The organism is Chryseobacterium sp. SSA4.19 (assembly GCF_022601875.1).
Classification (GTDB): domain Bacteria; phylum Bacteroidota; class Bacteroidia; order Flavobacteriales; family Weeksellaceae; genus Chryseobacterium.
On the sequence record NZ_JAKVIP010000003.1, the window covers coordinates 1 to 57,671 of the forward strand.

General features: G+C 40.2%; 53 protein-coding genes and 1 pseudogene (1 of these 54 running past the window's edge). 14 read left to right on the top strand and 40 right to left on the bottom strand.

Annotated elements, in window-relative coordinates; genetic code table 11:
* The 5 genes and pseudogenes from MKJ01_RS02495 to MKJ01_RS02515 form a co-directional block, all read left to right on the top strand.
* Positions 1-262: pseudogene (locus tag MKJ01_RS02495) on the top strand (IS5/IS1182 family transposase); the annotation flags it as partial.
* Positions 263-276: 14 nt separating this feature from the next.
* Positions 277-510: a hypothetical protein gene (locus MKJ01_RS02500; RefSeq protein ID WP_241611700.1), complete on the top strand. Its 234-nt coding sequence runs from the start codon at positions 277-279 to the stop codon at positions 508-510.
* Between the two features lie 428 nt (positions 511-938).
* On the top strand, positions 939-1,460 hold the full coding sequence (locus MKJ01_RS02505; protein WP_241611698.1) for a YceI family protein: 522 nt from the start codon (positions 939-941) through the stop codon (positions 1,458-1,460).
* Between the two features lie 10 nt (positions 1,461-1,470).
* A complete protein-coding gene (locus MKJ01_RS02510; protein WP_241611697.1) occupies positions 1,471-2,538 on the top strand; it encodes a nitronate monooxygenase family protein in 1,068 nt (355 codons plus the stop codon).
* 295 nt (positions 2,539-2,833) lie between these two features.
* Positions 2,834-3,226, top strand: a complete 393-nt coding sequence (locus tag MKJ01_RS02515) for a VOC family protein (RefSeq protein WP_241611696.1) — start codon at positions 2,834-2,836, stop codon at positions 3,224-3,226.
* Positions 3,227-3,558: 332 nt separating this feature from the next.
* Here MKJ01_RS02515 and MKJ01_RS02520 read toward each other — a convergent pair whose 3' ends face one another.
* Entirely contained in the window at positions 3,559-4,332 is a 774-nt protein-coding gene (locus MKJ01_RS02520; protein WP_241611695.1) for an SDR family oxidoreductase, read from the bottom strand.
* Positions 4,333-4,450: 118 nt separating this feature from the next.
* Here MKJ01_RS02520 and MKJ01_RS02525 point away from each other — a divergent pair, with 118 nt between their 5' ends.
* Positions 4,451-4,786 carry a helix-turn-helix domain-containing protein gene (locus MKJ01_RS02525; protein ID WP_241611694.1) on the top strand — a complete coding sequence of 112 codons (336 nt, stop codon included), beginning with the start codon at positions 4,451-4,453 and terminating at the stop codon, positions 4,784-4,786.
* Positions 4,787-4,843: 57 nt separating this feature from the next.
* Here MKJ01_RS02525 and MKJ01_RS02530 read toward each other — a convergent pair whose 3' ends face one another.
* The 3 genes from MKJ01_RS02530 to MKJ01_RS02540 form a co-directional block, all read right to left on the bottom strand.
* Positions 4,844-5,290 carry a nuclear transport factor 2 family protein gene (locus tag MKJ01_RS02530; RefSeq protein WP_241611693.1) on the bottom strand — a complete coding sequence of 149 codons (447 nt, stop codon included), beginning with the start codon at positions 5,288-5,290 and terminating at the stop codon, positions 4,844-4,846.
* A 91-nt stretch (positions 5,291-5,381) separates the two neighbouring features.
* On the bottom strand, positions 5,382-5,798 hold the full coding sequence (locus tag MKJ01_RS02535) for a zinc-binding dehydrogenase (protein WP_241632462.1): 417 nt from the start codon (positions 5,796-5,798) through the stop codon (positions 5,382-5,384).
* A gap of 50 nt (positions 5,799-5,848) precedes the next feature.
* Positions 5,849-6,430: an NADP-dependent oxidoreductase gene (locus MKJ01_RS02540; protein ID WP_241632464.1), complete on the bottom strand. Its 582-nt coding sequence runs from the start codon at positions 6,428-6,430 to the stop codon at positions 5,849-5,851.
* A 130-nt stretch (positions 6,431-6,560) separates the two neighbouring features.
* On the opposite strand from MKJ01_RS02540, the gene MKJ01_RS02545 reads away from it, so the two are divergent.
* Positions 6,561-6,917, top strand: coding sequence for a helix-turn-helix domain-containing protein (locus MKJ01_RS02545; RefSeq protein WP_241611692.1), 357 nt, complete (start codon positions 6,561-6,563; stop codon positions 6,915-6,917).
* 103 nt (positions 6,918-7,020) lie between these two features.
* Here the strand turns inward: MKJ01_RS02545 and MKJ01_RS02550 are convergent, their stop codons facing one another.
* The 11 genes from MKJ01_RS02550 to MKJ01_RS02600 form a co-directional block, all read right to left on the bottom strand.
* The gene (locus MKJ01_RS02550) at positions 7,021-8,112 is read right to left on the bottom strand and encodes an alkene reductase (RefSeq protein WP_241611691.1); all 1,092 of its coding nucleotides are present in this window, start codon (positions 8,110-8,112) and stop codon (positions 7,021-7,023) included.
* Positions 8,113-8,137: 25 nt separating this feature from the next.
* A complete protein-coding gene (locus MKJ01_RS02555) occupies positions 8,138-9,031 on the bottom strand; it encodes an NAD(P)H-binding protein (RefSeq protein ID WP_241611689.1) in 894 nt (297 codons plus the stop codon).
* Positions 9,032-9,115: 84 nt separating this feature from the next.
* On the bottom strand, positions 9,116-10,069 hold the full coding sequence (locus MKJ01_RS02560) for an NADP-dependent oxidoreductase (protein WP_241611687.1): 954 nt from the start codon (positions 10,067-10,069) through the stop codon (positions 9,116-9,118).
* 173 nt (positions 10,070-10,242) lie between these two features.
* Positions 10,243-10,965: a helix-turn-helix domain-containing protein gene (locus MKJ01_RS02565; protein WP_241611685.1), complete on the bottom strand. Its 723-nt coding sequence runs from the start codon at positions 10,963-10,965 to the stop codon at positions 10,243-10,245.
* A gap of 20 nt (positions 10,966-10,985) precedes the next feature.
* Positions 10,986-11,894 (bottom strand): AraC family transcriptional regulator, encoded by a 909-nt coding sequence (locus MKJ01_RS02570; RefSeq protein ID WP_241611683.1) that lies wholly within the window; start codon positions 11,892-11,894, stop codon positions 10,986-10,988.
* A gap of 69 nt (positions 11,895-11,963) precedes the next feature.
* Positions 11,964-12,701, bottom strand: coding sequence for an SDR family oxidoreductase (locus MKJ01_RS02575; RefSeq protein ID WP_241611681.1), 738 nt, complete (start codon positions 12,699-12,701; stop codon positions 11,964-11,966).
* Between the two features lies 1 nt (position 12,702).
* Positions 12,703-13,404 (bottom strand): hypothetical protein, encoded by a 702-nt coding sequence (locus MKJ01_RS02580; RefSeq protein ID WP_241611679.1) that lies wholly within the window; start codon positions 13,402-13,404, stop codon positions 12,703-12,705.
* Complete coding sequence (locus MKJ01_RS02585) at positions 13,404-13,613, bottom strand: NAD-binding protein (protein WP_241611677.1); 210 nt, start codon at positions 13,611-13,613, stop codon at positions 13,404-13,406. Before MKJ01_RS02585 ends, MKJ01_RS02580 begins: the two co-directional genes overlap by 1 nt.
* A gap of 545 nt (positions 13,614-14,158) precedes the next feature.
* On the bottom strand, positions 14,159-14,380 hold the full coding sequence (locus MKJ01_RS02590) for a hypothetical protein (RefSeq protein ID WP_241611676.1): 222 nt from the start codon (positions 14,378-14,380) through the stop codon (positions 14,159-14,161).
* A 500-nt stretch (positions 14,381-14,880) separates the two neighbouring features.
* Positions 14,881-15,336, bottom strand: coding sequence for a hypothetical protein (locus MKJ01_RS02595; RefSeq protein WP_241611674.1), 456 nt, complete (start codon positions 15,334-15,336; stop codon positions 14,881-14,883).
* Positions 15,337-16,047: 711 nt separating this feature from the next.
* A complete protein-coding gene (locus MKJ01_RS02600; protein WP_241611672.1) occupies positions 16,048-16,620 on the bottom strand; it encodes a hypothetical protein in 573 nt (190 codons plus the stop codon).
* A 279-nt stretch (positions 16,621-16,899) separates the two neighbouring features.
* Here MKJ01_RS02600 and MKJ01_RS02605 point away from each other — a divergent pair, with 279 nt between their 5' ends.
* The 4 genes from MKJ01_RS02605 (at position 16,900) to dcm (ending at position 20,733) form a co-directional block, all read left to right on the top strand.
* On the top strand, positions 16,900-17,148 hold the full coding sequence (locus MKJ01_RS02605) for a hypothetical protein (RefSeq protein ID WP_241611671.1): 249 nt from the start codon (positions 16,900-16,902) through the stop codon (positions 17,146-17,148).
* A gap of 302 nt (positions 17,149-17,450) precedes the next feature.
* Complete coding sequence (locus tag MKJ01_RS02610; protein WP_241611669.1) at positions 17,451-18,602, top strand: hypothetical protein; 1,152 nt, start codon at positions 17,451-17,453, stop codon at positions 18,600-18,602.
* On the top strand, positions 18,602-19,435 hold the full coding sequence (locus MKJ01_RS02615; protein WP_241611667.1) for a hypothetical protein: 834 nt from the start codon (positions 18,602-18,604) through the stop codon (positions 19,433-19,435). The genes MKJ01_RS02610 and MKJ01_RS02615 overlap by 1 nt, the downstream gene beginning before the upstream one ends.
* A gap of 2 nt (positions 19,436-19,437) precedes the next feature.
* The gene (gene dcm / locus MKJ01_RS02620) at positions 19,438-20,733 is read left to right on the top strand and encodes a DNA (cytosine-5-)-methyltransferase (RefSeq protein WP_241611665.1); all 1,296 of its coding nucleotides are present in this window, start codon (positions 19,438-19,440) and stop codon (positions 20,731-20,733) included.
* A gap of 322 nt (positions 20,734-21,055) precedes the next feature.
* Here the strand turns inward: dcm and MKJ01_RS02625 are convergent, their stop codons facing one another.
* The 8 genes from MKJ01_RS02625 to MKJ01_RS02660 form a co-directional block, all read right to left on the bottom strand.
* Complete coding sequence (locus tag MKJ01_RS02625) at positions 21,056-21,574, bottom strand: DUF2911 domain-containing protein (RefSeq protein WP_146943360.1); 519 nt, start codon at positions 21,572-21,574, stop codon at positions 21,056-21,058.
* Between the two features lie 1,556 nt (positions 21,575-23,130).
* Entirely contained in the window at positions 23,131-24,813 is a 1,683-nt protein-coding gene (locus MKJ01_RS02630; RefSeq protein WP_241611663.1) for a sodium:solute symporter, read from the bottom strand.
* 100 nt (positions 24,814-24,913) lie between these two features.
* Entirely contained in the window at positions 24,914-27,412 is a 2,499-nt protein-coding gene (locus tag MKJ01_RS02635; protein ID WP_241611661.1) for a PIG-L family deacetylase, read from the bottom strand.
* A gap of 270 nt (positions 27,413-27,682) precedes the next feature.
* On the bottom strand, positions 27,683-28,399 hold the full coding sequence (locus MKJ01_RS02640; RefSeq protein WP_241611659.1) for a lycopene cyclase domain-containing protein: 717 nt from the start codon (positions 28,397-28,399) through the stop codon (positions 27,683-27,685).
* Positions 28,400-28,402: 3 nt separating this feature from the next.
* On the bottom strand, positions 28,403-28,858 hold the full coding sequence (locus tag MKJ01_RS02645; protein WP_241611657.1) for a sterol desaturase family protein: 456 nt from the start codon (positions 28,856-28,858) through the stop codon (positions 28,403-28,405).
* 30 nt (positions 28,859-28,888) lie between these two features.
* The gene (locus tag MKJ01_RS02650) at positions 28,889-29,725 is read right to left on the bottom strand and encodes a phytoene/squalene synthase family protein (protein ID WP_241611655.1); all 837 of its coding nucleotides are present in this window, start codon (positions 29,723-29,725) and stop codon (positions 28,889-28,891) included.
* Position 29,726: 1 nt separating this feature from the next.
* Positions 29,727-31,199, bottom strand: a complete 1,473-nt coding sequence (locus MKJ01_RS02655) for an NAD(P)/FAD-dependent oxidoreductase (RefSeq protein WP_241611653.1) — start codon at positions 31,197-31,199, stop codon at positions 29,727-29,729.
* 2 nt (positions 31,200-31,201) lie between these two features.
* Positions 31,202-31,876 (bottom strand): MarR family winged helix-turn-helix transcriptional regulator, encoded by a 675-nt coding sequence (locus MKJ01_RS02660; protein WP_241611652.1) that lies wholly within the window; start codon positions 31,874-31,876, stop codon positions 31,202-31,204.
* A gap of 142 nt (positions 31,877-32,018) precedes the next feature.
* Between MKJ01_RS02660 and MKJ01_RS02665 the strand changes: the two genes are divergently transcribed.
* Positions 32,019-32,471, top strand: coding sequence for a PA2169 family four-helix-bundle protein (locus tag MKJ01_RS02665; RefSeq protein ID WP_241611651.1), 453 nt, complete (start codon positions 32,019-32,021; stop codon positions 32,469-32,471).
* Between the two features lie 127 nt (positions 32,472-32,598).
* Here the strand turns inward: MKJ01_RS02665 and MKJ01_RS02670 are convergent, their stop codons facing one another.
* The 9 genes from MKJ01_RS02670 to MKJ01_RS02710 form a co-directional block, all read right to left on the bottom strand.
* Positions 32,599-35,400, bottom strand: a complete 2,802-nt coding sequence (locus MKJ01_RS02670; RefSeq protein ID WP_241611650.1) for a hypothetical protein — start codon at positions 35,398-35,400, stop codon at positions 32,599-32,601.
* Positions 35,401-35,409: 9 nt separating this feature from the next.
* Positions 35,410-36,441: a hypothetical protein gene (locus MKJ01_RS02675; protein ID WP_241611649.1), complete on the bottom strand. Its 1,032-nt coding sequence runs from the start codon at positions 36,439-36,441 to the stop codon at positions 35,410-35,412.
* Positions 36,434-37,237: a molecular chaperone gene (locus MKJ01_RS02680; RefSeq protein ID WP_241611648.1), complete on the bottom strand. Its 804-nt coding sequence runs from the start codon at positions 37,235-37,237 to the stop codon at positions 36,434-36,436. The genes MKJ01_RS02675 and MKJ01_RS02680 overlap by 8 nt, the downstream gene beginning before the upstream one ends.
* Before the next feature lie 92 nt (positions 37,238-37,329).
* Positions 37,330-37,851 (bottom strand): hypothetical protein, encoded by a 522-nt coding sequence (locus MKJ01_RS02685; protein ID WP_241611647.1) that lies wholly within the window; start codon positions 37,849-37,851, stop codon positions 37,330-37,332.
* Positions 37,852-38,174: 323 nt separating this feature from the next.
* Positions 38,175-38,561: a hypothetical protein gene (locus MKJ01_RS02690; protein WP_241611646.1), complete on the bottom strand. Its 387-nt coding sequence runs from the start codon at positions 38,559-38,561 to the stop codon at positions 38,175-38,177.
* Between the two features lie 53 nt (positions 38,562-38,614).
* Positions 38,615-39,445: an AraC family transcriptional regulator gene (locus tag MKJ01_RS02695; RefSeq protein WP_241611644.1), complete on the bottom strand. Its 831-nt coding sequence runs from the start codon at positions 39,443-39,445 to the stop codon at positions 38,615-38,617.
* A gap of 325 nt (positions 39,446-39,770) precedes the next feature.
* Complete coding sequence (locus MKJ01_RS02700) at positions 39,771-40,835, bottom strand: UDP-glucose--hexose-1-phosphate uridylyltransferase (protein WP_241611642.1); 1,065 nt, start codon at positions 40,833-40,835, stop codon at positions 39,771-39,773.
* Positions 40,819-42,006: a galactokinase gene (gene galK, locus MKJ01_RS02705; RefSeq protein WP_241611640.1), complete on the bottom strand. Its 1,188-nt coding sequence runs from the start codon at positions 42,004-42,006 to the stop codon at positions 40,819-40,821. Before galK ends, MKJ01_RS02700 begins: the two co-directional genes overlap by 17 nt.
* Positions 42,007-42,126: 120 nt before the next feature.
* A complete protein-coding gene (locus tag MKJ01_RS02710; RefSeq protein ID WP_241611638.1) occupies positions 42,127-42,999 on the bottom strand; it encodes an AraC family transcriptional regulator in 873 nt (290 codons plus the stop codon).
* 172 nt (positions 43,000-43,171) lie between these two features.
* Here MKJ01_RS02710 and MKJ01_RS02715 point away from each other — a divergent pair, with 172 nt between their 5' ends.
* Positions 43,172-43,768: a hypothetical protein gene (locus tag MKJ01_RS02715; protein WP_241611636.1), complete on the top strand. Its 597-nt coding sequence runs from the start codon at positions 43,172-43,174 to the stop codon at positions 43,766-43,768.
* Positions 43,769-43,873: 105 nt separating this feature from the next.
* Here the strand turns inward: MKJ01_RS02715 and MKJ01_RS02720 are convergent, their stop codons facing one another.
* From MKJ01_RS02720 to MKJ01_RS02745, 6 genes are all read right to left on the bottom strand, one after another.
* Positions 43,874-45,907, bottom strand: a complete 2,034-nt coding sequence (locus MKJ01_RS02720) for a hypothetical protein (protein WP_241611634.1) — start codon at positions 45,905-45,907, stop codon at positions 43,874-43,876.
* Positions 45,908-46,120: 213 nt separating this feature from the next.
* Positions 46,121-47,095 (bottom strand): glycoside hydrolase family 43 protein, encoded by a 975-nt coding sequence (locus MKJ01_RS02725; protein ID WP_241611632.1) that lies wholly within the window; start codon positions 47,093-47,095, stop codon positions 46,121-46,123.
* A 172-nt stretch (positions 47,096-47,267) separates the two neighbouring features.
* A complete protein-coding gene (locus MKJ01_RS02730) occupies positions 47,268-48,383 on the bottom strand; it encodes an endo-1,4-beta-xylanase (RefSeq protein ID WP_241611631.1) in 1,116 nt (371 codons plus the stop codon).
* Between the two features lie 115 nt (positions 48,384-48,498).
* Positions 48,499-49,953 (bottom strand): MFS transporter, encoded by a 1,455-nt coding sequence (locus MKJ01_RS02735; RefSeq protein ID WP_241611629.1) that lies wholly within the window; start codon positions 49,951-49,953, stop codon positions 48,499-48,501.
* 20 nt (positions 49,954-49,973) lie between these two features.
* Complete coding sequence (locus MKJ01_RS02740; RefSeq protein ID WP_241611628.1) at positions 49,974-51,893, bottom strand: sialate O-acetylesterase; 1,920 nt, start codon at positions 51,891-51,893, stop codon at positions 49,974-49,976.
* A gap of 20 nt (positions 51,894-51,913) precedes the next feature.
* Positions 51,914-54,295 (bottom strand): glycoside hydrolase family 127 protein, encoded by a 2,382-nt coding sequence (locus tag MKJ01_RS02745; RefSeq protein WP_241611627.1) that lies wholly within the window; start codon positions 54,293-54,295, stop codon positions 51,914-51,916.
* A gap of 540 nt (positions 54,296-54,835) precedes the next feature.
* On the opposite strand from MKJ01_RS02745, the gene MKJ01_RS02750 reads away from it, so the two are divergent.
* The gene (locus MKJ01_RS02750; RefSeq protein ID WP_241611626.1) at positions 54,836-55,522 is read left to right on the top strand and encodes an NUDIX domain-containing protein; all 687 of its coding nucleotides are present in this window, start codon (positions 54,836-54,838) and stop codon (positions 55,520-55,522) included.
* Positions 55,523-55,595: 73 nt separating this feature from the next.
* Here MKJ01_RS02750 and MKJ01_RS02755 read toward each other — a convergent pair whose 3' ends face one another.
* Both MKJ01_RS02755 and MKJ01_RS02760 read right to left on the bottom strand, forming a co-directional pair.
* Positions 55,596-56,327, bottom strand: coding sequence for a hypothetical protein (locus MKJ01_RS02755; protein WP_241611625.1), 732 nt, complete (start codon positions 56,325-56,327; stop codon positions 55,596-55,598).
* Between the two features lie 170 nt (positions 56,328-56,497).
* Positions 56,498-57,671: the 3' portion of a sodium/solute symporter gene (locus MKJ01_RS02760; RefSeq protein ID WP_241611624.1), read on the bottom strand. 554 nt of this gene lie beyond the right edge of the window; 1,174 of the gene's 1,728 nt are visible here — the last part of the coding sequence; its start codon lies off the right edge, out of view — the gene reads right to left on this strand; it ends in the stop codon at positions 56,498-56,500.

Here is a 57,671-nt window from a genome sequence, read left to right on the forward strand (position 1 = left end):
CAGTGAAAATTTAAGGCAGAAATTAGAAATGGAGGAAATAGTGGGCAACATCAAAACCAATCCCCGAAATGGAAAAACACCAGCTAGTGATTACTACTTTGATGACAAACTGTATGAAAGAAGATTTACAATAGAACAGGCAAATGCCTGGCTAGACGGTTTCAAGGCTTTACTGATAAGATTTGAAAAACTGGATATTACCTGGAAAAGCCTGCACTTTTTAGCATTTTCATTGAGACTAATCAAAAAATTAAAAGTTTAAACAACTTCAATATAATGAGTGAAATTCTGAGAGCGCAGTTATCAAAATATATAGAAATTACAGATTGTGAGTTTGAATATATTTTGAACCATTTTACTTACAAAAAGCTCAAAAAACATCAGTTCCTTTTGCAGGAGGATCAGTTGGCAACAGATGACTATTTTCTGCTGTCAGGCTGTGTAAAGTCGTATTATACCGATACATCCGGAAAAATGCACATTCTTCTTTTTGCCGTTCAGGGTTGGTGAATCACGGATTATGAAGCTTACTATTATCAAAAAAAAGCAAAACTAAATATCGATTGCCTGGAAGACACCGAAGTTTTATGCCTGAGCAATGAAAACAGGGAAAAGCTCTGTCGGGAGCTACATCAGATTGAACATTTTTTCAGAAAGAAAACCAACCGAAGAAATGTAGCTTTACAAAACAGAATCCTGTCTCTATTAAGCAGTAGCGCAAAGGAACGGTATGAAAACTTTGTCCGGGAATATCCTTCACTGGTGCAAAAACTTCCTAAACATACACTGGCAGCATATCTCGGCGTAACAAGGGAAACATTGAGCCGTTTATACTCTTCAAAAAATTGATCTGCCTCACATTTTTTTTGTGAGGTGGGTCCTTCCTGTCCTTCAGGATTAAACTGAATTTTGTCTTGTCAATTAAAAAATAAATAGCAATGACAAGATTTAACATTCAAACAGAAAGCAGCACTGTCAACTGGACAGGCAGGAAGGTTCTTGGCCTGCATACAGGAACGATTCAAATCAAAGAGGGTTTCTTAAGTTTTCAAAATGATCACATAACCGACGGAAATATTGATATTGATATGACTTCCATTGTCATCACAGATATTGAAGACAAAGCAGTCTACAAAGCATTTTTTGATCATCTGAACAATGATGATCTCTTTGCTGTCGACCAATTTAAAACAGCCTCTTTAAAGATCCGTAGCGGAAACAAAGATCGTAACCGTTATACAATTAATGGTGATTTAACCATCAAGGAAATTACCCACCCTGCTGAGTTTATAGCTACCGTAGAAATATTCACAGATTTCCTTCATGTCATGGGCGAAATCGAAATCGACAGAACACTGTACAATATACGATACGGCTCCGGCAAGTTTCTTCCGAACCTGGGTGATAAACTGATTTATGATGAATTTATATTACAGTTCAAATTGATAGGTAAACGTTAAATGTATATTTATGTGGACAAAAACAAAATTTACCAAGCTTCTGGGAATTGACCTGCCGATTATCCAAGGTCCTTTTGGCGGCAAGTTATCCTCAGTCGAACTTACTTCCATGGTTTCGAATGCAGGAGGTCTGGGTTCTTATGGTGGTCAGCCTTACGATACCCGCGAGATTATTGAGATTTCAAAGAGTATCAGGGAAAGGACTTCAAAACCGTTTAATCTTAACTTATGGGTTAATGACCGGGACGATGCAATAAAAGAGTTTGACCAAACTGCTTTTCAGGAGGTCATCAAAATCTTTCAGCCTTACTTTCAAGAGTTGGGAATCGAGCCTCCCACTTTTCCACTGCCACAAAGTCCAAAGTTTGAGGATCAGATCGAAGCGGTCTTTGAAATAAAGCCTGCTGTGTTCAGCTTTGTTTTCGGTATACCATCTGAAGCCATCCTGGAGAAATGTCGTCAGCTGGGAATCATCACAATAGGAACTGCGACTACTTTAGATGAAGCTATTGCCATAGAAAATGCAGGAGTAGATGCCGTGGTCGCTACAGGATTTGATGCAGGCGGTCATCGGGTCTCCTTTTTAGAGCAACCCGAAGAAAGTTTGGTAGGAACATTTTCTTTAATACCACAGGTAGCAGATGCCGTGAAAATCCCGTTGATTGCTGCAGGAGGAATTGCTGATGCACGCGGAGTTAAGGCTGCAATGGCTTTAGGTGCAGATGCCGTCCAGATAGGCACTGCCTTTCTGGCGACCCGACAATCCGGAACAAGCCAAATTCATCGTGAAAAACTATTTTCAAAAGATGCCCGCTACACAACATTGACCAGAGTCTATACCGGAAGGTTGTCACGGGGGATCAAAAACCGTTTAACGGAGGAACTGAAAGAATTTCAAAACAGCTTTGCGCCCTATCCTCTTCAGGGGAAAATTGTTGGTAAACTGGGAGCTTACCCGGCGAATTCCGAGTCAAACCCGGAACTTAAGTCATTTTGGGCAGGCCAGGCAGCACCGTTGCTTCAACACCATGATGCAGAACTCTTAATTACAGCAATTATTGCTGAAATGGAAAGATAATTTATGGTTAATTTTTAATATTTAAAATTTTCTTTCGGACTTATGTTTGTAAAATCATAAGTCTTTTTTTGTACGGCACAATTTAAAATAGGGTCTTACTTGTAATAATTTTGCATTTCATTAACAATTTTAAAATAGTTAACATCCAAATAAGTGCTTCGTCTGAAGACTTATAGGTCTACTATTTTATTAAGCTAATACTATCAACTAAGCATTATTCGTAAAGTAAACCTCCCTTCAGGCAGAATTATTTGTATATTTAAATTTGTTCAACATCTATAATTTTCTATAAAATATGGCAAACATCAAAACAAATCCGGTAGCCTATTTTGAAGTTCCTGTCATAGATATGCAAAGAGCTGTCAGATTCTATCAAGCTTTATTCGACTTCCGTTTTGAAAAAGAAGAATTAGATGGTTATGATATGGCCTTTTTTCCATTTTATTCAACAGAGCCTGGTATTACAGGAGCATTGGTAAAAGGTGATGTCTATCGCCCTTCTAAAAACGGTGTGATTTTATACTTTAATACTGATCATATTGACAATACATTAAATAAGGCAATTTTGCTGAATGCAAAAATCCTGTATCCGAAAACTATTAACGAAGAGTATGGGTTTATTATAGCAGAAATTGAAGATTGCGAAGGTAATCGAATTGCTCTGCGTCAGAACACAAAAGAAAACTGATTAAATCAACACAGCTCAAATTTATGGTCATACTAATTCAGAAGATTCATTATTTTGAAGATTGACTTACGCTCGGGAAAAAGAAATATATTTTAGTATATTTAAGTATATGATTGCCAATTAATTATAGTACACTGAAGTATTATTGTTTTAATTTTTAATTAAAACAATAATATATATATGCGGGATTTCTTTATACCTACTCCTCTGTTAATTTCCTGCAATATGCATAGAAGCAAATAGAAAAGCATTGATTTAACTGAATCGTTAAATCAATGCTTTTCTACTTTATAATAATAAAGACCATTCTTAATTTGGTAATATTATCCGGATCACACTGTAGGCGATGAACCTCCATCTACAGAAATAGTAGCTCCTGTAATGTATTGCGCTTCGGAAGAAGCAAGAAATGCTACGATGTTGGCTACTTCATCAGGCTCTGCCATTCTTCCCAGCGGCACACCAACCGTATCGATAATATTTTGAAAAGAATCTTCAAAACTCACTCCTGACTGCCGGGCAATATTTTCAATGAATTCATTCATCAGCGGTGTTTTGACAACACCGGGAGAAACCGTATTGACTCTGATACCTTTGGATCCTAATTCATTCGCCAATGCTTTGCTGTATGCATTCAATGCAGCTTTTGCCGATGAGTAGGACATCGTCATATCCCAGATCGGCTGCTTCGCTGCTCCGGTGGATATATTAATGATTGTGCCCTCCTTCCGTTCAAGCATTGCAGGAACTAAAGCTTTATTGATGCGAACAACAGACATAAAATTAAGTTCCCAGTCCCTTAACCAGTCCTCATCTTCCAATGTGCTGAAACCTCCACCGGGACTCGAATTCGCTCCGGCATTATTTACGATAATGTCTATTTTACCGTACTTTTCCAGGATCTCTTTTGCAATATTTTCTGCGCTGTCTGCCTGAGTAAGGTCAGCAGCAATGAAATGATGGCTATTAGGATTGTCTTGTGCTTCTGTCCTGGCAGTGATTACAACTACTGCCCTGTTTGCACTGAGTTTATCAGCAATGGATTTTCCTATTCCTTTTGTACCTCCAGTTACCAAGGCCACTTTTCCGTTTAATGAATTATACATAATCAATTATATTTTAAAATTGAGTTGCAAATCTATTTCCATTACTTTACTTTTGCAAGTAGTTACACCAATGTATACTAATAACCAAAGTGTAACTTTTATTGTTAACCAAGTAGTTATGAATAAAGAAAAAATTGAAAAATCTGAAAATAAATGTGAACTTCAGAAAATACTGGACATTATTGGAGGTAAATGGTCGATGTCGATTATTTATGCACTGATTTTAGGAAAGAAACGTTTCAAGGAATTAGAAAGGATGATACCCGGAATCAGTACGAGAATGCTTGTCAAGGAATTGAAGAATATGGAAGAAAATGGTATTGTAACCCGAAAAGCTTTTGCAACGGTACCGCCGACCGTTGAATATTCACTTACGGAGAAGGGCAGAAAATTAGAACCTATCATTAATGAATTACAGAAATGGGGAGTCGAATATAAAATCACTCAAAATTAGTTAAGGGGCTTTATACCATTCTTAAATACGTACTCGATCTGAAACGAACGGTTACTGTCATTCTGCTGAGTGAATTTCGCATTTATCTTGCCACAAAAAATTCCCTATACGCTTCTCAATAAGCCAGTGATGACCGTGACGAACGTAGTAATCATTATAAACAGCTCTTATAGTGGTTTTGGTCTTTTTAGATGTATCATTACTTATCATTGTGATCAGACAATAACAGATTCCTGTGGCTTCATCTCCTTCGACAGTAAATAAAGACTGTCCGTTAAAATGGGAGACCGTGTCTATCTCTTTAAGAAATTCTGCGAAAGCTTTTGCCATAGCTTTGCGTCCTTTTAATTGCATAACAACCTTGCCGTTGACTCTGGTCTCCGATAGGGCATTCTCTGTAAAAAGCTGTACCTGGTTACTGAAATCTTTTTGGTCTCCGAAAATAGAGACTTGGTCTATAAGCTCTTTGGGCTGCATTTTGTTTTTTGTGAATGTATTTTTCATTAGATCGTTATAAAGCATAATAAAAGGCTTTCTTTTAGTTGGAAAGCCCTTGTCTATATTGTAATATTTTTATTGTAACCAACATTTGGAATTATTGATCTACAGTCAAAACGATCTTTCCCTGAATATGCCCTTTCGCTGCTCTCTCGTGAGACTGACGGGCTTGAGAAAGCGAAAACGTGCTGTCGATCACGACATGGATAATACCCTGATTAAGCAAAGATGCCAGTTCTGAAAGCTGTCTGCCATTAGAGCGCACCTGTGTCGCCGATACAGTTACCCCTAATCTTTCTGCTTCCTCATGACCTGAAAATCCCAAAGGGAAGATCGGAAATAAGGATCCGCCGGACTTTAATGTTTTTAAAAATCTTTCTGTTCCGGGGCCGCCAACCGCATCAATGACCAGGTCGATATCTTCTATGATTTCGTCAGCATTGGTTTTGGTATAATCAATAAATTCATCGGCACCCAGCTCTCTCAATAATTCTTTCTGTCGGCCAGACGCCACTGCAATTACTTTTGCACCTTTCCATTTAGCGATCTGTACCGCGAAATGGCCTACGCCACCACCGCTCCGTTAATCAGCACGGTTTTACCTTCCAGAGGAACCGGTATGTGCTTATCCGGTTGAAGGGGATTCTGCTCATCATGCCCCACCTCGATCATAAACTGCCAGGCAGTAAGAAGCGACATCGGAGCCCCGGCTGAATGAATATGATCAATCCCGGCCGGCTTCAGGGCAAGTTCTGAAACATGAACGTTCACGTATTCTGCATAAGCCTGACTTGGTCCGTAGCTTGGAAATCTCACCATCGAATATACTTCATCACCCACACAAAATTCCTCCACATCATCGGCTACTGCTTCAATGGTTCCCGAAATGTCTGTCCCCAGAATGATGGGAAAAGGAACCTTCGGCTGCCATTCCGGAGGTAACATTTTGTATCCTTCACGCAGGTACCAATCCGGAGGATTAAGGCCTATCGCCTTCACTTTTACCCGTACTTCTCCTTTATTTAATTCAGGAACAGGAGCATCCTCATACACCAATACTTCAGGACCTCCGAACTGATGTTGCCGTACTGCTTTCATCGTTTTACCTTTTTCAGAATTGTTTTTGTTGTTATCTGATTGTTGCATCTTTAATTTATTTAAAATGATGGTACAAAATTAATTTAACAGTATCTTTGTCACAAGTATGTACTTTTTGGTAATCTATATACTAAAAAGTATGTAATACTGATAATCAATTCATTAAATTTATAAAAAGATGAAAAATAAAATAGAAGTGCCTGAGATAGATCAACAGTGTGGTGTAGATTATGCATTCAAACGCATCGGGGGAAAATATAAGGGAAGAATATTGTGGCATCTTAATTCAAAGGAAGTATTGCGTTATGGTGAACTGAGAAGAACATTGCCTGATATTACCACCAAAATGCTTACACAAACCTTAAGGGAACTTGAGGATGACCGGTTGGTTACCCGAAAAGTGTACCATGAGGTTCCGCCAAAAGTAGAATATGCTTTAAGCGAAACAGGAATGGAACTGATTCCCTTTATCGAACATCTGCATCATTGGGGTAATAAGCAACTGAAAAAGGAAATGATCTCGTGCGAAAAATAATATTGTTTAGATTAAATGTAGGGTATAAAAAGTAATAAAAATATAATAGCTCAGAAGAGTCATTTATTCCTCAAGGCTATTTTTGATGTTTCATAAGTATTATCTATTTATCTGACTCTTCTAAGAACGGATAATCGATGTAGCCAAGGTCATCTCCTCCAAACATGGTTGTTCGGTCCGGTTCATTCAGTCTAGCATTTCTTTCAAATCGTCTGGGCAGATCCGGATTGGCCAGAAATAAAGTTCCAAAGGACACCAGTTCTGCAGTACCTTTTATGAGTTCAGCTTCCGCTGATTCCCTGTCGTAGCCAGTATTGGCAATTACAGCATGTTTGATCATGGTACCGAAAAAATCCATATCATCCACATCAGGATAATGCGCAGGCGACGGAAAATGAGGACTTTTTCTCATGAGTTCCACATAGGCGAAATCCAGGGTATTAAGTTGTTGTATAAGACAGGTGTATGTTTCAACGGGATGGTCTAAAACCATGTCGCCATACGGATGGAAAGGTGAAATTTTTACACCAACATTCTCACCGCCAACAGTGTTGATCAGCTCTTCCATTACCTCTACAATAAACCTCGCTTTGTTGGCATAGCTTCCGCCGTATTCATCAGTTCTGTGGTTAGCACTCTCAGCCAGGAACTGGTTAGGAAGATAGCCGTTTGCAGCATGCAGTTCTACACCGTCAAAACCTGCTTCCATGGCATTTTTAGCTGCCTGTCCGTAGTCTTTTATGATCTGCCTGATTTCTTCTACTGTAAGCTCCTGAGGAATTTCGTACTCTTTCATTCCCTCGCTGGTAAAATGCTGCATTCCTTTAATGGGAATCGCAGACGGTGCCAGCGGTAATTTTCCGTTCCTGTCAACGGAATGTCCGGCACGGCCGGTGTGCCAAAGCTGAGCAATAATACGTCCTCCATTATTGTGGACTGAATCCGTGACTTTTTTCCATGCTGTAATCTGCTCTCCGTTAAAAATTCCCGGTGTATAAGGACTTCCGGTAGCGCCTTCACTGATCCGGATGGCTTCAGAGAAAATGAGGCCTGCACCGGCTCTCTGCGTATAATATTCCACGGTGGATGCCCCTACTATTCCATGCTGATCTGCACGGCTTCTTGTCATGGCTGACATAGCCATTCTGTTTCTTAAAGTCTGATTTCCTAATCGGATGCTTTCTAATAGTTTCATTGGTATGGTATTTAATGATTGTTTATTAATGATAATAAGCCTTAGCATATACTTCTATGGCAAATTGTTCGGCAGTGGTGGAAGTCGTGGAATGGTCATTTCTTTTTTGATAGTTAAAGATTCCTTCCTTAATGCCTATTGCCATTTCTAACAAATTGTCTACAAAATCTGCGGTAAAACCATTGCCTAAAAATATAGCTTTTGCCTGCTCTAAAGGAATCTGGACATACGGCAGCTCAGTATTCCCGATGGCATTTCCGATAATCGAGGTAAATTCTCTCATCGTGTAGTTTCGAGGGCCCATCATCGCACGGATGCTTTTGCCTGTGAAGTCAAGCTTTGCCAGATGACCTGCAATCATTTCCGCCACATCTTTTGTAGCGACCATAGGGATAGAATGGTCACCGTCCGCAGCGGTACCGTTGATCCCTTTAGTTTTGACCAGCTCTATGGTTCTCAGAAAGTTTTCCATAAAGTAAGCAGAGCGGATATGCAGCACATTGACATCTGAAAATTGATTCAATCTTACTTCCTGTTCTCCCGTCCCGGCCATCATTCCGTTTCCTTCATGCATATGTGAACCTAAGCTGCTCATGTTGACAATATATTTGATTCCAGATTTTTCTATGGTCTTTATGAAATTTCCTGTTACCATTCTTTGGTATGCTCTTGTGTTTTCAGCTTTCACATTATCCGGTAAGATCAGGAAGGCAGCATCTGCATTTTTAAACGCACTGGTGAGAACATCAGCATCATTTACATCACCTCTGATGATTTCTGCACCTCTGCTGCGAAATTGTTCAAGCTTTTCCGTGCTTCTTGCAACAACGGTTACGTGATGACCTTCGTCTAAAAGGATTTCTGCGACTTTACTTCCAACAGTTCCTGTTGCACCCAATACTACGATTCTTTTTTTCATTGTTTTAAAATTTAATTGATTATTGATAGGACAAAGTTGCGATGATCAGCATCCTGAAACTTGTATCATATCACTGTTTTCAGTTTATTGATTACCATTAACTTCTACGGCAATTTTCCCTACATATCCGCCCTTTTCCGCATATTGATAGGCTTGTTTATACTGTGCAAAAGGGAATACGGTATTAACCTCAATATCAAGACCTTTATCTACAGCATCCAGCAAAAATTCCGTATATGATGTTGCCGGGTTTGAAAGCAGTACGATATGTTTCTTAGACCTAAAGAGATTTCCTAAAACTGCCAGGGGAATTTCAACCGGCTGTGGAGTCGGGTTGATAAATAATGATTTGGACTTCATGATTTCTTTTGCCTTTGTATATCGCATTTTGCCTGAAAGATCAACGACAATGTCATAGGTTTTTTTTTGTGAAAGCACATTTTCTCTGGTATAATCAATTACTTCAGTAGCGCCCCATCTTTCTGCGTAGGCAACGCCTTCAGTACTCGTAACCGCTGTAATATTTGCGCTTTTTTGTTTTAATAACTGAAGCAGAATCATTCCGAAACCACCGGTAGCACCATTGATGAGGATCCTGGTCCGGGCATTGATTTTTCCCATTTTTTCAACAGCCGCTACGGCAGCTGTTCCTACAACAGGAAGAGAAGCTGCCTGCGAAAAACTGATGGTGTCCGGTTTTTTCCAGATTAAAGACGCCGGAACGGCAACGTATTCTGCTGATACTCCTTCTTTCATGAGGTTTTTCACAACGCCAAAAACTTCATCGCCGATATTAAGATTATTAACGGAAGATCCTATTTCTTCGATGATCCCTGCAAAATCAGCTCCCGTATTTTTTGGGAATTTTGACCCGGACATAAGCTTCATTTCTCCTTTTCTGATTTTCCAGTCCATGGGATTGATTGAAAATGCTTTTATTTTAACCAAGACCTGATCAGATGTTATGGCAGGTTTTGATTGTTCCACCATTTGTAATACTTCTGAGCTTCCGAATTTTTGATAGGCTATTGCTTTCATGATTTCAATTTTTTATTTGCTTCATTTTGATATGACAAAGTTGCAGAGAATATGATGGGAAAACTTGTATCAGATCACTGTTGTTTAAAAGATCACGGGCAGAGGCAACAAATAAAAAAGGGTATCAACATTACTGTCAATACCCTTATAAGAGAAGATTTTTATAATTTTCTCTAGTAGATTTGTATGAGATCACTACTGAATTTCAAAGCTTTGGGCGGCATTCCGAACATCTCATACATATATTTGTTGAGTTGGGGAAGGTCATAGAAACCGGTATCGTAAGCAATATCGGTGAGGCTTCTTTCCTTGTCGCTAAGCGTAATATAGATTGCCTGGCGTAGCCTCGTCCATAAGAGATATTTCGAAAGGCTGCTACCGGTCTGTTGCTTAAAGAGAGAAGCCAGACGCGATGGGGAAAGAAACACCATATCTGCAAAGGTTTGTGGGGTGATATCCGATCTGAAATAATTTTCCCTTATATAATCCACCATCTTAGTCACCCTTTCATCATAACGGACAGCCGGCAGCCTGGATAGTATAGCCTTAATGACAGAATTAATTTCAAGATTGTTTTCAGGAATATTAAACAAGGCATTAGTCTCTGAAGGAGCGTAGAAAACGATGCAGTTTTCATCACTTTTAAAATGGCCTGACAATTCCAGACCGACCGTGGAATAAGGCTCAATATTCAAAACATTCAGGGTGCCGTTTTCTGCAATACAAAAATGCTTAACGTGCGGTTTGATCAGAAAGCCGTAAATGCTTTCATATAAAGTACCATTAATCGTCGTGGTAAAAGGAGAATCATTGGACAGCACGATCTGATAAGCAGAATGGTGATGAATTTCAACCGTCAGATTACGGGCCTGAAGACCCAGGATAAATTGATTCATTATTACTGTTTATGGATGATCTAATTGAATGACTGCCTGAATTCCAGGGGCGTCTGATTGGTTTTGCTTTTGAATAAACGGGTAAAAGACTGCGGATATTCAAATCCCATCTGATAGGCAATTTCAGACACCGACAGATCAGTGGTAGATAATATTTCTTTTGCGGTTTCAATCAACCTGTTGTGGATGTGCTGCTGTGTGTTGAGCCCTGTTAAAGAGCGCAACATATCACTCAGGTAGCTTGCGGATACATGTAACTGGTCGGCCAGGCTCTGCACCGTTGGCATTCCGTTCTGCAATTCCTCCTCATCATTAAAATAAGCGTCCAAAACCTTCTCAAACTTCTCAATAAGATGGTTATTGACCGCTTTGAAAGTGATAAACTGTCTTTTATAATACCGGCTGCTGTAATTCAGAAGAAGTTCGATCTGTGAGATGACTACATCCTGGCTGAAGTCATCCGTCCTGGTTTTAAGCTCCTCATCAATAATCTTAAACACTGAAAACAGGGTCTCCTTTTCTTTTTCTGACACCTGCAGTGCTTCGTCGGTTGAATAGGAAAAAAATCCGTATTGTTTTATCTTCTTTGCCAATGGATAGGAAAGCAGAAAATCAGGATGCAGCAGGATAAGGAAGCCTTTGCTTTTGTTATTCTTCGGCTTTTCAAAAAGCTGTCCCGGAGCCGTAAATACCAGACCGCCTTCCCCAAAATCATAATGATGCTGGCCATATCTGGCACTGCCAATGGTATCTTTATAGGCAATTTTATAAAAGTCCAGTACCATATGATCAGACAATTCCTCCGGCAGCGTCATATCTTCCAGACGGATAAAACTGACGAGCGGATGTTCAGGTTTAGGCAATCCGAACATCTTATGGAATTCAGATAAGGAGAGAAATTTATGCAGATGATTCTGATGGCTTTTCATTTTTAGGTCTTATGATCAACACCTGAAAATTTTACTTCAGGTGTTGGTTGTGTAAAAATAGTGAATTAATTACCAAGGTGTTTCACCGGATTCAGGATTATATTCTTCACTGATGAATTTTCCGGTCGGTCCGTCCTGATCGATCATAGCATATTTAGCAATCCTTTTTCCGCCTTCTTCCACGGTTCCGGTACCTCTGTGATTATTAAAATCCGTAGCGACGAATCCCGGGCACACTGCATTGACTTTAAATGGGGTGTCACGAAGTTCGTAAGCGAGATTAATCGTATACATATTCATAGCAGCTTTTGAAGCGGTGTAGACGGCAGCTTTATGACTGTAATATATCCAGCTGGGATCAGAATGTAAGGTAAGCGAACAGCCGCTTGAAGAGACATTGACGATTCTCGGTTCCTCAGATTTCTTCAGCAGATCCATAAATATCTGGGTCATTCTGATGACCCCGTACAAATTGGTATCCATTACATTTTGAAAAGCTTCCACCGGGGCTTCAAGTGCAGATTGTGGCATTCCCCCGTTAATTCCGGCGTTGTTAATAAGGACATCTAAGATATCCGTCTGCGCTCCGATCTCTTTTCTTGCCCTTTCTATGGAAGCAAGGTCGGCCACATCCACTTGAATAGCTTTTGTATTTTCAAAACCCGCTTTCTTAAGCTGTTGTACGGCAGCTTCTCCGTTTCCGATATTCCGGCTTCCGATATAAACGAAATATCCGTTTTCTAAAAGCTGCTTAGCCGTTTCAAATCCTATTCCTTTGTTGGCTCCTGTTATAAATGCTGTTTTCATTTTAATTTATTTTTTTCTTATAGATTTGGGCAAACTCTCTTGCAAAATCTGCTAATTTAACTTTTCCGAATACGGGTCTGTTGGCATAAAAATCTTCATATAAGCTGCCGTCTCCCTGTGCCTTCTGCATGGCAACCATTCCTTTGGCGATCCACTCATTGATGCCGGCGGAAAGCATTTGATCCAATAATTCTTCGCCCGGAATCACTTTCCATTCCAGATCCGGATTCCCAATCGATTGTCCTAATTCTGCAGCAATTTCGTCAGGAGAAACCTCATCACTAGCCATATAATGAACCGTTCTTCCGATAAAAGATTTTTCCATTTCATCAGCAATGGCCGCTGCAATATCGTAAGCTGAAACCCAGGGTTCTTTCCGTTTCCCTCCGTAGCTTTGAATAATTTTACCCTGAGACTGTATCATCGGAAGCCATCGGTAGATATTGTTGAAGAATCCGACGGGCCGCATAAATTTTATAGAAAAATCTTCAGGAAGTGTTTGCAAAATCTGCTCAACATGATAGTGGACCAAAAGACTTCCGCTCCCCTGATCAGAATGTGCCCCGATACTGCTTAAGTGGATGATCTTTTTGACGGTGGAACGCTGAACCGCGGTTATATAATTCCTGGCTATTTTTTTAAATTCAGCGAGGAAATCAATATCCTTATCGAAAAGACTTCCGATGCCTTCCCAGGCTTCCATTAAATACACCGCCTCAGCACCTTGAAGGTTTCCGTTAAAAATTCTACATCCTGAATGCTTCCTATCGCTGCAACAGCGCCCAGACTTTCTATTTCAGAAATTCTTTCTTCTTTACTGCTGATGACCGTAACCTGATGTCCACGTTCTGCCAATAATCGGGTCAGTGGTTTTCCGATGTTCCCTAGAGAACCTGTTAATGCTATTTTCATTGTCTTGATTTATATGTACAAAGTTCCGCTAAACATCACTCGTAGAATTAACAGAATCGGGACAATACTTAACCAAAATGAGAAAGAACATTACCGTTCTCAACAAAAATTATAACAATGTATTAGAAAGATCAAGAACTCCTTAATAGCTTTTCATTTAAAATTATGTAGACTTTTATTTTTTAATAGAATTGGATGGTACATCCGAAGTGTATCAGGATAGACTGATAAAAAGCATTAAAATCGATAAGAGAAAAGGTTCTGATGCATGCAGAAAGGTGGCATTTTACATATTACATCGGAAAAATCAAAGCAGTAGATGGTAAGTTTTATGAGTAGAAAAGGAGGATATCAACAGGAAAGAAATCGTTTATTTAGATCCATATAAAATCTGCAGGACAGTTCCTGAATTGCGAAAAACCAAAATAATAAACCTTAGAATTAAAGATATGGCCTCCTATCCGATATTACAGTTTACTATTGCAGTCCAGTCAGATCACTGATGTAAAACAGAACTCCAAAGTCAAATGACTTTGGAGCTCATTTTAAAAGCTAACTCTGATATCTGCCGGTGTTTCCATCTTGATGGTAATCATAGTAGACTCATCAACCAGTTCGCAGCTTGTTGATGAATAGGCCCCATCCTGCTTTTTTTCCTGTACTTTAATATCTCCAAAGTCAATTTCGTCTTTAGGAATTTCGATAAAGTAACTGCCCGTTTCCTCATCATGGGTAAAATGTTCTTTTTTGAAATCAATAAATTGCATACTAAAATTTTTATTTGGTTCTGAATTAAGATCTGCAATAACTGTGACATTCTGTAAGCTCCATTTAATGAAACCTTCGAACTGAAGCAAAACCTGTTATTTGAGATGCATAAGTGTGTTGAAAAACTTTCTACAAACAAAAAATCTTCGCCCATCTGCAAAATCTGCGAGAGTTTTTTAACGCAAAGATTTTACTTTAAAAACAGCATATTTAAGGAAAATAAAGATGAATCAGCAAGCTGATTTGATGAAGCATACGTTTAAGCTTCGCGCTATAAATTGATTTGTCTTTGACTTCAAAAACATTATTGCCATAAAAATTAATCTTTGCGTTGAAATATTCTACGAACAAAAAATCTGCGCTATCTGCAAAATCTGCGACAGTTTACCATGCAAAGATTTTACCACTAAATTAAATAGAACCACTCTCAAAAAAACATCAAAAAATCCTGAAAAACCAAGCTTTCAGGATTTGCTCTTTACTTTATTTTCCGGCATTTCTATTTAGGGGTACCGTTATTCATCGTTCCGCTGGTATTTAGGGTACCAGGCGTTCCGTATTTTACAGTATTGTTGCTGTCGGTTCCTGTTTTTAAAGGTCCGACCCCATTGTTTAGCGTACCGTTACTGTTCAATGTACTATTGGTTCCATTGTTCAGAGTACCGGTATTATTCAGGGAACCATTATTGAGCGTATTGTTGCTGTTTAAAGTACCGTTGGTGCCGGTGTTCAGGGTTCCGGTGCCGGTGTTCAGGGAACCGTTTGTTCTGATCGTTCCGGTGGTTCCGTTGTTCAGCAGACCGTTTCCGTTCAACGTATTGTTAGTCCCGTTATTCATAATTCCGGTGCCGCTGTTTGTTGTTCCGGTATTGGTTCGGGTTGTGGTCGTCGTCTGCGCAGAAACCGTGATGAAACCGCCTGCGATAAATGCTGCTGCTACAATTAAATTTTTCATTGTCTTATTATTTTAGATTGGTGATGTGAGGGTAAATACAATTATCGTACAAAAAGTTCCGAGATAAGGAATCTTTTATATTGATTGATAAGTAATTAACAGAAACCGGGTGAAAAGGCTGAAAAAGGGAATAGATGCCGGAAGCTTTTCCGGTTATAATAACAGCTATTGTTTTCAATCTCAAAATATAGGGATAAGCCTCAGTAAACGAAGATTATCCGGGCTTTTAATTGTTACATCTATTTACGGCTATAGGAACTAATGATGAACAGGCTGTAATCCCGCTAGGCTGCCACCATTTCTCCGATAAAAATTTCGGCAAGATCCTGTTCCGGGCTTATGGTTCCGATGATATCCGCACCAGATGTCCGAAATGATCCTGAAAAGCGTCCTTCGATTTTTCACGGTTACATTTTCCCACGGATTTGTCTTTAGATTTTCATAGATGGTAGCAAGGCTTCGAGAGCCTCAGCCTGACAGTGTGTATATACAGTTTAGCTTGGATTAAAATAGCTCTTTGTTTAAGTAGAATATAAGTTCAGACTGATGTTGCCGTTATGTCATCCTGAGGCTCTCGAAGGATTTCTTATAACGTTGGTAAGGGCTTTGAAGGTTTCAGCCACCAAATGCGTATAATTTCAACATTCCGTTTGTCATCCCGGAGGGATCTCAACTTAGTATTAGAGAATCGTTTGGAAAGATTCAGGATTTTTACGGTATATAAACCTCATCTTCCTGTGGCAGAGATTGAAAAAGCTCTTTTTTCCTATTCTTCCGCTCCACGATCAGCCAGGCGGCGTCCAGCATTTTGATCAGGTGAAGGTATGGGCCGACGATATCACGCTCCGGCAACTGGTTGAATGTCCCGAGGGAGAAATACACGATGTCCGAAAGGAAGTCCTCCAGCTCCTCTGGGCGGTATTCCTTAAAAGCTTTGCGGAACACCCGGACCGGCTCGCGGTATTCTTTCTCCGAAAGTGAACCGTATAGCAACGGATTGCCGGCCTCCGGAACGGCCTTTCCTATGCATTTCCAGGATTTCTTCCGGAGGCACCATCCGGCCCGGATCAGCGACCGCAGCGACTGGTGGAAGTGAAAGACCACCGAAGGATCTTCCGGGATCCGCGTTTTCCCCTGTACCGCGTACTGCATCATCAGGTTGAGCCGCTCCTTCGCCGTGGCCAGGTCATGGAACTGGAAAAATACGTCCCCTAAAGCGACGGGTGAAAGTTTGCTCCGGCCGGACCAAAACCGGGATTCAAAGTCTATGTTGTTTTTTTTCATACAAAGAAGGTTTTGTGTTTTTTTAGGCTTCTGCTTTTACTATTTTGACGATTCTGCCAAATATGGACTGCAAGCGGGCAGCCTATAAGAAGGCAGGGCCTGCATTGGTTTTCATTATTTGTCTGATTTTTCAGGTCTATTTTTTTCTGTTTTGATAAACAACATTTGCATGAGATCGCAAGGTTGCTTGCGTCAACTCATGATACAAATGTACACAATTATTTAAAATGCGCATTGAAAACCGCATTATTTTTTTATTGTTTCTCTTAATTTGTTTTAATGGACAGAGAGAAGGATATTAATATTGCCATCTGTAAATACATTTACAATAACTGGATTTCGGCAGCAAAATCCCAGAGACAATTTGCCACTGATCACGAGATTGAAGAGAGCACTGTACGGAAGATTAAAAATATAGCATTAGGTACTTCCAAAACAGATTATAACATGACAATCAATACACTACATAAAATCTGTCAATCAAGAAAAACTAGTTTAGAAAATTTCTTTAAACTTGTTAAACAATAAAATTGTGACGAAAGTTGGGATTTTTTGCTAATGATGATATACAAGTTACTTTTATAATTAATTTATGAGACATTAAAGATTATTATAGAATTTTTTTAACATTAAACAGAGAAAAATATTTATAATTTATGATTGCAATATAATTATTTGAATCTGTCAAATTTAATTTTCATCAAATTCAATATTAATTAATTTACTTGTAAAACATTCCTATTAAGGTACAATTGAAAAATCATATATACAATTAATTTTCAAAAAGCTAATTCAGTATATTTGTAAATTAATTAATCTTAAAAATAAATATGGCTGATTTTGCTGGTATTGGAAGGAAAAGACCTTTGATAAATGTATATTACGAAAATCTTTTATTGGATCCAGAAAATCCTCGTCTTCCACAAGATGTTCAAGGTAAGTCACAAAAGGATGTTATATATGCTCTATATAAGTTATTTGATATAGAAGAACTAGCATATTCAATGACAGAAAATGGTTATTTTGATGAAGAACCACTTGTAGCAATTCCTGAGCAATTACCTGTGGAATTCATTGATTTTAGTTATGACCAGTTAAAAGAGAATGCTAAATACATAGAATTCATTCAAAATCCATCTACAAAATTTATTGTTTTAGAAGGGAATAGAAGATTATCAACTATAAAACTTTTACTTGACAATAATCTTAAAAATGAATTTAAAATTCGAACTTTTCCTATAGCAGAGCAGCACATTGTTGACGATATACAATCTATTCCAGTAATAATCTATCCTAAAAGATCCGAAGTTTTGCCATATTTAGGAGTCAGACATATTTCAGGAATAAAAAAGTGGGAACCGTACGCTAAAGCACGTTATGTAGCTAATATGGTTAAAGAGGGATTCACAATTGATGAAATTCAAAAGCAAGTTGGAGATAGAAGTAATTCTGCTAGAAAGATATATCTTTCATATCAATTAATAGAAACTATCAAAGATGAATTCGATTTAGATACGTCAAAAGCAGAAAATTTATTTTCATATCTATTATTAGCAACAGGACAAGGAGCTGTTAAAGAGTTTATTGGTTTAGATAAGAGGTTACAAAATGTAGATTTAAATAACCCAATTCCAAGTGATAAATTAGATAATTTAAAAGATTTATTTTCATGGATGTTTGGTGAAGATGGAAAATTACCGGTTATCCAAGAATCTAGAGATATCACTGCAAAATTAGCACCAGTGCTAAGGAAAGAACATGCAGTTAATATACTACGAGAAACACGGAATTTAGAGGATGCATATGATATGAGCGATGGCGAAGATGAACTATTAAAAAACAATTTAAGTAAAGTAAATAGATTATTATCAATATCACTTGGCCTTTTTAATGAAAATAATAAAGACATTGTATTCAATGATGTAATTAAGTTAAAAGAAACAGTTGATAAAATTTTACTAATTAATAAGATTACTTTATAATGCCTACAAAACTAATAGAAAATCCGGATTCAATAGCTAATGTTGCAGATTGGGTTGAGTTCTATATTTTTGCGGTCACTGAAAGTATCTCTAAAGCTGAATTATCATCATATATTGAAGATTCATCCGGTAGTGAACCTGATCAATCATTTCTTGATGATGTTTGGCTAGAACTTGAAAGAAGATCATTTTTATATGGAACACCATCTCCTTTTATATTAAATGCGAGAGAAATTAGTCCCTCTTTTGATTGGACAGATTCTCCTGAACACTTAACCTGTTTAATACTTTCAATTGATGGAAATTCTGTAGATTCTGTAAAAACAGGAAAACTATTTGAAAGACTGTCTTGTAAAGCTGTTAACAATTATTTTAGTGGAAATTCCATTATTTATGGTCATCCCAGTAAACAAACGATTAGATCAATCGCAAGTCAAATGTCTGAAACTTTTATATCTGAACCAAATTCAAATTTTAAAGATAGAGGAGTAGATATAATATGCTGGAAACCCTTTGGTGATAATAGGAAAAGTCAAATAACTGCACTTATTCAATGTGCTGCAGGGCTAAATTGGGATCAGAAGTTACTTGGAATTCCTTACAAAGCTTGGACACACTATATACATTGGGGAGCAGATCCTATAAAAGGTTTTACAGCACCGATTATAATAAATGATAAAAGATATAGTGATGTAGTAACTGATGCTGGAATTATGTTTGATAGAATACGTATTTATCGCAATATACAATATGATTATCCTGAGGACGGCACTTTAATTAGTGATTTAATTGATTGGTGTCAACCAAAAATTGATACATTCATAAATAGTTAGAAATGAGGTTTATTGATTTGTTTGCGGGATTAGGAGGGTTTCATAAAGCACTCCATGAACTTGGCCATGAATGTGTTTTTGCTAGTGAAATAAATGAAGAACTTAGACGTTTATATCAAATAAATCATGGTATTTTGTGTCATGGTGATATTAATAAAGTAGAAGTAAAAAAAATTCCACACCATGAAATACTTTGTGCAGGATTCCCATGTCAACCATTTTCAAAGGCAGGTGCACAATTGGGATTAGATGATCCTAAAAATGGCAATCTTTTTTATAAGATAATGGAAATATTAATTTTTCATAAGCCGACTTATATATTTTTAGAAAATGTTTCAAATTTAAAGGGTCATGATGAAGGAAACACTTGGCAAGTTATTTATAATGAACTATCCAAATTATATGATGTTAAAGAGACTACGTTGTCACCTCATCATTTTGGGATACCTCAACATCGCTCTCGAATATATATTGTTGGAAAATTGAAAACTAACGGAGGTTTAGAAAACTTTCAGTTTCCTAAAAAGGAAATCCATGAGAATTTAAGCATCCATAGTATAATTGAACATGATGCTGTAGAGTATATGACATTAAAGGATAATACTAGAAACCATCTGGCAGTCTGGCAAGAATTTCTGGACCACCTTATTCCAGAAGAGGTTCCACGCTTTCCAATATGGGCTATGGAGTTTGGAGCAGATTATCCTTACGAAGGAAAAGCACCTATAAAACTTAATGCAAGTGACCTATCAGGAAAAAAGGGTGAATTTGGCAAGTTGATTAAAGGAAACTCTCTTGATGACATGCTTTTAAGTCTGCCAATTTATTCGCAAAATGGATTAAAAGGAGAACAGACTGAATTTCCTGATTGGAAAAAATCTTATATAAAATGTAATCGTGAATTTTATAATAAGCATAAAACTTGGCTTGATGAATGGATTCCGAAGATCGTCCAATTCGAAAATAGCCATCAAAAGTTTGAATGGAATTGCGGAGATAAAGTTTCGTTAGATATTAATGATAAAATTGTGCAATTCAGACCATCAGGAATAAGAGTAAAAATGCCCACTTATTCTCCAGCGCTAGTTTTAACAACAACTCAGATTCCTATACTTCCTTGGGTAGTTACAGCTAATGGTGAAAAGGGAAGATATATGACAAAGGTTGAAGCGTCGAGACTTCAGTGCCTTCAAGATCTAAAGGAATTGCCTCCAACCATAAGTAAGGCTTTTAAAGCGTTAGGTAATGCTGTAAATGTAGGTGTTGTTAAAAGGATTGCAGAAAATTTAATTAAATAAATTATAAAAGTTTATTATATTTTCAATCAGTTATAACAAATAAAACCTCCGCATGTCTGAGCATACGGAGGTTTTATTTTACTGTTGCTAAAGATTAAACATTGAAATGCTCCTTTACCTTTCCAAAACTTGTTCACCGCTCATCTGCTGAACGGTATAGAGGTGGATCTTCAGGTTTTGAACTATGGGGTTTTCTCCTGGTAATGCTTAAATTCCTCCTGATGGTTCCCGGCCCTATGATCAGTACTTTGTAGGAGTTGAGTTCACAATTACAACAAAAAAATCCCAGCCAAAACCGGGATTTAACTTTTCAAATTCAAACTTACTTAATTTCCACAGGAACGGAGATTTTATCCCAATCCATGGTGAAACCGTTTTTGTTGATTTTGTAGACTAACGCTTCCTGGGTGGTTGGTAACGCTTTTGTTTTTACGTCTACCCTTAGCGCGTCTTTAGACTGTTCGTATTTGTAGGCTCCCCATTGCTTGGCTTCTTTGTTGAAGATGGCGGTCCAGGTTCCGCTGGCTTTAGGGATCAGAAAGAAGCTGTATTTCCCGGCCGGCAGTTTTTTGCCCTGAACGGTAATATCTTTATCCGTTTCGAATGTGGTGGCTTCGTTGGCTCCGGCTCTCCATACTTTGTCATATGCTTCCAAGCCGCCCCAGATGGTACGCCCTTTCACGGATGGACTGCTGTAAGCGATGGTGATGTTGGCATCTTTGATTTTTCCGGTGGCCGTCATCGGTGGGCTGGCCGGTTTCTTGGTTTCCTGCGCGAAGGCATTTACAGAGATCGTCATGGCCGCAACGAGGACGGTCGCCGATTTTAGGATGGATTTCATACTATTTTTATTTACTTGTTTGTTATTTTGTTAATCGTTTACGAATGTACTGCTTTCTTCTTAGATCTGCTTCAACTTTTTTATGGAACTGTAAAAGTCACAAAAGACACTGATGCCTGCTAATAAAGTTAAATAACCTGATGTATTTTAAGATATTTTCAGGCTATTCAAATCTTCTCGGTGACTTATGTGCTAACATAAACGCTGTCATCTGTGAAAATCTGCGCAAATCTGTGGGAGATTTTATCACAGTAGAGGACAAATATCTCCATACTATTCTCTAATACTATGTTGAGATTCCTACGGAATGACAAACAGCGTGTTGAAATTATGATTCATCATCATCGTAAGGAACGGCCGTCCGATGGCTGAGCGGAGCCGAAGCCACGTCATGATCTGTGAAAATCAATAGGAGATTTTAAGTTCTTAAGAAGAAGAAATTTTAAAAATGTTTTCAAGCTTTTCAAATCTTCTCGGTGACTTATGTGCTAAAATAAACGTTGTTACCCATGAAAATCTGTGGAAATTTAGTAGATGGCATCCTTTGTCGAAAGTCAATCTCCGTGATCTTTTATAAGTGGAAACGGCTCTGTGAGCCTTTTTAGCAGTATTCATTGATATTTTCTCTGTGAACTTTGTGTTCGAATTCTGACAAAAGTTTTAAAAACCTCAAAGAGGTTCGCGAATTCCTTTAATAATATAAATAAACGCTGTCATCTGTGAAAATCTGCGCAAATCTGTGGGAGATTTCATCACAATAGAGTACGAATCTTTCTATTCTATTCTCTAATACTATGTTGAGATTCCTACCGGAATGACAAACGGAGTGTTGAAATTATGATTTACCATTATTGTAAGGAACGGCTGTCCGATGACTGAGCGGAGCCGAAGCCACGTCATGATCTGTGAAAATCTATAGGAGATTTTAAGTTCCTAAGAAGAAGAAATTTTAAAAATGTTTTCAAGCTTTTCAAATCTTCTCGGTGACTTATGTGCTAAAATAGACGTTGTTACCCATGAAAATCTGTGGAAATTTAGTAGATGGCATCCTTTGTCGAAAGTCAATCTTCGTGATCTTTTATAAGTGGAAACGGCTCTGTGAGCCTTTTTAGCAGTATTCATTGATATTTTCTCTGTGAGCTTTGTGTTCGAATTCTGACAAAAGTTTTAAAAACCTCAAAGAGGTTCGCGAATTCCTTTAATAATATAAATAAACGCTGTCATCTGTGAAAATCTGCGCAAATCTGTGGGAGATTTCATCACAATAGAGTACGAATCTTTCTATTCTATTCTCTAATACTATGTTGAGATTCCTACCGGAATGACAAACGGAGTGTTGAAATTATGATTTACCATTATTGTAAGGAACGGCTGTCCGATGACTGAGCGAAGCCGAAGCCACGTCATGATCTGTGAAAATTCATATGAGATTTTAAGCTCTTAATAAGAAATTTAAAAATCTTTGATTTTTAATCTCATATATTCTAAAATATTTTCAGGCTATCTTCTCTGTGACCTATGTGTCAAAGCTTCTTTTGAGCCTTTTGCAGTTTCATTTAAACAAGCTTCCTGTCAAACAACAACCCGACGGCAGAAAACAGAATCACCGCCGCTGCCCCGATCACGTTCAGCCAAAGGAAGGAAACGATATCGAACTGGTAGACGGCAATCACCGTGATTTCCGATAAAATGGCCGAAACAAATACATTCGCTCCGTTGATCTTTTTAAAGTAAAAGGCGACCAGGAAAATCCCCAGGATCGGACCGTAAAACAGGGAGCCCAATACATTCACCGCTTCAATGAGGGAACCCATCTGCGTGGCAAACATGGCGATGCCGATGGAGAAAATCCCCCAGGCCAAAGTATGCAGCCGGCTGTACTTCAGTTCGGTCAGCTCATCAGGCATTTCTTTGCTGAAGATCAGATGGACGTCTTTTAACGAGCAGGCGGCCAGGGAATTCAGCGCGGCCGAAATGGAACCCCAGCTGGCCAGGAAAATGACGGCAAACAGAAGACCGGTCATCCCGATCGGTAACGTATTCTTGACGAAATACAGGAAAATATAGTTGGTATCGGTCTTCTCCGCATTGGAGTTGGATTGGTTAATGGCCTCCTCTACCCTTCCGTGAAGTTCTTTGACCTGCGTTTGGATGTTTTTAAAATCCTGAACCGCCCGGGTAAGCTGTGGAGAGTTGGTTTCTTTCAGCTTTAAAATTTCTTTCGATTCTGCATTGAACTTTGCCTGTAAATCCCGGTGCTCTTTCTCAAATGCCGCCGCCTGTTGAGGCTGGGTGTCCTTGAGGCTCTGGTAAGAGCGTTCGTTGAAATACACCGGCGCCGGCTTCAGCGAGAAGAAGGCGAAAAGCAGCGCCCCGATCAGGAGAATGGCAAACTGCATCGGAATCTTCACCAACCCGTTCAGCAGCAGGCCCATTTTGGCGTTGGTGTTGTCTTTGGCGGTAATATACCTCCCGACCTGACTCTGGTCCGTCCCAAAGTAAGAAAGAGCCAGGAAAAACCCGCCGATCAGTCCGCTCCAGAGGTTGTACTTGTCTTTCCAGTCGAATTCGGTGGTGATGACGTTGAGCTTTCCGGATTTCCCAGCCAGATAAAGCGCATCCTTGAATCCGATACCACCCGGCATATCCTGAATCAGCAGATACCCGGCAAAGGCCATGGTTCCGAGGATAATCAGGAACTGTAGTTTCTGGGTGTGGGCAATGGCTTTGGCTCCGCCGACGTAGGTATAAATCAGCAGGATTCCGCCCGTTAAAACATTCGTGAGATAAATATTCCAATTAAGAACGCTTGCGAGGATAATACTCGGCGCATAAATGCTGATTCCCGTAGATAACCCCCTTGAAAAAAGGAACAGCAGCGAAGTGAGCACCCTTGTCTTTTTATCGAAACGGTTTTCCAGGTATTCATAGGCGGTGTAGACATTCAGCCGCTGGAAAATCGGGATGAAGGTAATACAGATCACGATCATCGCCAAAGGCAGCCCGAAGTAATACTGGACGAAACGCATCCCGTCGGTATACGCCTGGCCCGGCGCCGAAAGAAAGGTAATGGCACTGGCCTGCGTCGCCATAATCCCCAAAAGCACAATGTACCACGGCATCTTGCTGTCTGCTTTCAGGTAAGAAGCGTTGCTTTTCTGGCCACGGCCTATCCATACGCCGTAAACCACTACGGCTACTAAGGTAAAAATGAGAACGGCCCAATCGATACTGCTCATGCCCAGAATTTAGTGAATAAGTAATACAATATAATCTGTACTATCAGCGCGACGGCCAATAGCAGGTACCAGATGTTCCAGTTTACAGGTTGTTTGCCCATCAGTTTTTTTGTGCGGATAAAAAGTTCATAAACAAACGGGCCGCCCCGGCATTTCCAGCAGGCAGCTGTCTGAAAAAGGCCAGCGGGGTGTAAACAAAATTCCCTTTTCCGTATTTCGCATACAGCGTGGATCCCTGCAGCGGCTCTTCACCGGTGTCATGCATTTCGAAAAGCGGTTCGTAAGCTGCATCCCATTGGTCCGGGAAGTAGGCCCCGCGCTCCTGTACCCATCCTTTGAAATCATCGGCCGTAATTTTGTTCGGGAAGTTCAGCAATTTATGATTGGGATTTAAAAAGGTAACAGCCGCATTTTCTTCAGTCACTCGCTTATTGGCAATGTTGAATTTATACATTCCCAACTGATCAACGGTTTTATCCTGGTTGGTATTGTACTGCATCACCAGATTTCCTCCGGCTTTTACATAAGCCCATAAAAAAGGCATCCAGCGGCCCAGCTTTTTCTCCGTATTGTTGGCACGGATCCCCAGGACAATGGCATCGTACTGCGATAACTTGTTCGGGCTGCCGCCGGCTGCATCGATGTTGCCATAAAAATCTTCGTCTTTCAGGACATCCACCTGAATCCCGGCGATGCGCAGGAAATCGGGAATAAAATCGCCCGCTCCCTGGATATACCCTACTTTTTTAACCGTCGACCGGATGTCGCCTTTCATCACAGCCACCGTTGCCGGCGCAAAATACTGCAAAGAAGGCAAATGCGGGTACTGGATCAAAACCTGTTTTTTATTGTAGGTCACTCCGTCTGCAATAAAATCAGCATCCAGCTGCAAACGGTTGGATGGTATTGAAGCAAGCTTCGCTTTCGGAATCACGCAATCGACGGTCATATCTTTTCCATTAACAGAGAATACCTCAGCACCACCCAAACGCTCTCCGTTGTACATCAGGTTCAGCTTACCGTTGCCGAATGCTTTATTTGAATTGACTTTAATATTTAAACTCAAATGTAAATCTTCGTTTTCTTTCACCAGGTAAAGCGGTTGGGTAAACTTCAGTTCCAGGACCGGAACAATGCGGAGGGCTTCCACCACATCACCGCGCACCGGATCTAATTTCTTAAAAGATAAAGGAAGCTTCACCTGAAACTTTTCTCCACCGATTTTTAAATCCAGAAGAACATTCATCGGGGATTCCGCTTCGGGCAAACCGACCAGCGTATCATTCGGGACGGAAAAAGTAGCGGCGTTCACCGCCGGTTTTGCCAGCCAGTAAGGCTCTGTAAGTGTTGCATCTGCCGGAATCTGAATGTCATGCTGAATGGTGATTAAAGAATCTTTAGTCAGTTTCCGATTCAGGTTTTCCGGCTGGTTCAGCCATTTTATGTTTTCCAGAACAACCGGGTTTTCCGCTCTTGAAATCAGGTTTAATTTAAAATTATACTGGTTTCCTGCCACAGCTTCAGGCTGGTTGGTCACAGCCTCACCCATAAAACCGGCACAGCTCAGAATAATCCGGTCCAGCGATTTGATTTTATCTTTTTTCAGCTCAGTATCCTTTAACGCCATCACTTTTTTCCGCAAAGCAAGCAAAGCCGGCAAACTACGGTCTGGGTTGTTGAAATTGAAAGCTGAAATGATTTTATCTAAAGATTGATCAATATCCACGTTTCCGTTTGAAGTCCAGGTCGTAACGAGTCCATCAAAGAGACTTGTCTTTGCAGATTCGCCTGCCACATGGGTAAAATATTCGGTTTTGATCCCGGCCACCGACTGTGTTCCCGCGCCCTGGCTTTTGTGTAAGCTTCTGCTTAATCCGGCCAGCTCGCCATAGCCCATTCCAAGCTGCGCATCATATTGCCCTACGGTGATTTTCAGTTGGTTTTCAGCCGTTGTATTCACCGAGCCGAACCGGAAGGTGTTCCATAACAAACGTTTGGGCTGCCAAACATTGACATATTTGAGCTGATCGGGGAAAGCATTTTTATCTCCGGCCAATTTAAAGGCTTTTTCCGACACCACCGCCGAAGCCGCATGCTGGCCGTGGCCTGCCGCCGCTGTTGGAGGAAAACGGCAAATGATCACGTCCGGCCGGAATTTACGGATGACCCAAACCACATCCGCGGTAATGCTGTTTTCATCCCATTGCTTAAAAGTATCGGTGGTATTTTTGGAAAACCCGAAATCGATCGCCCGAGTAAAAAACTGTTGGGCTCCGTCCAGTTTTCTTGCTTCCAGAAGCTCATGCGTTCTGATCAGTCCTAAAGCAGCTCCCTGCTCCGTTCCCAGCAAATTCTGCCCGCCATCGCCTCTGGTTAAAGACAGGTAACCCGTTTCCAGATTCTGATCGTTCACCAGCCAGGAGAGCAATCCTGTATTTTCATCATCCGGATGCGCCGCCAGGTACAGGACTTTCGGCAGGTGCTTCAGGGTTTTGAGTTCGCGGTAAATTTCTGATGATCTGGAAGGCCGGACCTGCTGGGCCGGACAAAAAGCCGTTAAAAAACTAAGGATAAGTACAGTGATTCCTTTTTTGAACATTTCAATTTGCTTTGCGGAGCAAATATAAGTAAATCGGTTTGTTTAGACCTTAAAAAATGTAATGAGCAACTTCAGGCATATTATTATATTCTTAGTAGAATTTTCTTATGAAAAAGTAAACAGAATCAAAAATATAAACTATACCAGCTTCGATTGTCTTTTCAATGCTTAAAATTAAATTGCAGAACGTTTTACCTAAGATAGGTATGGCTATACAGCAAAAGCCTATACCGGACAATTTAATCAGAAACAGAATAGATGGCCTAATTGTTAAGCTTCTACAATTAATGGTTCAGCTGCTCCCTCAGGTTTTTTAAACTTATAAAAGAAATAAATATTCCATAAAATCATTTCATAGCCATATGCGGTATCCTCAATAGGAATCGTAAGGATCCTGATGCCCAGGAATTCGGCAGGATTGTAATTGACGACCGGTGATTCCAGTCCGGTTCCGGTAAGGATGCCGTTGACCATTAAAAATCCGGGCATCAGCATGAGGTAAATTAAGGAGGCCTTCCCTATCCATTTTGCTTTTAAAACAAAGTACAGTACAAATAAGCTGAATGCCGTAGTGGCAAGGGTCATGAAGGTATAGATTTTTTCACGGAAATAAATGCTTCCTATCAACGCCAGCATGATTGAGGTTATAACAAAAATCTTTTCCGGCATCGGTTTCCAGTCCAGTGTAAAGAACTTATCCAGGCAGAAATAGGTGAAGATGCAGGAGAAAGGAATACAAAAAAAGAACAGGATTTCTTCAATAGGCAAATCTAAAATCCGTACTCCGATCAGGTAACGATCATTGAACCACCACACTCCTATCTTAGTAAACCATGCATCCCAGATGATGAATACAAAGGCTACTAAAGATGAAGCTTTAAAAAAAGCCCCGAAATGCCTGTTGAATTTTATTTTATGATGAAAGGAAAAAATAAAACAGATGATTATGGTAAAAAAATTGATCAGCAGATAGGTATAAGGCAGCATGGATTATTTTTTTTTGTTAAAGTACATCTGGAAGTATTTTACAGGAACCCAAAGAAATCCGAAGCACTCTCCTTTTTCCTTGCCTGTATGCTTATGGTGCTGTTTATGAGCACGCCTTATCGATAAAAGATACGGGTTTTGGGTATCGCGCAGCACTTTTATTCTTTGGTGGATGAAAATGTCATGCACAAAGAAGTAAGCCATTCCGTACAAAGTAATACCTAATGCAATATAAAACCAGTGGTTAAAGCCCTGTATGGTTCCATAGTACATAAGAATGATGGTAGGCAGGGCAAATATAACAAAGAAATAATCATTCTTTTCCATAGGACCGTCATTGCTGTGGTCGTGATGATCTTTGTGAAGTGCCCACAGGAATCCATGCATAATATATTTATGGATCATCCAGGTCATGCCTTCCATTATGAAAAAAGTGATGACGACAATTAAAAAATTCATATTACATTTTTAAAAATGGAAAACTGTTCTCTATAAAAAGGAGGTTTTGTACTGTACATAACTGCTCATCATCAGGGAGATCTTGGCCCCGTTGGATATCCTTATCCTTTCGCTCAGGATGGCATGTGCAGATTTCCTCCTGATTTTTCTGAAAAGCGAAATATAATACCGGTAGGCCAGGTAAACCCCGAACCGCGCAGATGCCGGAAGTTTTTTGATGCCGACCAGCGCTTCCCTGAACTCCTGTTCGATTTCTTTTTCAATGGACAGTTTCACATTGTTATCGAACAGTGAAAAATCAAGATTCGGGAAATAGCTTCGTCCTAAAGTATAATAATCATCTTTCATATCCCTTAAGAAATTAACCTTCTGGAACGCAGACCCCAGGATCATGGCGTAAGGCTTCAGCTTTTCAAAATTTGTTTTATCGCCATTCACAAAAATCTGGAGGCACATCAGCCCCACCACTTCTGCAGACCCCAGGATATATTCTTTGTAAAGATCGGAATTATAATCGATTTTCTGAAGGTCCATCTCCATGCTCTTAAGGAACTGAAGAATCAATTGTCTATCGATATCATATTGGTGAACAGTCTCCTGAAAAGACTGCAGGATCGGATTTAAAGAAATACGGTCTTCCAGGGCATCAAATGTTTCCTGTTTAAATTTCTGAAGCAGTTTTTCTTTGTTATATCCATGGAAACTGTCTACAATTTCATCTGCCAGCCTTACATAGCCGTAAATGGCATAAATAGGATTGCGTATGGATGCAGACAGGGCCAGGATCCCCAGTGAAAAACTGGTGCTGTACTGTTGGGTGGTCGCCTTACTGATTTTGTAAGAGAGCTCATCAAATAGTTTTTTCATATTAATTTGTTTTGGTGGCTTCGTTTGCAGCTATTTTTCCGGAGATGATGGACGGAGGTACGCCCGGGCCGGGAACGGTAAGCTGCCCCGTATAAAATAGGTTTGTTATTTTTTTATTTTTTAATGACGGCTTCAGGACTGCAGTCTGGGAAAGGGTGTTGGCAAGGCCGTACGCATTTCCCTTATACGCATTGTAATCTCCCTGGAAGTCTTTTACACAGTAGCTTTTCTTGTAATCGATTTTCAGCAGCAGGTCAGTCGTTCCGGTATGTTTTTCCAGCCTTGAAATCATCTGCATGAAATACCGCTCCCTGATTTCCTCAGTATCTTCAATGCCTGGTGCTACAGGCATCAGAAGAAAAATATTCTCACAGTTTTCCGGCGCTACGGAAGGATCTGTTTTTGAAGGGCAACAAGCATAAAACAGAGGTTTGGTAGGCCATTTTTTATCTTTATAAATTTCTTCGGTATGAAGTTCAAGATCATTTTCAAAAAACAAAGTATGGTGTTTCAGATTGGGGATTTTTCCTTTGATTCCCAGATAATAAATCAGACAGGAAGGAGCAAAAACCCTTTTTTCCCAATACTCTTCCGTGTAGTTCCTGTACTCTTGCGGTAAAAGCTTTGATTCGGTGTGATGATAGTCTGATGAAGCAATCACAACATCAAAATCAATCTCTTCCTGATTAACGGTTAATGAGGAAGCGCACCTGTTTTTTACATTGATCTGCTGTACGTCAGCATTCACATGAAAGCGGGTTCCGTGGTCTTCAGCCACTTCTTTCATTGCGCCAATGATCTTTGAAAACCCTCCCATCGGGTACCAGGTTCCTAGTTTATACCCTCCGTAATTCATTAAGCTGTACAGGGCAGGAATATCTTTAGGAGCCGCTCCCAGGAAGATCACCGGAAACTCCATCAGCATGATCAGTTTGGGGTGGGCAAAATACTTTCTTACAAAACGCTGAAAGTTGGTGAGCAAATCCAGCTTGAAGGCACTTTTGGCTATTTTCGGAGACATAAACTCAAACCATGAATGACAGGGCTTATTCACGAAATCCTTCATGCCGACTTCATATTTATATTGCGCATCTTCCATAAACTCGTCCAGCTTCTTCCCTGCACCTGCCTCCGTTTTTTCAAAAAGGTCTTTCATTTCCTGATAGCTTTGCGGAATATTCATCGTCCCATCAGAGAAAACCATTTCAAACTGCGGATCAAGAGGAACAAGCGTATAAAAATCGGAAGCTTTTTTCCCGAAATCATTAAAGAACGCTTCAATAATATCAGGCATCCAGTACCAACTCGGTCCCATATCAAAGGTATAGCCGTTGCCGGTTTTAAAATGCCTTGCACGCCCGCCTACTTCATTGTTCTTTTCGAAAAGATGGACTTCATGTCCCTCCTTTGACGCATAGGCCGCTGCCGACAGTCCTGAAAACCCTGATCCTATTACCGCAATTTTTTTTCTCATATTTAATTTTTAAATGAATATTCCTGGTAAACCGTCTTAATAAGATCCTTACTGTCTATGTTTCTGGAGAAAATCGGATGGTGGAAACGGTCAAGCTTATTGAGAACCCGGATCAATTCCATCTTTTCCCGGTAGGTAAGATTCCCTGTTACGATCTCTGTTGCCTGCCTGATATTCTTCATTTGCTCTTCCAATGCCTGGATTCCTTTTACAGAAATATGTATGATTTTTTTTCTTTTATCCACTTCGGATTCCGTCTGTTCAATCCAGCCCTGTCTCAAAAGCCTGGTAATAATAAGCATGCCTACAGGCTTATTATGGATATTCTTTTTAATAAGCTCCATTTTGGTCATTGCGCCGAAAGCCTTTAAATTGATCAGATAAATAAAATCTTCCTGCGTAGTAAATTCAGAATCTGAAATAGCTGATTTGGAATAAGTCCTGGCGTACCGGTTAATATGGATCAACAGTGTACTGATTGCACTTTCAGCACTTCTGCCATTTTCTTTACCTTCCCAATACGGTTCATCGAAAACTGTACCAGATTTATGGTTTTGCCGATCACATATCCACATTTTAAAACCTTCAGTATCTTTTGGATATGAATTGCTTATAGCATTATCTTTTTCAAACTGTTCCAACAACATTATGACCTCATTAATGTTTTTATAGTTCATTGATAAATTACATTTGTACACAAATATACTTTTTATTTTTTATATTAGTTTATTTATGAACTAACTTTTGAATTATTTTGATATCCTAAAATTAAAGGCACGCATCTTGTAAGGATATGGGTACACCAATAAAAAAAATATTATGAACAACGAAAAAACTGTATCAGTACTAAACGATTTGCTTAACATTACCAACGACAGAATTGAAGGATTTTCAAAAGTTGAAGACAAAGTATGGGAAAACCATTCAGCGTTAAAAAATGATTATGATCAGATGGTATCACAATCACAGACCATGAAGTCGGATCTTATAAGACTGATCAGCGAAAAAGGAGGAGAAGCGGATAACACAACCAGTACAGCAGGTGCCGTACACAGAGCATGGATTGATATTAAAAATTCTTTTACGGGAGATAAAAATGAGTCAACTCTGGAAAATGTTGTATTCGGAGAAAAAGCTGCGATTAAAGCGTATGAAGATGCCTTGGAAAGTGGAGATTTATGTCCTGAAAGTTCACAGGTCGTTTCTGATCACCTGCATCATTTAAGATCTTCTTATGCTAAATTCGAAAATTTAGAAAGACTTAACTCATAATTATCTTAATCAAGATAATTCAGATAAGAGAGCTTCGGGCTCTCTTATCTCATTTTATACAATCATATAAAAAGCACATGCTTGCCTTTACATATTACAAAACATTTCTATCTCTTTTCTGCTGAAATTATTCGCTCCCAAACTTTTTGACTCTGATCTTTTTTTCTTTCACCTTAATGATAAAAGCATCGATGGTCACTATTTTACCTGCTTCTACCTTTATTTCTGCACTGCTGCGCTCTACATAGGTGTTGGGCGGCAATGAGTTTTCGTTGATTTCAACTTTGTAATCCCCGGATTCCAGAAAAGAAATAAATTCTCCGTTATCATCCGTCACTACACGCTGTAAAAGTTGGTCTTTTTTATAAATATTGAAAATAATCCCTCCGCTTTTGGGTTCAAATTCCAGGGCCGTTTTTGAGTTGAATTCATAATCGATCTTACCCTGTAAGGTTCCGTTCTGATGTAAAGGAATCTCCAGTGCATGGTTAAAACGGTTGACCTCAATTTCAGCTTCATCATAATACCATCCTTTCTGGATGATCTGCTTTAAAGCATACTTTCCGAAAGGGAGTCCCTTATAATTCAGGTTGCCGTTGCTGTCGGTCCTGAATGAAATGGCGTTCAGCATCACCAGATAGCCCGGTGCAGCCTGGTCTCCGTCGTCATAAACTCCGTTATTGTTGTTATCATAATAGACAAAAGCGGTTACATTTCCTTTTTTACCGGGATTCAGGGTACTGGATTTTAAATTCAGGGTAACGCCTGCTTCAATGCTTAATACATTATTGCTAGAGCCTCTTGAAGAATAATGAAACCAGGAAGTATTAAGATGCAAACCATACAGCACCCCGGAATATTTCAGATTTACAAAACCCGACGGAGATTTCCCGTACAGCATATCATCCGTATAATTGATACCCGATGTCACTGTCAATTTCTGGTCGAAAAAGTTTTCATTCATAAATGCCGAAAAGGAAAACTTTTTGTACGCACTGCTTTCATTGAATATTCTGGAGAAAGCATATTCAGAAAGAAAATAACTTCCCTGCTGGTAAATAAAGTTGACATTAAGCCATTTATAGCTGTAATTTCCGATGGCTTTCATCTGATATTCCGCATGATCCGTATCCGGATATAAAGCCATCCCTGCTTCTATTCCCACCACGGAAGAATGTTTCCTGTCCGGGCTTGACCAGGTCATATAGTCTGTAATCCTTTGGGCTTTCAGCTGTTTGAAATCCTTGTTGATGGCGGTATCGAAGAAATTATTATAGGTATTGGACTTTTCATCCTGGTACTGAAGGCCCATGGTAAGCCCGAGATTTCCTTTTTTAGGAAAATTGATCCCGGTATCGAGCCTGGTTGTATTTGATATTAACTGATCATTATAAAAATAGAATTTCGGAGAAAAATTGGAAACTGAAATATTTGCATAAACATTATAATCTTTAAAAACAGCAGCGGAAATATTCTGCTGGATCTGCAGCATTCCTCTTCTGTTTCCGGGATAATAATCCGTACTGTAAAAATAGTTTCCGTTCAGGTTAAGCTTATTGACAACCCCTGAATACTTGGATTCCAGGGCCAATGACGGTTTGGTGACATTAATACGGTCATACAGGCTGAGCCCGCTGTACACTTTGACATTCATATTCCAGTCTTTGTTAAAAGCATACTGCATATCTGTTCCCAGGAGATTGTGCCTGCTGTTTTCATACGGATCATTCCTGAAGACATATGTTGCCGAAATATTGCGGGTGCCATTCTGGGCTCCAAGTGTTCCTCTGGTGAAAAAGCCATAGCCGTATTTTAAAAATGGGCTTTTTTCCACCAGGCTGAATGTCTGATCCACAAATCCCACTTCCACCCTTTTATCTTTATCAGATGAGGTTAAAGCAATTTCCGTCCCTCTTCCAAAAAGGGACATTTCCATAATCTTGCTGATATTTCCTAATGTATATTCGCTGTTTCTTCGGTGGTAAGTAATAAAGGTATTATTGGCTACAAGCTCATTCTGATTGTTAACTGTATAAATATTCCCCCTGACCGTTACATATCCTGAAGGAAGGTTAAAGCCGCCGGAACCGATCAGCTGATACATATTCAGTTCCTGACCTACCCGTCTGTATCCTGCTGTGATGCTGTTCTTTCTGTCATTAGAAAATGAATTGTCCTGGAGGTCCTGGTAGTGCTGGGTAGAAACCACATTCTGAACCGATACGGATGCATTACCGAAAATTTCTTTTTCAGGATCCCTGAATCCTGCGATACTGACGGAAAACTGAGAAGTTCTTACCAACAGGCTGGAAGGCATAAACCTGAATGTAAATACCGAATCCTTCCCTATTTCAATACTTGCTTTTTTCTCAATAAAGATAGTCCCCTGGCTGATTTCCGGAATTTTAAAAACTACGGTAACATTCTGCCGGATATTTCCAAGATTAGAAACCCTTGCCCTTACTTCGACAGAATCTCTTGTATTATTCATGTAGATCACCGGGTTTTCTGCTGTGATCCTCAATGTATTCTTCTCAGCGACATGATAGGTGATAAATTTTTCCGAAACCGCATGCTCCTGCTGATCAATAAGGTTAAAATCTATTTTTTTCTCCCCTGAAACCGCATTGTTGTTTACCAGAATCTTTACGGGTAAAAAAACACCTTCACCTGCGTCAAGGTCTACGTTGATCCCGCTAAAAGAAACGGCTTTGAATCCCTGAGGGGTGTTGACATTGATTTTTCCTTTAAATGGTATTTTACTGTTATTTTTAAGAATAACAGTCAGGTCGATAATATTATTTTCCGATGTGCCCGATTCGCTTCGGATCTCCATGCTGACATCAGGAATTTGCTGGGCATGAGCAATAATAAAAGCGAAGGGTATCAAAAAAACAAGCGTAATTTTTCTGAGCAGATCGTAGTGCATTATAGGATTTTATTGAGGGGTTATCTCAAATTGAAGAGTCGTTGAGTAATCTTCCGTTTTGGCATTCATGAATCTCTGGTCATTAGGATTCGTTGAATAATCAATATCATAATACACATTTGAATTCTGAGTATGCCCTCCTTTGGCAATAAGTTGAGAGAAAGAAGCCAGAGAAATGGGATATACCGTTGCATTGTTCCCGGAACCTGGAGTAAGGCTAAATTTTACCGCTTCAAGAGGAATAGAATTTCCCGCAGCAGAAGTAAATGTACTTTGAAGGGATTTCATCTTGATCTGGTAATTGGTATTGCTTTTTACGATAAGCGCATTGGCGTAGACCGCGCTTACCCCGTTCATATAATCATTTTTACTGCTGAACTCAAGAAGACTGTTCATGGCATTTGCTGAAAATTTCAGCGACATTTCGGGAATGTCCTGAGGCGTTCCTGAAAGCGTAGCAATCTGGATCTGAAAAACGTGATCGATCCTGCCGATAACATTATTGTAACGGTCGTATGCCGTAAACTGTATAGGAGCAGAAAAAGAAGTCCATGCAGGATAATTGCTCAGATAAGAACCGCCGGCAATGGTAAAAGAATACTTGAGCTGAAGATAATAATATGCGTTGAAGTTTGATATATTGAATATGGGTGCATTGGACTGTGGGATCAGAAACACTTCCTGGCCTTGCTGCATCATCACATTCAGCGGCATACCGATTTGTGAAACAGTGGGCACAGGGTCCGGATAAGCACTTCCGGAAGTTGAAACCGGGCTGAATGAAAGCTTATTGGCCGGCATTGTATAACTACCGTCAACTGAAGTAATAGGCTGTGTTAGTCTGGCAGACAACCTCCAGTAAGGGAAATTCAGGTTTCCATTGCCCGACAGCTGAAGGGTATAGGCGTCAGGATTGGTATTGCCACTATAGGAATTTACAGATATAAAACCATTGGTCCAAGAGGTATAATTGACCTGTGCATCACTATATAGCCAGATGAGCATTAATATTAAAACTGAAAACTTCTTATCATTATTCATAAGCAAAGTTTAATTCTCCAAGTTCAAGATTATCACGGTCTCCATAATCTATCAATACTGAAGCGGTATATTTTCCTTTTTCAAGACCGGCAGGAAGTGGAATGCTAACTTCTCTTTTGTTTCCCGGCATTGTATAAAATATAATCGCATTGAGAGACGTTTTTTTACCGTTCTGTGTATTTACAAGATCCGTAAGTATTTTACCGTCTGCCCATACATCTCCAAGGTTGTCAAAAGTTAGTTCGAGGGTTGATTTTGGTTTTCCATAGGCAAGATTAGTGATTTCCAGTTTTTTATTATTTGCTGATGGGAGCTTATGAAAAATCTTGATTCCCGACCGGATGCTTACTTTGATACTGGATCCTTTAGAATCGACATCATCTACCGGATTCATCTGGCTTACATAGAGTACTGCCGTATGGGTTAAAAGCTGATCTGACAAGGAATTGGGAACGGTAATGGTAACATCAATATCTTTTCTCTCACCCGGCGCCAGTGTAAAATAATTATCTTCTTTTTTTACGGAAACCCAGCCCGCACATGAATTGGGAAGCGTATTCGCTGCAGACATCATATTTTCTCCTTTCTCACTGTATTCCCAGTCTCCAAGGCTTACGGCAAGATCGAGGGAATTCTTGGCACTTACATTGGTGACCGTTACGGTTTGGGTATTGCTGTTTCCAAGGCCGGATTCAAAATAAAGCCTTGGTGGAGAAACGGACACTCCTGTCTGAGCATACATATTGAAACCCAAAGAATAGATAAGATAAAGAAATATATAATACAGTTTTTTCATGACGGACATTTAATACTAAAAATACATAAAAAGTGTTACAAACTATCTTGTAACACTTATATATTTTTTAATATTTCAGAAGAGATTCTATCTTATTGAGCAATAATAGTGTACGTTAACTGTGTTGTATATACGGTAGGAGTCTGTCCTGCGATATAGTTATCAAGGTAAGCGTTAGCACCTGCTCCTTTGTATTCAATGTTGATTTTTTTATCTACCCCTCCTACAGATGAAGTAACTAACGTCGTTTCATTTTCAGACAACTGTGTATTCTGTGCATAATCTGCTCCTGTTACAGGATCTGATCCTGCACTTGCATTGATCTGGATGGTATTGGCCTGGATACTTTTAGAACCATTCTGTAAAGCAGCATTGGCACTTTTCACTTTCACCTGAAATCCTCCTGTACTGTAAATATTTAAGTGATCGGCTTTAAGATTAGATACACCGTTAGCATAGTCATCCTTAGTTGCATAGGTTAAGTTAACTACTTTTTGAGCATTATTCACTACAAGGGTCTGGATAGGCTTTAATCTTACGTTTAAAGTTACTGTTTGCGCACTTAATGATGCGAATCCTACAAGAGCGAAAAAGGCAAAAATGATTTTTTTCATGACGTAAATGATGTTTTTTTTATTGTTAATTAATTAGTATTCTAATTCTGTTGCAAAGGTAAATACATCAAAATACATCTCTTTTGTAAAAAAACGCTCAAAACTTGCAAATATGGTTTTAGATAAGAATTTAGAAATTTAAATACGATTAGAAAAAAAAAGATAAAAAGTAGACTTACATAATTAATTACCAATAACAATATTACACTATAATTAACTAATCATTAATAATACATCAATTTCATAACAAGAAATAATTAAAAAAAAATATATTTCACCATCATTTATTGCATAATTAACACTGAATTCTTATAATATTTTTATTATTGAGAAATTAGAGTTAAGAATACGTAATCTGATTTTAAAGATGAAGAACTGTACATTTTTCTCATTATATTCTGCATGTCCTGATCGATGGTAAATATTTCCTGTACAGATCCCCTGCTGCTGTTGATAATATTCATTTTATCATGATCATTCATATGTTGTACATTCACCTCAAATCCGGCAGTACTGGATACGGTAACGTATTTTTCATTTTGCCGATCTGTTGATGATTGACGATAATTATCCTGCATATCACCATTTGAACCAATGGAAAGAATCTGTACAGGATACAAACGCATATTAAGGTACACGCCATCATTCTGACCAGAAAGTCTGATGAAAGCAAAAAGTAAAATACTAAATAAAAAAAGTTTGGTTCCCATATCCCTAAATTTTTCATTGTATAACTACTTAAAAGTACAATTTTTTTCTTTATTTATTTCATTTCGGAGGGTTTTTTTCCTGTATGCTTCTTAATAAAGTTACTGAAATTTCCTTCATCGTTGAAACCCAGATCATAAGAAATTTCAGAAATTGTAAAATTGGTAAAACTTAGTGCTTTTTTACATTCAATAATTACTTTTTCAATGATTAAACTCTTTGCAGTCTTGCCTAAAACATACTCTGTCATCTCCGTTAATCTTCTGGAAGTGATATTAAGCTCGCTGGCATAATAGGAAACCTTTTTTTGCGTTTTATAGTCTCTTTGCAAGAGTACCTTGAACCTGTTGACATAATGAAGATAATCAAACCTGATATTCTTTTTAATTTCCTCATTGGATATGTATAAAAACGCGTCCAAGATCAATCTTTCAATAGCATTATGAGCAGCAGAGACATATAAATTCTCATCTTTCATGCGAAAAAGTTCCATACGTTCCATAAAAACCACCCTCATCTGTTCAATGTTTTTAAAGGGAGCTACAAAAAGATCGGTATCATAATTGAAGAAAAGCTGGGAATTAAGAAAAAGGCTGTCCTTGGAAGATCTGTCATAAAAGCATGATGAAAATGTAACGATAATAATCTTGTCTCCGTTTACTTTACCAAAAACAATCTGCTTTTCAGGCCCTAAAAATGCAATATTGCCTGCCTTTATGGAATAAGGCATATTCTCTACCAGAACATCGGTGTCTTCCATAATAATATAGATACAATAGTATTGCAGTGTACTGAATTCTCTTTTATTGTTATTTCTTTTAACAATATCACTGAGACGGTTAACGCTAAAGCCTATATTCTTTAATTGATCTGTTATGACATACATAATACAATGATATAATTTTTATTAGTTCTTTGGAAACAAAAGTGTTACCAACAATAAATAAAAAAATGTTTATTGTAAAATGTGGTATACATAGGTGTTCATGCAAAGAAATCTGACCTTGATTAAGTCAGAATACAATAGCTTTGGAACAGAAGAATAGCATTTATAGGCATAAGCCTATATTGAAAATCATATTTATATAAATTGTGTTATATATGGTGTAAATATAAGGAGAAAATTCACTTTACCAGCTAATCTGAGGTATCCAAAAAAAGCCCTATCAGATATTGTTTTATTGAGAAAGTGATATGCTGTTAAATTGCAGCTATTTCTGATGGCTATCCCGAACTGTATAATGAACAATCGGTTTTTCCTTTAATATGGCCGCACTCTGCTCAGGTGTAATGTCCCTTTGGGTTTCAGCAAGCATTTCATATCCCACCATAAACTTTTTAATTTCTGCACTGCGCAGCAGCGGCGGATAAAAATGCATATGGAAATGCCATTCGGGATGATCTTCTCCATCGGTCGGCGACTGATGGATCCCGGCAGAATAAGGAAATGAAATATTGAAAATATTATCATATTTGGTCGTCAGGTCTTTTAAAATCTCTGCCAGTGTATTTTTTTCAGCTTCTGAAAACTGTGAAATGTTTTCAGCTTTCCGCTTACTGATGATCATTGTCTCATAAGGCCATGAAGCCCAAAAAGGTACCAGTGCCACAAAATCTTCGTTTTCCAGAATAATTCTTTCCGCAGCCTCTTTTTCTTTTTCCAGATAATCCTGTAAAAGTGAGGTCCCTTTTTGATTATAGTACGTTCTTAAATGATCCTGGGTTTTCCTCACGATAGTCGGGATAGAAGACTGGGCCCAGACCTGCCCGTGTGGATGCGGATTACTGCATCCCATGATCTTCCCTTTATTTTCAAAGATCTGAACATGGTTGATAAAATCTTCAGCACCAAGTTCTTCATACTGCTGCTGCCAGACATCAACAACTTTTCTGATGTCGTTGATTTGCATTTCCGGCAAAGTCAGGCTGTGATTTTCGGAAAAACAGATCACCCGGTTAATCCCGCGCTCAGGCTGTATCGAAAAAAAATCTGTATTTTTATCTGAACAGTTTACCTCTTCCTGCATCAGAGACCCAAAATCATTATCAAAAACATATACGCCTTTATAATCAGGATTTTTTTCACCGTTAATACGTAAATTGCCTGCGCATAAATAACAGGCAGGATCATGTTGCGGAAGTATGTCATGTCCGGATTCTTCGGTCTGGCCCTGCCATGGACGATTGCCTCTTTGCGGTGAAACCAGGACCCATTCGTCCAACAGCGGATTGTATCTTCTGTGCGGATGCTTTTTACGGTCAAATGATGAATGCATTGGCGGTATATTCTTTTATTCCTTCGGAAATATTAACGTTATAAACTTTCATCTGAATGCCGAAAGCCTCTCTGTACTTTTTTTCTATTGTTTTACTGATGCGGTCTGCCTGATCTTCTCTCAGCAGATTAATGCTGCAGCCGCCAAATCCGCCACCCATCATCCTTGCACCCAAAACCCCTTCTTCTGTAAGGGTTTCTTCCACCAGGAAATCAATTTCATTACAGCTGACTTCGTATTCTTTGGAAAGCCCGGTATGCGTTTCGGTCATAAGATGCCCAAGATCTTCCGGTCTGTTTTCCGATAGTGCCTGTACAGCCTCTCCTACTCTTCTTATTTCCTTAACGAGATACAGACATCGCCTATATACCACTTCGCCCATCTCTTTTTTCAGTTCAATAAGAATTTCCTCTGTAACATCCCGGAAGTTGGTCATTTCCGGATAATGGGATCTGATGATCTGCTTTCCCTGTTCAACATCTTTTCTTCTGTCGTTGTAACCGGAAGTAAGGTGCGTATGTTTTACACAGCTGTCAAACAATACCAGGCGATATCCCTCCAGCCGGGCATCATAATAGCGATGTTCAAGAGAATTGCAGTCCAGTATCATTACTTTGTTTTCTTTTCCGAATACCGTAGCAAACTGATCCATAATCCCGCATTGGACTCCGACAAAGGTGTGTTCCGCTTTCTGCCCGATCAGCGCAATTTCTTTTTTTGATAACTGAAGATCGAACAAGGCATTCAGAATATAGGCAAAACCACATTCCAGTGCTGCAGATGAAGAGAGCCCGGAACCCATGGGAATCGTACTGCTGAATGCAACCTGAAGTCCTCCTATTGTTTTCCCGTTTTTCTGAATGGCTTCAACAACACCCAAAAGGTAATTTGCCCAAGCCTTCTCTACCGGACTTTGTTGCTCATTAATATTAAAACTGAAGGATTCCTCAATATCTATAGCCACAAGTGTGCAGGTTTCCGTATCCTGTTTTTTTTTAACTGCAAAGCAAATATATTTGTCAATTGCTGCAGGAAGCACAAAGCCATCATTATAATCCACGTGTTCTCCGAGAATATTAATTCTTCCGGGGGAAAGAAAAAAGTGTTCAGGCTCTGATTGAAAAGCTGACTGAAATGCTTTGCAGGTATGGTTGATTAATGGATTGTGCATAGATGGGTGCAATTTATTAATTTAAGTTAAGAAATAAGAATAAAAACAAATTAATAAATGTTAAAATTACACTTATATGGTTAATACGTTTTAATCATGAATTTAAAATCAAACTAAAATTTACTCTATAAGATAGTTAAATTCTTTCCTGTATTGTGACGGACTTTTCTTGGTATATTCCTTGAAGGTTTTATTAAAATAGCTGAAATTATTAAATCCGGATTCAAAACAGATTTCCGTAATGCTTAACGGCTGTTCCGAAAGAAGCTTCAGGGAATGGGTAATCCTGTACTCATTAACGAACTGTGTAAATGTCTTATTGGTTATTTTTTTAAAATAACGGCAGAAAGACGGAACTTTCATATTCGCCAGATCAGCAATTTCTTCCAAAGTCATCTGTTCCCGAAAATGATCTTTCACGTAATTAAAAATAACATTGATTCTTTCATTGTCTTCCACCTGAGTCTGGAGGTAATATTTTCCGGCATTTAAAATCCGGCAGTCCTGTGTGACCGCCAGCTCATCCAGGATACCCAGAAACCTGATCAGCCTGTCCAAGGACGATGATTCGTGCATTTCCAAAATCTTTTTTCCGATTTCATTCTTGATATCTTCTCCAAAAACAATCCCCGCCTTTGCTTTTTCCAGCAGTCCTGCTATTCTCTGCATTTCCGGAGTTTTCCAGAAAGCTTCTCCCAGAAAGTCAGGTTTAAACTGGATCACCATTTCATAATCATTATTGGTATTTTCATTCGTAAGACCGCAATGCGGAAGGTTACTGCCAATAAGTACCAGGTCACCATCCGAAAAATAGGAAATATTACTTCCGATCTGTCTTTTGCCGGAACCTTTGCATACATAGATCAGTTCAATCTCCGGATGATAATGCCAGACATGGGATTTGATATTTTCATTGGTCAGGAATTTAAGACTTGTAAAGCTGCTTCCTAGCGTTGGGTGAATGGCTTCAAAGGCAGGATGTGAATGTTTCATGACAGTAAGATGATGTTATATTGACTTATTACTATGTAAAATTAACAATAAATATTTAATTAATATATATCGCAGGTTAATATAAAACATATATATGAAAATTATATGGTAGAGTGATTTACAATACTGCTGTACATTTGTCCTATAAATTATTGATAACAAAAACATTATCATGAATACATTTTTAAAAGCCGGGATCCTTCTTGGATTCTCAATGATGTCAGCCAGCCTGATGAGTAAAGACAGAGATTTTTCTGTGTCTGTTGGAAATATAACAGCAAAGACTGTACATTTTGAAGTATCGAATGCTAAGAACATTTCATTATTCATCTACAATGATACGGAAGGTGAATTGTATTCTGAAAACCTGAACACAGAAGGCAGTATTACAAAATCTTACGACCTTCAGGCGCTTGCTCCCGGAACTTACTACCTGGTTGCAGAATCTGAAACAAAGGTAGAAAAATACAAGATAAACATCGGCAGGAATAACAATATCACTATGGAAAAGACTCCGGTGGCCTCGGTAAGTAAACCTGAGTTTACCGTTTCAGATCATATGGTAACCCTCCATATGGCTGATGTTGAAAACCCGGTACACATTTCTGTTTCTGATGCATCCAATACCGTGTATTATGCAGGTAACAAAATTGCTGTTGATGGCACTATTGACATGGCTTTTGATCTTAACCGGCAAACTTCAGATACCTATATTATCAAGATTGAACAAGCCGGAAATATTTTTAACAAAGTCATTTCTTTCAAATAAGATCCATAACTAAATTATAGATACCATTCCCGGTTCATAAAGGGAATACAATTTTACGTACAGTCAGTATTGAGGCAACCCCATCAGGAGTTGCCTCAGTTTTTTTTAATTATGGTGTCCCATATTCAGCTTGATTTTCTTCAGGTCTTCCAGCTCATTCACCGGACGTTCGATCTCATACGGAATCGGTCTTTTGGAAAAGGTCTGGAAGTACAGCAGGCAGGCATCTTTCCACCAAACGGCATCTTTTGCCTGGATTTTCAGCTTGGACTGAATCTCGGAGAAACGCTGCTCATCGATGTAAGGCTGCATCCGGTCCCAGGTTTTCTGGTATTCCCTTACCTGATGAACCCCTGAATCGTATTTGTAGCACAGCTCATCCCACAGAGTTTTGCCGTCTTTCATTTTATAATCCCACGGTACATGATGGAACCACAGGATCAGGTTTTCCGGGCAGGTTTCGATGTTTCCGTAAATTTCATTCAACGGCGGGAAATACTGGGAAACGGCATTGCTTCCGGTTTTGGTCCGGTCAAAGCCGAGTCCGTTGGCATCTGCCTGGTGGTAATATACCGGCGACCAATCCGGTCTTCCGCCTTTGTAATCGCCCCACGGCTCCGGGCCGTAGTGGTGGTTTCCGGCAAATATGTGGTGAAGGCCCAGAGGCATCATATAATCCACCACCGTTTCGCGGGAAGTCAGCATTATTTGTTTTACCGGATTCACAAACTCCGGCTTATCAGTAAACGTCATTTTAATCCATTCGTCGGCGATCTGCTCTGAAGTCAGTTCATGATTCCAAGCCAATCTTCCGAAAGCATACCAGTTGGATTGGGCAAACTGATGGCCGGTCCAGTTGGTATCTTCACCGATGTTGGCCACCGCTGAAATAGCGGTGAGTTTTCCAGGTCTTAGCGTACCGTCGGTAATTTTAGCAATGGTCGATCCTTTTCCATTGGCATAGGTATCACTTTCCAGGGTTTCCTTAAACAACGGGGCCAGATAAGCCAGATGATTGGCCTGTCCCAGATATTCCTGTGTGATCTGGAACTCTACCATCTCCGGCGTTTTTCTCAACGCTCCGAAAAGCGGATTGAAAGCTTCCCTCGGCTGGAAATCTACCGGTCCGTTCTTGATCTGGATGATCACATTATCCCTGAATTTCCCGTCCAGCGGCACAAATTCAAGGTAGGCCTGCTTGGCGCGGTCTTCTTTGCTCGGGCTGTACACAAAAGCCCTCCACATCACGATTCCGCCGTAAGGTTTCAGGACATCGGCCATCATATTGGCACCGTCGGCATGGGTTCTTCCGTAATCCTGCGGTCCCGGCTGTCCTTCGGAATTGGCTTTTACCAGGAATCCACCGAAGTCCGGGATCAGCTTGTAAATTTCGGCAGCCTTTTCTTTCCACCATTTCTGCACGTCTTTATTCAACGGATCCGAATTCTCTGTTCCGCCTAAAACTTTCGGGGAAGAGAAATTGACCGACAGATACACTTTAATGCCATAAGGCCTGAAAATATCCGCCAGCACCTTTACTTTTTTCAGGTAATCTTCGCGAAGCATATTCAGAGAAGCGTTCACGTTATTCAATACCGTTGCGTTGATTCCGATGGAAGCATTTGCTCTTGCGTATTCTTCGTACCTCGGCGAAACGGTATTGGGCAGATCTTCCCATTTCCATAACGAGTGGCCCGCATATCCGCGCTCGATGCTTCCGTCCAGGTTATCCCAGTGGTTCAGGATCCGTACATCGTAAGAGGGCTTTTCGGTAATATTCAGATTGTTAAGATTCGCGTTGGTCTGCTGCAGCCTGAGCATGTGGTACACCCCATACAGCAATCCTGATTCCTTCGGTGCTGAAACAACGATCTTTTCAGGCGATGAGGTTATCCGGTAACCGTCTTTCAGATTTTTCAGTGATTTTTCCAGCCTGAGTTCCACCGTTTGTCCCTGCCAATGGCCGGTCAGTTCTTTCCGGGCAATGTTCAGGGTCGGGCTGTTGCCTTTAGCCATGATTTTTTCAGAGGATATTCCGTTTTTTACCGGAAACCGGAGCCAGAGCTGACTTCCGTCTTCGGCAAAAACCGTTAACGGAATCATCAGGAATAACATAAGATAAGTTCGGAAATGCTGCATTGGGATTGATTTATTTTTTTATTGAATTGAAAAAAGTCTTCAATTATCAGGTTTTTTCTATGTTTGAGGTTAACGCCTTTGATCTTTTCCATAGGTTTCGCCTATGGCTATTTTTGTTGAACCCTTCGGGTTCGGATGGTAGAGACAAACTTTGTCAAAGTTTTGAACTTTGACAAAGTGGATTGCCGGAAAAATCCGGAAGACTGATCAGGTTTACTGGTTCTCTTCCAGCCCTTCGATGGTTTTTATTATACCGTCGTTATCATATTCGATTTCAACGACTTTCATGCTTCTCAGCCAAGTTCTTCCGCCGCTCGGAACGGAATCGTGGAAGAACAAGTACCATTTTCCTTCAAATTCCACAATGCTATGGTGAGTGGTCCAGCCGACAACCGGTGTCAGGATTTCCCCCTGGAAAGTAAATGGTCCGTACGGATTATCGCCGGTTGCATAACAGATCAAATGAGTATCTCCCGTAGAATAGGAAAAGTAATATTTTCCATTGTATTTGTGCATCCACGAAGCTTCAAAAAACCGGTGCTTATCACCGTGAAGCAATGGGTTTCCGTTTTCGTCAAGGATTATCACGTCTTTCGGCTCCTCACCGAATTCCAGCATATCGTCGCTTAGCATCACTACTTTTGATGGAATTGCCGGCTCGTTATCATTAGGAATCACGGCAGATTCAAGTGCTTTGTTATCGCGGTAACGCTGTAGCTGTCCGCCCCAGATGCCCCCGAAATACATATAATGTTTCCCGTTGTCCTCAAACAGGCAAGGGTCGATGCTGTAGCTTCCCATCATCGGATATTTTTCCGGAACAAACGGCCCGTATGGTTTGTCACTCACCGCCACCCCGATTCTGAAAATGTCGTTTTTATCTTTCAGCGGAAAATACATATAATATTTACCGTCTTTAAAGGCGACGTCACAATCCCACAACTGTCTTCCCGACCATGGAACATCCTTTACCGAAAGCACTACGCCGTGATCTGTAATTTCACCGTTTTCCACGTTATTAAGGGAGAAAACATGGTAATCATTCATATCGAAATGATCGCCGTTGTCATTTTCTTCGATGCCGCTTTCACGGTCATGGGACGGATAGATATAGAGCTTGCCTTCAAAAACGTGTACGGAAGGGTCCGCCATATAGTCTTTCGGGAAAAGGTATTTTGCTTTGTTCATTTTTTACAGTTTAAACTTTAGATTTTAACCGCAAAAGTCACAAAAGATTTAATTCTGCATAAAGCTTTTCAAAGTTCAAAAAAGAATAATAAATTAATATATATCACTTTTTTGTTCTTTTGAACTACTCTGATTTCAAGGATTTCTTTTGTGGCTTTTGTGGTTTATTAATTTATTTGGTTAATTCAATGATTTTCCTCACCACAGGTTTTGCCTGGTCATTGCGGTCGAACAGAAGCGGGTAATCGGTTCTGCCTTTCACCGGGAAATCATTTTTCCAGGACTGGTTGTCAGTGACGCCCCAAAGGGTTACCCTTCTGATTTTATCCTGGTGTTTCAGGAACAACCTGAAGAAATCCAGGTAGCGGGTTTCCCATTCCTGCTGAACATTTTCAGGAAGCCCTTTGGTGTAAGGGTTCATCTTCGCTTCATATTCCACTTTATCGGAAACGTTGGCAGAGGTTCCCCAAGGTGAAGGAAGGGCACTGATTTCCATTTCGGTAACGTTTACTTTTACTCCGGCTGCCGCGTAATCGGTGATGGCTTTTTCATATTCTTCCAGTTTCGGATTGTCCAATCCCACGTGGGTCTGCATGCCTACTCCATCGATACGGATCCCTCTGGATTTCATATTTTTGACGATTTTATTGACAGTTTTCACTTTTTCAGGGAACCATTCGTTGTAATCGTTGTAATACAGTTCGGCATTCGGATCCGCTTCCTGTGCGTATTGAAAAGCAAGCGGAATAAATTCTTCGCCCAGGATTTCATAAAACTTGGACTTTCTATAGGTTCCGTCTTCCATAATGGCTTCGTTCACCACATCCCAGCCTTTTACCCGGCCTTTGTATCTTCCTACTAAAGTGGAAATATGGCTTTTCATGCGCTGTTTCAGGATTTCCGGTGAAACATCTTTCCCGTCTTTGCCTACAAAAAACCATTTCGGCAGCTGGGAATGCCAAACCAGGGTATGACCGATAATGAACATTTTGTTTTTCTCTCCGAACGCTACAAATTTATCGGCATCATCAAAGAAAAATTTCCCTTCCTGCGGCTGGATGAACATGGATTTCATACAATTTTCGGCCACGATGGAACTGAACTGCTTCCTGATGATATCGTCGGACTTTACATCCGTACCGTCGATCTGCGGAAGGCTCATTGCCGTTCCGATATAGAATTTATTGTTGAATGCATCTTTCAGGGAATCGCCGGAAGACGTGGTCTGTGCTGTTTTACACGAAACCGTAAGGGCTAAAATTCCTAATACGGCAATGGCTTTCTTCATACTTATTTTTTATAATTTATCTATTAACAGGTCGCCACTACGAGGCTTGATGAATGTTTTACTATTTTTGCTATTAACAGGTCGCTACTACGGAGCTTAGAGCAAGATATGAGTATCAATCTTCTTTTTTCCTTCTTTCTTTAAGATCCTGCTCGATCTGAACCTCCATTTTCTTGTTGATCTTATAGAACATAAGGAGACCACAGGAAAGGAAGAACGGAATAGACGGGAAAATACTCACCAGCATTTTGGCTCCGGCAGCTACGGTTTCCGGCTGTATTACATTTTCGGCTCCTTCTGAAGAAATGTAACCGTAATGTCCGATAATGGAAGAAACCAGTGAACTTCCGATGCTCAATCCTACTTTTAACCCAACCATCATGGCTGAAAAGATAATCGCTGTGGCGCGTCGGTTGTTTTTCCATTCGGAATAGTCGGCTACATCGGCAATCATAGCCCAAAGGAGCGGCGTGCTGATCCCGTAAAAGAATCCGTGAAGGATCTGTGACAGGAACATCAATCCTACCGACTTCGGCGGATATAAGATGAAAGCCAGAACAAATAAAGTGGAAATAAACAGAGAAGCGATGAAAGCATCTCTTTTCCCATATTTATCGGCAAATCTTTTGGAGAAAGTAATTCCGACAATCATCATGATGATCCCGCCGGCGTTGAATAAACCGAATCCTGCCGATCTCGGGTCTTCCCCGAAGAAATTCATCCCGATGGAATTAAAAAAGTTGGTGATCGGTGAAATAAAAGAGGCTAAAGCCGGTTCATCCACGTAATTGTTGAAATAATACACGTAGGAACCTCCTTTCATCGCCAGGGTAATGAAGATCAGTGCTGTTACCGTAAGCATGATGATCCAAGGCTTATTTTTGGAAAGGTCTTTCAGGTCTTCTTTCAGGCTGGATTTCTGGTCGGATGTCGGAATGATCCTTTCTTTTGTGGTGAAAAAAGTAATCAGCAACATGACGGAGCCGATGATCGCCAGCCAGGTCATTACGGTTTCAATACCCGCTGCCTTGTCGCCATGCCCTGCGGACAGGATGATCGGCAGCATGAATACCTGCACGAAGAACTGGGCAAACATTACCGCTACAAAACGGTAGGAAGAAATGCTGTTTCGCTCTCCCATGTCTCCGGTAATTACCCCGCTCAGTGCGGCGTACGGCAGGTTGTTGGCCGCGTACAGCAGTAAAAGCAGTGAATAGGTAATCGCTGCATAAATCATTTTTCCTTTGTAGGAAAAGCCGGGTGTGCTGAATGCCAGAAGAGCAGCAATTCCCAAAGGAACGGCTGTAAATAAAATCCACGGACGGAATTTTCCCCACTTGGTTTTGGTACGGTCTGCCAAAGCACCGATCACCGGGTTGAATCCGAATCCTGCGATGAGGCCTACAATCAGGGTAATAATAGAAGCATCTTCCGGCTTCAGTCCGTAAATATCGGTATAAAAATAAGCGAGGTAGGTAACCAGGGTCTGAAAAACAAGGTTGGCCGCAAGGTCCCCTAAGCTGTAGCCTATTTTTTCGGATACTGATATTTTTTGTGGATGATTATTCATTTTTAAATATGAGGATTAAATTAATTTTTTTCTGTGGTAAAAGGTGAAGCAGGAAGCCCGGCTGTGTTTTTGAGATTGCCGTCCGGATTGTCGGCCCAGTCGTATCGTACGGCTACCGGATTTTTAACCGCGTCGTTCCAGACCACAACCTTTTTACCTTCGGTTTTGGCTTTCGCCCAAGCCCAGTTTCCGTCTGAATTCTTGATGGCAAAGCCTTTCAGTTCTGAAACGGGAGCCAGCTGAGCGGTTCCGGCTTTGAAAGAAAGGATGATTTTGTTCCCTTCGGTTTTCATGGATTCGTACACCGGTCCGTCTGCCACGATATTCTTTTTATCCGCTATTTTCAGAGCCTGGAAAGCCAGGCGGTCACCGACTGCTTTTTTATTCAGCGGATGGATGTCATTCCACTCTCCTACGTCGATGGTTACGGCCAGTCCGGTGTTCGGAACCGTCTGGGAAACCAGGCGCTGCTGATCCCTCAGCTCGGCCCAGTTGCTTTCAATCGGCTGGCTTTTGGTTTCCATAAAGTTGGCCAGCTGCACAATCAGGAACGGTGCGTTTTGCTCATTCCATTTGTTGCGCCAGTCGGTGATCATGGTCGTCAGCAGGTCGCCGTATTCTTTCGGTTTTCCGGTATTGCTTTCGCCCTGGTACCAGAGGAATCCTTTTACTTTATAATTGGTGAGCGGATTGATCATCGAATTGTACAATCCGGTCGGCTTCCAGCGGATAAAGGTCTGTCCGGGCGCCACTCTCGGCATTTTTGCACCGACTTTATATTTCCAGTTTCCGGTAAGGTCTATTTTCTGGCCTCCGATTTCCAGGTAGTACGGTTTATCGGCAATGAACTGCCCTCTCCCGCTTCCGTTGGTGATGCGGACCGTAATGATGTTCTTTCCGTCCTTCAGTACACCTGCCGGAATATCGTACCAGCGCGGCGGGTATTCATAGGTTACATTCCCGACTTTCACGCCGTTGATATAAGTAACATCAGCATCTTTGATCCTTCCTAGATTTAAAAAGGCAGTTTTCCCGGATGATCCGGCCGGTACATTGATTTCTTTTCTCAGCCAAACCGTTCCGTCAAAAGATCCTTCCTGATCTTCCCATGATCCCGGAACTTTCAGGGTTTTCCATCCGGAGTCATCGACATCCGCTTTTTCCCAATGCTGTGCCAATCCGGGATCGTTCTGGTCAAGTTCGGTATACCAGGCTCTGCTGGCTGCCTGCTCACCGGATTCGGTGGATTTAATCAGGTCATCGTTCTGCCATTTTTGGGCTTCTTCCAGGTATTCAGGATATTTTTTCAGGGAATTGGTGTCCATCCAGGCCTGAACCGGAGATCCTCCGAGGCTGGTGTGAATGATTCCCACCGGAACTTTATCTTCAGCATTGATTTCTTTGGCAAAAAAGTACGCTACCCCTGAAAAGTCAAGAATGGTCTGCGGATCGGTGGATTGCCATTTGCCGCCTTCAAGTTCCGTTTGTGGAGTTTTGAAGTTGTATTTTTGCGGTACCGTGAAGAACCGGATACTTTTATTGTTGGCATTTTTAATTTCGTTACTGTACAACGGTGTCAGCCTCCGCATCGGAAGCTCCATATTGGATTGTCCGGAAGCTACCCACACATCACCGATCAGGATGTCTTTCAGGGTAATTTCGTTGATGGTCATTACGTAAGGTCCGCCGGCTTTCAGTTCGGGAAGCATGATGTTCCAGTTCCCGCTTTTATCGGCGCTGGTGGTGTAGGTTTTATTTAAAAATTTCACGTTCACCTTTTCACCTGCGTCGGCAGAGCCCCAGATTTTCAGCGGCATATTCCGTTGCAGGATCATCCCGTCCGAAACCAGGGCAGGAAGCTTTACTTTGGCTTCCATCATGGAAAAACTGAAGAGGCTGACGATCAGAAAAGAGGTTGTTTTGGACTTATACATATTCATGGAATGAACTGTTATTTAAATTACTTGATGGGTTTTTCATAGCTTTGGGTAAGAAGGCGGACTTCAATAATCCTTGAGGTCACGGCCTGATCCTCTGCAGAAAATTTTACCGTAAGGCTTTCTTTATTTTTCTCGGAATCCGGCACCGGTAACAGCAGGTACTGCGGTGAATTCCCGGCCTTGCCTTCAAGTTTTTTAGCGATAACTTTTTTTCCGTTGATTTCTGCATTCAGCGTACGTCCGGCATTGTTGTCGAAATAAAGAATATACAGGAAGGATGCATTTTTTCCCGGGTTCTTCATGCGGTAGCTGAACCAGCCCTTGGCATCCCGGAAATGTCGGTCTTCCATATATCCCGTATTAGAGTCCTTGCTTTCGAAGAAATGATCGGATTCCGGCTGCTGTTCTCCCAGCTGAATTTTATCGGCGGTAATCAGGTCAAGTTTTCGGGTTTCGGCTTCTTCCTGTGCTCTTTGTTTTTGTACAGCCTGAATCTTATCCCGGTCTGCCTGCGGCCAGTAAAGGATATACCGTTCTTCCTGAATGGTATAAAACGGAACCAGCTGAAGCCCTCTACCGAACTTTTCGGAAGGATATAGCCCGTTGATGCTGAACGAAAGGTTGGTCCCGTTTATCGGCTGCACATGATTCAGCACTTCCGAAGCGTTGTCTTCGATGACAGGAATTTCGTTAAGAGGAATCTGCGGACCGTGGGCAATATGCCCGCCTCGGCTGTCATCGGCCAGAAGTCCCTGCTGGTTTTCTTTTCCGTAAGGTGCCGCTAAAACTACAGGACCGTATTTAAAAGCATAATAATCCGATTGGTCCGGCAGCTGCTCTGCGGTAAGGTGCATCGGCATTTTCATTTCTACGGCATCGCCTTTTTTCCATTTCCTGTTGATATTGATATAGCCGTCGGCATCAACAGGTACATGTATATTTTTTGAATTAATCGAAACGATGATCTGTGAAGCATTCGTCCATTCCGGTGCTCTCAGTTTAAGGTTGATCTCGGATTTCGGAGCTGCTTCAAAAACCAATTTGGTGGAAGGATTCTGCGGAAAGTTGTTTTCCTGTTTCAGCACCATTTTTTTCTCCGCCCACTTCAGAACGGATGGAATAAAAAGATTGACGTACAGGTCTTTATCCGTATGGGCGTAGATCATTTCCCCATACTTGGCATGATTCTCCATTCCTGAACCGACACAGCACCAGAAGCTGGTCTGCGGCTGGGAATACACCCGGTAATGTCCGGGGCGCATCGGTGTGAAATACACGAAGCCGCCTTTGTCATGATTTTCCGTGGACAGGATGTGGTTGTACAATGCCCGCTCGTAATAATCCATATAATAGGATTTGGGCAGTGTGGCAAACAGCTGTCCTGTCAGTTTCAGCATATTATACGTATTGCAGGTTTCAGGGCCTTCAATGCTTTTAATCATGCTGCTGAAATCATTGACCGGATTGAAATGCTCGCTCACACTGTTCCCACCAATGGCGGAAGACCTTTTTTCAGTGACATTATGCCAGAAAAAATCGGTTGCGGCATTCCAGGAAGCATTATGTTCAAGATCGGCAATGCGTTTATAACCGATGACTTTCGGGATTTGCGTATTGGCATGGATTCCCGTGAGCTTATCTTCACCACTCAGCAAAGGGTTCAGAATCGCCTGATGCGAAAACCGGTGCGCCAGCTGAAGGTATTTTTTATTTTTGGTGATATCGTAAACATCGGCAAAGACTTCATTCAATCCGCCGTGCTCGCTCCTGAGCATTTCCTGGATCTGTTCATCGGAAAGTCCGGATACTTCGTTTGCCATCCAGTCCGTTAAACGGATCAGCATTTCTTTTGCCTTCTCACTTCCTGCATACCAGTAGGCGTCGCGCAATCCGGAATAGGTTTTATGAATATTATACAATGGAACCCAGCGGTCGTTCAGTCCGAAGCCGGAAGCCCGGATGTTTCCTTCTGCAATCTCGTTCCATACTTTTTTTCCGTTCGGAATCCCGGAAACATAGCCGTTGCCGGAAGCTTTCTGGCAGCGTTCCAGCTCATCGATCATGTAATCGAGACGCTGCTTTACTTTGGCATCGCCCGTGGAAGCATACATCAGTGCGAGCGCTGAAAGATAGTGTCCGCCGATATGTCCGTCCAGTCCTGTATTTTCCCAGTTGGGATAATTCACCGCTTTAGCGGAAAGGCCGGCCTCTTTCAGATAAGGTGCCAGCAACCGGTCCGGTTCCATCGCCATGATATATCCTTTGTCCGCCTGCATGGCTTTGTTGAAGACACTTTCTGTCAATTGCACATCTTTTAATGGAAAATAGCTTACTTTCTGACCTGTCTGTCCGAATGTAAAAGAAGTGCAACTTAAAAATACTGCCAGTGCTATTCTGTTCATGATTTTATATAATCCTATATTTTTTAAAAATAAAAGAAAGTATTAATATACAAAAGCATTTTGATCCTGCGCTTCTTTAACAAACAACCTACAATCTAATAAAAAGTCCGTCACAACACATAAAACAGAGTATCTTATCATAAAAAATACGAATACATAATCATACTTGTTTTAAATCTTCATTCTATACAATTGACTGGTACCAAACCGTTCAGGAAATCATCCCAACATACTGGAATATTTTTACTGAATGCTTATCGTATTTTTAACAATGTCTGTGACAATTACCGCTTCCAAAAGTGATTTTAAATTATATTTAAACTTTAACGTAATTTTAACATTAAATTAATATCAATATGAATTCTTTTATAGATAAATATCATCAATTATGTTGAAAAAAAATACCTAAAAAGGCTCCTCAGCTACTCTTTATTCAATCCTTAACTATAATTCAACACCAATGAAGTGTAAATAATACATTTGTTATTTTTAAGCAATTTTATCAGTGTTAAAAATGTACATTTGCATAAATTGATTGAGATGGTAAAAGACTACGGAAGCTATTCCAGACATTTGGTAGCTGTCGACTGTATTATTTTCGGCTTTGATGGTGAAAATGTTAAGATCCTTCTTGTTAAAAGGGATTTCGAGCCTCAAAAAGGACATTGGTCGCTGATGGGCGGCTTTATTAATTCTGCGGAAACATCAGATCAGGCTGCCTCACGTGTACTGAATACTTTAACAGGGCTTGAAAACATCTATCTTGAACAGCTGAAATGTTACAGTGAAATAGAACGTGAGCCCACTGCCCGCATCATTTCCGTTTCCTATTATGCACTGATTAATATTGAGAAGAATATCCAGATTAACGAAAGGTACAATGCACAATGGTTCGACCTTCAGGATTTTCCGAGCCTGATTTTTGATCATAATGAAATGGTGGCGGATGCGGTGCTGAGGCTCAGAAGAAGAGCTTCCACGAGACCCATCGGTTTTGAACTTCTCCCGGAAAAATTTACAATGAAAGACCTTCAGAACTTATATGAAGCCATCTTCAACGAGCAATATGACAAACGTAATTTCATCAGCAAGATCAACGCTCTGGATATTCTTGTAAAAACAGAGGAAAAAGATATGACCTCCTCTAAGAAGGGATCTTACTTATACCGTTTCGATGAAGAGAAATATAATAAAAAGATTGCGGAAGGATTTATGTTTAAGATATAAGATATGCAGAGTAAAGCGATTGCCCCTAAAAATAAGCTGCTTGCGTGTTGTATTAGTTGCTGTTGATTTTTTGCTATATTCTTTCCATCATCATCTTTCTTCCCGCCATATCAATTTCCTGTTTCAGAACTTCACGGGTCATGACATCAATATAATAGGTGCTTATTACTTTCTTTTCTGAAATATCATCAGTAACGGAAATGATCCAGACGGTTTTATTATTATAAGTTCCTTTTTTGGTTCCGGTGATATAAGCTTTAATAATACCAATAGCAGACTTTGGATTGTAATCGAAAAGGGATATTTCGGTAGTATAATCTTCTTTCAGCGGCAGCCAGCGGATCAGTTGAGGATAAAAATTACTGTCAAAAAATTTTCCTCTGGTCTTTTCACTGATCTCTGTTTTTTTATTCTGAGCTTTATCCAGATAATATCCGGTCACCATATTCTGATTTCCGAAATCCAGCACCATATCTCTCTGGGTATTGAATGAACTGTGCTTTACGGCAGCCAGGTTGGGAAAAGCCAATTCTGTTTCATCTGTCCAGTCCGGCATATTTTTCATTTTAACAATGGTGGTCACGTTAATACGGGTATCGGTTTTTACAATTTTAGTATCCACTTTGGCCATTTCCATTTTTGACGTATCTTTCATGGCATACCAGATCATCGAATAGTTTTCATTTTTAATCAATGACAAATCAGCCTGATTTTTTCCGGGAATTTGCAGAGATTGCTGCGCAGAGGTATAGGAAACGGCAGACCGCAAGATGAGGATCAGAGATAAAAGTTTTAGAAATTTCATAGCTTTAATTTTTTTAATGAGTACCCTCAAAAACAAGATTGTTACATCTTAGGATATTACATTTTATTTTTAACCATGAGTTTTATTATACATTGCTCATTCACCGGTTATATTTCATAAAAAAACAGGATGTCCGAAAACATCCTGTTTACAAATTAGTTACATTTTTTCTACCAGAACCTCACATACAAAGCGGTAAGCAACAATAAAGTAACCACAATCAGCACCATGGTTCTGTAGTCTACCTTGAACATTTTGATATCGATCGCGAATGCTTTCGGATTGACTTTCGGACCGGCAAGACTGATCAGGATCATGACAACAATGGTAATGAAGAACGACCATCCCATGTTGATGAGGAACGGAATTTCGGTGATGGTGTGTACCACGCCGTTTTCCAGTTTTTCATAAGTAAACGCCGTATACAGCCACGTTTCTTTTCCAAAGATTCCGATCGCAAAGCTGTTGAAGAAGATCGCCAGTGCAAAGCCTAAAATCACCCCTACCAAAGCAGCCGTTCCTGTTGTTCTCTTCCAGAACATTCCCAGTAAGAACATCGCAAATACTCCGGGGCTGATAAATCCGGTGTATTTCTGGATGAAGGTAAATCCGCCTTCTCCTCCGATGCCTAAAACGTCCGTCCAGGTAAAGAGCAGGGCAATAGCCATTGCTGAAATAATCACCCATCTTCCTGTCCTTACCATCTGGATTTCAGTAGCATCCGTTTTCAGGTATTTTTTATAGATATCCAATGTGAAAATCGTTGAAATACTGTTTACTTTTCCGGCCAGGGAAGCGACGATCGCTGCGGTTAAAGCTGCAACGGCAAGTCCTTTCAGACCTTCAGGTAAAAATCCTAAGATCGCTGAATATGCACCGTCTTTCACCCCGTTGAATCCCGGAAGCTGTCCTTTGGTATACAGCACATACGCTGCAATTCCCGGAAGCATTACTATGATCGGCATGAAAAGCTTTAAAAATCCGGCAAACAAAATCCCGGTTCTGGCAGTTTTCAGGTCTGCTCCCAAAGCGCGCTGGGTAATGTACTGGTTACAGCCCCAATAGTTCAGGTTTACGATCCACTGTCCTGCAAAATACATCGCCAGTCCTGGCAATACCACATACTTCTGAACGTCCAGGTTCTGGGCCATCCCTAAAGTGGTTGTCGTGGTTTTCGGTTTATCAAGCATCAATTTAAAATGTCCCGGCGCTTCGTTCATCAGGGTGTTGAATCCTGCCAGAGCATTTCCTACCGCAGCACCGTTGATCCTCTGGTCAACAATCTGCAATGCCATATATACGGTGGCAAAACCTCCAATAATCAAAACAGCTACCTGGATCACA

Excerpts from the sequence above, each read along its gene's own strand:
- MKJ01_RS02500 (WP_241611700.1), top strand. The coding sequence starts at position 277 with ATGAGTGAAATTCTGAGAGCGCAGTTATCAAAATATATAGAAATTACA.
- MKJ01_RS02505 (WP_241611698.1), top strand. The coding sequence starts at position 939 with ATGACAAGATTTAACATTCAAACAGAAAGCAGCACTGTCAACTGGACA.
- MKJ01_RS02510 (WP_241611697.1), top strand. The coding sequence starts at position 1,471 with ATGTGGACAAAAACAAAATTTACCAAGCTTCTGGGAATTGACCTGCCG.
- MKJ01_RS02515 (WP_241611696.1), top strand. The coding sequence starts at position 2,834 with ATGGCAAACATCAAAACAAATCCGGTAGCCTATTTTGAAGTTCCTGTC.
- MKJ01_RS02520 (WP_241611695.1), bottom strand. The coding sequence starts at position 4,332 with ATGTATAATTCATTAAACGGAAAAGTGGCCTTGGTAACTGGAGGTACA.
- MKJ01_RS02525 (WP_241611694.1), top strand. The coding sequence starts at position 4,451 with ATGAATAAAGAAAAAATTGAAAAATCTGAAAATAAATGTGAACTTCAG.
- MKJ01_RS02530 (WP_241611693.1), bottom strand. The coding sequence starts at position 5,290 with ATGAAAAATACATTCACAAAAAACAAAATGCAGCCCAAAGAGCTTATA.
- MKJ01_RS02540 (WP_241632464.1), bottom strand. The coding sequence starts at position 6,430 with ATGCAACAATCAGATAACAACAAAAACAATTCTGAAAAAGGTAAAACG.
- MKJ01_RS02545 (WP_241611692.1), top strand. The coding sequence starts at position 6,561 with ATGAAAAATAAAATAGAAGTGCCTGAGATAGATCAACAGTGTGGTGTA.
- MKJ01_RS02550 (WP_241611691.1), bottom strand. The coding sequence starts at position 8,112 with ATGAAACTATTAGAAAGCATCCGATTAGGAAATCAGACTTTAAGAAAC.
- MKJ01_RS02555 (WP_241611689.1), bottom strand. The coding sequence starts at position 9,031 with ATGAAAAAAAGAATCGTAGTATTGGGTGCAACAGGAACTGTTGGAAGT.
- MKJ01_RS02560 (WP_241611687.1), bottom strand. The coding sequence starts at position 10,069 with ATGAAAGCAATAGCCTATCAAAAATTCGGAAGCTCAGAAGTATTACAA.
- MKJ01_RS02565 (WP_241611685.1), bottom strand. The coding sequence starts at position 10,965 with ATGAATCAATTTATCCTGGGTCTTCAGGCCCGTAATCTGACGGTTGAA.
- MKJ01_RS02570 (WP_241611683.1), bottom strand. The coding sequence starts at position 11,894 with ATGAAAAGCCATCAGAATCATCTGCATAAATTTCTCTCCTTATCTGAA.
- MKJ01_RS02575 (WP_241611681.1), bottom strand. The coding sequence starts at position 12,701 with ATGAAAACAGCATTTATAACAGGAGCCAACAAAGGAATAGGATTTGAA.
- MKJ01_RS02580 (WP_241611679.1), bottom strand. The coding sequence starts at position 13,404 with ATGGAAGCCTGGGAAGGCATCGGAAGTCTTTTCGATAAGGATATTGAT.
- MKJ01_RS02585 (WP_241611677.1), bottom strand. The coding sequence starts at position 13,613 with ATGAAAATAGCATTAACAGGTTCTCTAGGGAACATCGGAAAACCACTG.
- MKJ01_RS02590 (WP_241611676.1), bottom strand. The coding sequence starts at position 14,380 with ATGCAATTTATTGATTTCAAAAAAGAACATTTTACCCATGATGAGGAA.
- MKJ01_RS02595 (WP_241611674.1), bottom strand. The coding sequence starts at position 15,336 with ATGAAAAATTTAATTGTAGCAGCAGCATTTATCGCAGGCGGTTTCATC.
- MKJ01_RS02600 (WP_241611672.1), bottom strand. The coding sequence starts at position 16,620 with ATGAAAAAAAACAACATAGACTTTGAATCCCGGTTTTGGTCCGGCCGG.
- MKJ01_RS02605 (WP_241611671.1), top strand. The coding sequence starts at position 16,900 with ATGGACAGAGAGAAGGATATTAATATTGCCATCTGTAAATACATTTAC.
- MKJ01_RS02610 (WP_241611669.1), top strand. The coding sequence starts at position 17,451 with ATGGCTGATTTTGCTGGTATTGGAAGGAAAAGACCTTTGATAAATGTA.
- MKJ01_RS02615 (WP_241611667.1), top strand. The coding sequence starts at position 18,602 with ATGCCTACAAAACTAATAGAAAATCCGGATTCAATAGCTAATGTTGCA.
- dcm (WP_241611665.1), top strand. The coding sequence starts at position 19,438 with ATGAGGTTTATTGATTTGTTTGCGGGATTAGGAGGGTTTCATAAAGCA.
- MKJ01_RS02625 (WP_146943360.1), bottom strand. The coding sequence starts at position 21,574 with ATGAAATCCATCCTAAAATCGGCGACCGTCCTCGTTGCGGCCATGACG.
- MKJ01_RS02630 (WP_241611663.1), bottom strand. The coding sequence starts at position 24,813 with ATGAGCAGTATCGATTGGGCCGTTCTCATTTTTACCTTAGTAGCCGTA.
- MKJ01_RS02635 (WP_241611661.1), bottom strand. The coding sequence starts at position 27,412 with ATGTTCAAAAAAGGAATCACTGTACTTATCCTTAGTTTTTTAACGGCT.
- MKJ01_RS02640 (WP_241611659.1), bottom strand. The coding sequence starts at position 28,399 with ATGCTGCCTTATACCTATCTGCTGATCAATTTTTTTACCATAATCATC.
- MKJ01_RS02645 (WP_241611657.1), bottom strand. The coding sequence starts at position 28,858 with ATGAATTTTTTAATTGTCGTCATCACTTTTTTCATAATGGAAGGCATG.
- MKJ01_RS02650 (WP_241611655.1), bottom strand. The coding sequence starts at position 29,725 with ATGAAAAAACTATTTGATGAGCTCTCTTACAAAATCAGTAAGGCGACC.
- MKJ01_RS02655 (WP_241611653.1), bottom strand. The coding sequence starts at position 31,199 with ATGAGAAAAAAAATTGCGGTAATAGGATCAGGGTTTTCAGGACTGTCG.
- MKJ01_RS02660 (WP_241611652.1), bottom strand. The coding sequence starts at position 31,876 with ATGAACTATAAAAACATTAATGAGGTCATAATGTTGTTGGAACAGTTT.
- MKJ01_RS02665 (WP_241611651.1), top strand. The coding sequence starts at position 32,019 with ATGAACAACGAAAAAACTGTATCAGTACTAAACGATTTGCTTAACATT.
- MKJ01_RS02670 (WP_241611650.1), bottom strand. The coding sequence starts at position 35,400 with ATGCACTACGATCTGCTCAGAAAAATTACGCTTGTTTTTTTGATACCC.
- MKJ01_RS02675 (WP_241611649.1), bottom strand. The coding sequence starts at position 36,441 with ATGAATAATGATAAGAAGTTTTCAGTTTTAATATTAATGCTCATCTGG.
- MKJ01_RS02680 (WP_241611648.1), bottom strand. The coding sequence starts at position 37,237 with ATGAAAAAACTGTATTATATATTTCTTTATCTTATCTATTCTTTGGGT.
- MKJ01_RS02685 (WP_241611647.1), bottom strand. The coding sequence starts at position 37,851 with ATGAAAAAAATCATTTTTGCCTTTTTCGCTCTTGTAGGATTCGCATCA.
- MKJ01_RS02690 (WP_241611646.1), bottom strand. The coding sequence starts at position 38,561 with ATGGGAACCAAACTTTTTTTATTTAGTATTTTACTTTTTGCTTTCATC.
- MKJ01_RS02695 (WP_241611644.1), bottom strand. The coding sequence starts at position 39,445 with ATGTATGTCATAACAGATCAATTAAAGAATATAGGCTTTAGCGTTAAC.
- MKJ01_RS02700 (WP_241611642.1), bottom strand. The coding sequence starts at position 40,835 with ATGCATTCATCATTTGACCGTAAAAAGCATCCGCACAGAAGATACAAT.
- galK (WP_241611640.1), bottom strand. The coding sequence starts at position 42,006 with ATGCACAATCCATTAATCAACCATACCTGCAAAGCATTTCAGTCAGCT.
- MKJ01_RS02710 (WP_241611638.1), bottom strand. The coding sequence starts at position 42,999 with ATGAAACATTCACATCCTGCCTTTGAAGCCATTCACCCAACGCTAGGA.
- MKJ01_RS02715 (WP_241611636.1), top strand. The coding sequence starts at position 43,172 with ATGAATACATTTTTAAAAGCCGGGATCCTTCTTGGATTCTCAATGATG.
- MKJ01_RS02720 (WP_241611634.1), bottom strand. The coding sequence starts at position 45,907 with ATGCAGCATTTCCGAACTTATCTTATGTTATTCCTGATGATTCCGTTA.
- MKJ01_RS02725 (WP_241611632.1), bottom strand. The coding sequence starts at position 47,095 with ATGAACAAAGCAAAATACCTTTTCCCGAAAGACTATATGGCGGACCCT.
- MKJ01_RS02730 (WP_241611631.1), bottom strand. The coding sequence starts at position 48,383 with ATGAAGAAAGCCATTGCCGTATTAGGAATTTTAGCCCTTACGGTTTCG.
- MKJ01_RS02735 (WP_241611629.1), bottom strand. The coding sequence starts at position 49,953 with ATGAATAATCATCCACAAAAAATATCAGTATCCGAAAAAATAGGCTAC.
- MKJ01_RS02740 (WP_241611628.1), bottom strand. The coding sequence starts at position 51,893 with ATGAATATGTATAAGTCCAAAACAACCTCTTTTCTGATCGTCAGCCTC.
- MKJ01_RS02745 (WP_241611627.1), bottom strand. The coding sequence starts at position 54,295 with ATGAACAGAATAGCACTGGCAGTATTTTTAAGTTGCACTTCTTTTACA.
- MKJ01_RS02750 (WP_241611626.1), top strand. The coding sequence starts at position 54,836 with ATGGTAAAAGACTACGGAAGCTATTCCAGACATTTGGTAGCTGTCGAC.
- MKJ01_RS02755 (WP_241611625.1), bottom strand. The coding sequence starts at position 56,327 with ATGAAATTTCTAAAACTTTTATCTCTGATCCTCATCTTGCGGTCTGCC.